Genomic DNA, 55,394 nt, shown 5'->3' with positions numbered 1-55,394 from the left:
CGGAAGCCGGTGGCCCGGCCTGTGCGGGACCGTCGGCGGCATGGATGCCGCCGAGGAGCCTACAGGGACGTATTCACGGCGTGTCCCGCACAGGCCGGGTCGCCGGCTTCCCTCCGCAGAAGTTCCCATGACGACCCGGATTAACAACCCGGGAAAAATTACGCCCGGGACGGTCCGGAGAAACGCCTCACCCGCGAAAGGGACCTGGCGACTTCGACCCATCGTTGTGCGAGGACGCCGTAAGCGCTCACCTGCTAAAGCGCGAGGTCGACCTGCGGTGGCGGCGAGGCGTGCTGCGGATGCGCGGCCCACAGTTGCGCCAGGGTGGCACCGCGGACCGGATCGACGAAGTCGGGCGCGATGTCGGCCAGCGGCTTGAGCACGAAGGCGTGGCGCAATTCCGGCCGCGGCAGCTGGAAATCGCCGGGCCCGTCCAGCACCAGGTCGCCGAAATAGATGATGTCGATGTCCAGCGTCCGGTCGCTGTAGGACTTGTCGCGGCGGTCGCGGCCCTGCGCGATCTCCAGCGCATGCAGCCAGTCGTTGAGCGCAAAAGGGTGGATGTCGCTGTCGATGACGGCGATCGCGTTGAGGAACTCCGGGCCATCGAAGCCGACCGCCTTGGTGCGGTATACCGGCGACAGCCGCACCTCGCCGAAGCGCTCGCGCAGCGCCGCGACCGCGGCACGCAGGTTGCGCTCGGGCTCGATGTTGCTGCCCAGGCTGAGATAGGCGCGGCTGCTGGCGGCGCGGAACTTGGCCGCCGGCTTGCGCCGCGCGGCGGCCTTGGACGCGGCTTTCGGCGCGGCGGCCGTCGTCCCGGCCGTCGCCGACCCGGTCGCGGCGGCCGCTACGGCGGCGGCGTCCGGGCGCGCCAGATCGTGGCGGCTGCGCTCGATGATCACCCCGACCGCGCGCGCGCCGCGCACCGCGCCGGGCTTGCTCAGCTTCAGCCGCAGGTGGGCGACGTCGAATTCCTGCAGCACCACCTGCGCGCAGCGTTCGGCCAGGGTCTCCACCAGGCCGTAGGCCGAGGTCGAGACGAAGGCGATCAGGCGCTTGCTGATCGCCTTGTAGTCCAGGGTGTCGGCGATCGCATCGCTGGTGGCGGGACGGCGGTTGTCGAACGCCATCTCCAGATCGAACACCAGCGGCTGGCGGATGCGCCGTTCCCAGTCGTAGATGCCGATCAGGGCGTGGATCTCCAGCCCCTCGATGAAGACCTTGTCCATGGCACCGGATGCGAAATGCGGAAAGCCGAAGCTTACCGCGCCGCGGCGCCGCACTCCTGCTCGGCCACGGTCCCGGCGTCGGCCTGCACAGCGGCGTCCAGCGGCGGCAGGCCGGCCATGTCCCAGCGCGGCGCGACGTGCACCGCCGCAGACTCGCGCTGCCCGGCCTGCAGTCGCAACGCGCCGGCGAAGGCGATCATCGCGCCGTTGTCGGTGCACAGCGCCGGGCGCGGGAAGCGCACCCGGCCGCCGCGGGCGCTCGCCATCTCCTCCAGCCGCGCCCGCAGCCGGCGGTTGGCGCCGACCCCGCCGGCGACCACCAGGGTGTCGCAGTCGGCGGCATCGAGCGCGCGGCCGCACTTGATCGCCAGCGTCTCGACCACCGCATCCTCGAAGCCGCGGGCGATGTCGGCCTTGGTCTGCTCGGTCCTGTCGCTGCCCTGCCAGGCCAGCAGCACCTGGGTCTTGAGCCCGCTGAAGCTGAAATCCAGGCCGGGGCGGTCGGTCATCGGCCGCGCGAACCTGTATGCGCCCGGACGCCCGTCCTGCGCCAGCTTGGCCAGCTGCGGCCCGCCCGGATACGGCAGGCCCATCAGCTTGGCGGTCTTGTCGAAGGCCTCGCCGGCGGCGTCGTCCAGGGTCTCGCCCAGCAGCCGGTAACGGCCGAGGGCCTCGACCGCCACCAGCTGGGTATGGCCGCCGGAGACCAGCAGGGCGACGAACGGCGGCGCCAGCTCCGGATCCTCCAGCAGCGGCGCCAGCAGGTGGCCTTCCATGTGGTGGACCGCGACCGCCGGCAGCTCCAGTGCCCAGGCCAGCGCCCGCGCCACCCCGGCGCCGACCAGCAGCGCCCCGACCAGGCCCGGTCCGGCGGTATAGGCGACGCCGTCGAGGTCGGCGGTCACCAGCCCGGCTTCGGCCAGGGTCTGGCGGATCAGCGGCAGCAGCTTGCGCACGTGGTCGCGGCTGGCCAGTTCCGGCACCACCCCGCCGTACTGCGCGTGCAGCGCGATCTGGCTGTAGACCGCGTGCGCGCGCAGGCCGTCGGCACCGGGGCGGGCGGTGTCGTAGACCGCCACGCCGGTCTCGTCGCAGGAGGTTTCGATGCCGAGGACTTTCACGGAAGGCAGCCAGGGGAAGGGGGCGGACCCCCGGCGGCACGCCGACGGTCCCGGACGGGTTCACGATCAGGCCGGCGCCCGCAAGTTGCACGGGTACGACCCTCGCCGGTATCATACGCGGCTCGCCCGCCAGTCCGGGCCGATCCCCTGAACCCGAGACATCGCATGCCCAGCGTCAAAGTCCGCGAAAACGAGCCGTTCGAGTTTGCCCTGCGTCGCTTCAAGCGCACCTGCGAGAAGGCCGGCGTGCTGGCCGAGACCCGCAAGCGCGAGTTCTACGAGAAGCCAACCCAGGAGCGCAAGCGCAAGGCGGCCGCCGCGGTGAAGCGTCAGGCCCGCCGCAGCTCGCGCGACGTCACCAAGCGCCAGCGGCTGTACTGATCGCGGGGGCCCTGCAGGGCCGGCCGTCCACGGCCGGACTTTCCAGGGGCACGCCCATCCCGGAGGCCGGCCACGCCAAGCGTCGCCGGCCTTTTGCGTTCTACGGACGCTGCCACGGGGCACCCGCCCGCCGACACGGATTTCCCACAGGAGCAAGACCATGGCCCTGAAGCAGCAGCTCACCGACGACATGAAGGCGGCGATGAAGGCCGGCGACAAGTCGCGCCTGGGCGTGATCCGGCTGGTCAACGCCGCGATCAAGCAGAAGGAAGTCGACGAGCGCATCGTGCTCGACGACGCCCAGGTGCTGGCGGTGCTGGAAAAGATGCTCAAGCAGCGCCGCGATTCGGTCAGCCAGTTCGACGCCGCCGGCCGCCGGGACCTGGCCGACATCGAGCGCGCCGAAATGGCGGTGATCGAGTCCTATCTGCCGGCGAAGCTGGACGAGGCCGCGATCCGCGCCGCGATCGACGCCGCCGTGGCCGAAACCGGCGCCAGCGGCCCGGCCGACATGGGCAAGCTGATGGGCGTGCTCAAGCCCAGGCTCGCCGGCCAGGCCGACATGGGCCAGGTCTCGGCGCTGGTGAAGCAAACGCTCGGGGGGGGCTGATCCCGCCGATGCGGGGCGCCGGATGCGGGGGTTCTGGGTGCGAATGTCCCCCGACTCCGGCCTGCGGCCTCCGCCTCCTCCTTTACTTCGCACCCCCGGACCCCCGCACCCGGCACTCTGACCAACGCGGCGACCCCGAAGCTCAGGGCAACCACTTTTTTCGGCGCACCTGCGATCCGGCAGAGGTGGGAGCGGCAGGCCTTCGGCGCGAAGTAAAGGAGGAGGCAGCCGCCGCAGACGGCTGCCGGGGGACATGCGCCCCGAAGGCCTGCCGCTCCCACCGGCTCGGCCAGCGGAAGGGGCGATGCCGGGAGAAGCACCATAAACTAGCCCGATGGCCCGTATCCCCGACGCTTTCATCGACGACCTGCTCGCGCGCAGCGACATCGTCGAGATCGTCAACGCGCGGGTCCCGCTGAAGCGGCAGGGCAAGGAATACGCCGCGCGCTGCCCGTTCCACGACGAGCGCTCGGCTTCGTTCACGGTGTCGCCGAGCAAGCAGTTCTACCACTGCTTCGGCTGCGGCGCGCACGGCACCGCGATCTCGTTCCTGATGAACTACGACCGGCTCGAATTCCTCGACGCGGTCGACGAACTGGCGCGGCGCGTGGGCATGGAAGTGCCGCGCGACACCCGGCAGCGCAACGAGGACTCCGGCACCCGCGACCTCTACGCCGCGCTCGACGCGGCCGCGCAGTTCTTCCGCCGGCAACTGGCCGCCAGCGACAAGGCCCGCGCCTACGTCGAGCGGCGCGGCATCGATCCGGCGATCGTCGAGCGCTACGCGATCGGCTATGCGCCCGACGGCTACGGCGGCCTGCGCGACGCGCTCGGCACCGACGCGCGGCGGATGCAGCTGCTCGAGCGCGCCGGATTGTTCTCGAAGAACGACAAGGGCTCGGTCTACGACAAGTTCCGCGACCGGCTGATGTTCCCGATCCACGACCGCCGCGGGCGCACGATCGCCTTCGGCGGCCGGGTGATCGATGCCGACGACTCGCCCAAATACCTCAACTCGCCCGAGACCGCGCTGTTCCACAAGGGCCGCGAGCTGTACGGCCTGTGGCAGGCGAAGCAGGCCAGCAGCAAGCTCGAGCGGCTGGTGGTGGTCGAGGGCTACATGGACGTGGTCGCGCTGGCGCAGTACGGCGTCACCCAGGCGGTGGCGACGCTCGGCACCGCGACCACGCCCGACCACGCGGAGCTGCTGTTCCGCAACGCGCCGGACGTGTATTTCTGCTTCGACGGCGACCGCGCCGGCCGCGCCGCGGCGTGGAAGGCGCTGGAGTCGGTGCTGCCGCGGATGAAGGACGGGCGCCAGGCGTTCTTCCTGTTCCTGCCCGAGGGCGAGGACCCGGACAGCATCGTCCGCCAGGAAGGCGCGGCCGGGTTCGACGCGCGCCTGCGCGCGGCGACGCCATTGTCGGAATTCTTCTTTGCGCAGCTGGCGCAGGACGTGAACCTGGACACGCTCGACGGCAAGGCGCGGCTGGCCGAGCGCTGCAAGCCGCTGCTGGCGCAGATTCCCGACGGCGCTTTCGCGGATCTCATGCAGCAGCGCCTGACCGAACTCACCGGCGTCGGCGCGCGCGCCAGCTCGCCGGACACGCACATCCCGGCGCAACGCGCACACGGCAGCGGTCGCGGCGCGCCGGCGCCGAAGCGCAGCCTGGTGCGCAGTGCGATCGCGTTGCTGCTGCAGAGCCCGCACCTGGCGTTGGACCTCGAGCCCCCTGACAGCTTCGCCGCATTGCGGCAGCCCGGCATCCCGTTATTGGCCGAACTGGTGGCGCTGGTGCGCACGCGCCCGGACATCCGCACCGGCGCGATCCTGGAGCACTTCGGCGAGCGCGAGGAAGCCGCGGCGCTGCAGAAACTGGCGACGCAGTCGCTGCCCGGGGAGGAGGCCGCCTGGCGCGCCGAGTTTCTCGACGCCATGGCGCAGCTGGAAAAGCAGACGCTGCAGCAGCGCATCGACGAGCTGCAGGCCAAGCAGCGCGACAGCGGCCTGGACGCCCACGACAAGGAGGAACTGCGCGCCCTGCTCGGCCGCCTGCTGGCGGCGCACTGACCCGCCCGGCCGCGGCGCCGCGCAGGGCGCCGTGCGAGCGCGCTGCCGCGCGTCAGCGGAACAGCGCGCTGTTGTTCTGCAGCACCACCGCGGCGTTGTGGACCTCGTCGCGGGCGCCGTACACCAGCGTCGCCGGGCCCTTGCGCAACGCTTGCGCCAGCAGCGCGACCGGCTCCGGATTGCGCTTGAGCTCGTCCAGGTAGCGGCGCTGGAACTCCTCCCAGCGCTGCGGATCGTGGCCGAACCACTGGCGCAACGCCGTGCTCGGCGCGATCTCCTTCAGCCACAGGTCGACCGCCGCTTTTTCCTTGGTCAGACCGCGCGGCCACAACCGCTCCACCAGGATGCGGCGGCCGTCGGCGGCCGTCGGCGGCGCATAGACGCGCTTGATCCGAAGCTTCATCGTCCTCCCTCCTCGATCCACCCGATCCGCGACGCGGGCAGGAGCGTCGCCGCATGCCGCGGACGGGTCGCCCGGCCCTAACCGACCGGCAGCAGCCGCACTACGGGGGCCGGCTGCAGCCACGGCGCCAGCCAGTGGTCCAGCAGCAGGAACGCAAACAGCGCCAGCAGGTACACGATCGAATAGTTGAACACGCGCATTGCGTAGAACTCGTCCGGCGGATCCATCAGCCGCCACGCGTACCACAGGAACACCAGCCCCAGCACCAGCGCGCCGCCGAGGTAGAACAGCCCGCTCATGCCGGTCGCCCACGGCAGCACCGTCACCACCAGCAGCAGCACCGTGTACAGCACGATCTGCCAGCGCGTGTATTCCACGCCGTGGGTCACCGGCAGCATCGGCACCAGCGCGCGGGCGTAGTCCTCGCGGCGGAAGATCGCCAGCGCCCAGAAATGCGGCGGCGTCCACACGAAGATGATCAGCACCAGCAGCAGCGCGTGCGGGTGCAGCTGCCCGGTGACCGCGGCCCAGCCCAGCGCCGGCGGTGCCGCGCCGGCGATGCCGCCGATGACGATGTTCTGCGGCGTGGCGTGCTTGAGGATCGCGGTATAGACCACCGCGTAGCCGATCAGCGAGGCGAAGGTCAGCACCGCGGTCAGCGGATTGACGCCCCACCACAGGATCGCCGTCGACAGCGCCGCCAGCACCAGCGCGAAGGCCAACGCCTGGCGCGGCGTCAGCGTGCCCGCCACCAGCGGCCGCCACGCGGTCCGCGCCATCTTGGCGTCGATCCGCGAATCGATCAGCTGGTTGATCGCCGACGCACTGGCCGCGCCCAGCCAGATGCCGAGCGTGCCGAGCAGCGCTTGGCGCAGCGGCGGCAGCCCCGGTACCGCCAGGAACATGCCGATCACCGCGGTGAACACGATCAGCGCCACGATCCGCGGCTTGGTCAGGCTCCAGTACTGGCGGAGCACGGACGGCGGCTTGGTGGCCATGCGCGCGCTCACGCTTCCGGCGCGCGCACGCGCGCCAGCAGGCCGACCAGCACGAACAGCAGCAGCGCCGCCCCGGCGTTGTGCAGCACCGCCATCGGCAGCGGCAGCGCCAGCATCACATTGGCGATGCCCAGCGACACCTGCGCCAGCAGCAGCACCGCCAGCAGCGCGCCGGCGCCGCGGATGCCCGGCGTGCGCAGCAGCCGCGCCGCCAGCCACAGCAGGTAGGCGAACACCACCACCGCCATCATCCGGTGCGCGAGCTGGATGGCGATGCGCGCGGCGCCGTCGAGCACGCCGCCCTCGTAGTCCACGCCGATCCCGCGCCACAGCACGAAGCCCTCGCGGAAATCGTGCGGCGGCCACCACCGTCCGACGCAGGTGGGGAAATCGGTGCCGCAGGCCAGCGCGGCGTAGTTGGCGCTGGTCCAGCCGCCGAGCGCGATCTGCAGCGCCAGCAGCGCCAGCGCCAGCGCCAGCCAGCGACGCAGCACCGCCGCATCCGGCAGCCGGATCGGCAGGTCGGTCGCGCGCCAGGCCATCCATGCCAGCAGCGCGAACGTCGCCAGGCCGCCGAGCAGATGGCCCATGACCACGATCGGCTTGAGCAGCCAGGTCACGGTCCACATCCCCAGCAGCGCCTGGAACACGATCGTCGCCAGGGTCAGTGCCGCGATCGCCGGCAGCGCGTGCGCCGGGCCGCCGCCGCGCTCGCGCGCCCAGCGCACCGCCGCCTGCAGCAGCACCAGCTCGCCCGCCGCCGCCAGCAGCGCCGCCGCGCCGTGCAGGCCGCGCATGTACAGCGGGATCGACAGCGCCACCGCGACCGCGGCGCCGATCACCTGGGCGACGCCGTGCCGTTGCCGGCGCGCCGCCAGCAGCGCCAGCAGCAGCACCAGCACGCCGAGCGATCCGGCCAGCATGCGGTGCACCTGTTCGCGCCAGGCCTTGCTCGCGTCCAGCGGGCGGATCGCGGTCGCGGCGTGGTCGGCCACCTCGTGCGCCGCGACCGGCCACGCGGCGCGGCCGTAGCAGGTCGGCCAGTCCGGACAGCTCAGGCCGGCGTTGGACAGGCGCACGAAGGCGCCGAACACGATCACCCCGAACGCCAGCGCGCAGGCGAGCCAGGCGATGCGGTGGAAATGCCGGTACACGGGCGGCTTGTGCTCGGGCAGGCGGAAGACGATGGGGCGCGGGGTCGGACTCATGTCACATCAGCTTGAGCAGCTTGGCCAGATCCGCGCGCAGCCCGGCCGGATCGGCGCCGGGAGAGTAACGCAGGATCACGAAGCCGTTGGGATCGATCACGTACACCGGCACGCCGCCGGCGGCTTCGGCGGCCGTGGGCTCCACCCGCGGCAACGCCGCGCGCAGCGCCGGGTCCGGGCGCAGCAGGCGCAACGACGCATCCCCGCGCAACGGCGCCGGCGCGCTGCAGCCGGGTTCGGCGCACAGCCACAGGACGTCGACCTGGTCGGCGTTGCGGCCCATCAGCCGCCAGACCACGTCGAGGTCGCGCGCCAGCGACGCGCAGGCCTGGGCACAGTCCGCCGGCGGCGCCAGCGCGATGCGCCACACGCGCGCGCCCGGATTCCAGGGATAGGCACTGCCGTCGGCCAGCCGCGGGACGCGTGCGCGCAGGTCGACCGGCGGCTGCAGCAGCTCGCCGTGGTTCTTCATCCCGGCCGGGCGCCAGCCGGAGAACCGCAGCGCGCCGGCCAGCAGCAGGCTGCCCAGGAACAGCGCGGCGACCACCAGCAACGCGAGGCGGTTGCGGCGAACCGGCGGGCGGGTGGGATCGGTCATCGCATGCCCGCGCGGCGAGCGCGCGCTCCGTGTCTGCGCAAACTCAGCACCAGCGCGGTGACCAGCACCGCGGCGGCGAGCGCGAACCACTGCACCGCGTAGCCGAGGTGGCGCTCGGGCGGCAGTGTGTTGGGCAGGATGTCGAGATCGCGCACGTAGCCCGGTCCCGCATCCAGCGCCTGCGCCGGGTCCAGCTTCAGCACCCGTGGCGCCAGCGCCGGCAGATCCAGCGCGCGCCGCAGCGTCGGCGGGTCCAGCGCGAGCGTCAGCAGCGCCCCGTCGGCCCGGGCGAGGGCCGCGCCGCCACCGAGTCCGGCCGCGGGCGGCGGCGTCAGCAGGCCGGCCAACTGCCATTCCCCGGCCGGCCGCGGTACCGCCGGCAGGCGCCGGTCCCCCGGCAGCGGCAGCCAGCCCAGTTCCACCAGCAGCGGCGTCCCGACCGCGGGCTGGAACACACGATAGGCGCGCACGCCGGCGCGCTCCTCGCGGCTCTGGTTGTCCAGCAGCACCGCCGGCGCGGCGAGGAAATGGCCGCGTCCGGCGCTCCAGTCGTAACCGGCGCGGCGCTGCGGATCGGCGGCGACCGCCAGCGGTTGCGGCTGGCGCGCCTGCAGCACTCCGGCCACCGCCGCCAGCATCGCCTGCTTCTGCTGCATGCGCTGCAGCTGCCACAGCCCCAGTCGCGTGAACAGGGCGATCGCCAGCAACGCCAGCGCCCAGCCGAACACGATGTTGCGACATACGCTCACGCCGGCGCGGCTTGCGGCTGCGATAATGCGCCCCTGGCACCGCTCCGGTGCGTCCGCAGGCAGGTTCCACCGATGAACGACTCGCTCAAGACCCTGCTGATCATCGCTTTCCTGCTCGTCATCCTGTGGAACCTCGGTGCCGGGCTGTACTACATGCTGGTCGACAAGGGCACGACCAAGCGCACCGTGAACGCGTTGACCAAGCGCATCGCGCTATCGGTCGTGCTGATCCTGCTGATCGCGCTGGCGATCCAGCAGGGCTGGATCACCCCGCACGGCGTCGTCCCCGCCGCCTGAACCGTTTCTCGCGTGGCAAAGGCCGGCTTCGCGCCGGCCCAGGCGGGCTACAGCACGTACACGAACAGGAACAGGCCCAGCCAGACCACGTCGACGAAATGCCAGTACCAGGCCACCGCCTCGAACGCGAAGTGGTCCTCGCCGCTGAAGTGGCCCTTCAGGCAGCGCAGCCAGACGATCGCCAGCATCACCGTGCCCAGGGTCACGTGCGCGCCGTGGAAGCCGGTCAGCATGAAGAAGGTCGAGCCGTAGATGCCCGAGCCCAGGGTCAGGTTGAGTTCGCTGTAGGCCTCCAGGTACTCGCTGGCCTGGAAGTACAGGAACAGGCAGCCCAGCAGCACCGTGGCGCCGAGGAACAGCAGCAGCTGCCTGCGCTTGTCGGCCTTGAGCGCGTGGTGGGCGATGGTGACGGTGACGCCGGAGGACAGCAGGATCAGGGTGTTGAGCAGCGGCAGGCCCCACGCCGGGATGGTCTGGAAGCTGCCGCCGATCGCGCCCGGGCCGTTGTTCGGCCAGCCGGCGGCGTAGCCCGGCCACAGCAGGCTGTTGGTCAGCACGCCGTCGCCCTGGCCGTTGAGCCACGGCGTCACGTACTGGCGCGCGTAGAACAGCGCACCGAAGAACGCGGCGAAGAACATCACCTCGGAGAAGATGAACCACACCATCCCCATCCGGAACGAGCCGTCGACCTGCTTGTTGTAGTAGCCGCGCACCGACTCGGTGATGACGTCGCCGAACCACTTGAACAGGACCGCGGCCAGGAACGCCAGCCCGGCGAAGAACAGCGGCTTGCCCCAGCTGGCCTCGTTGAGCCAGCTGGCGAAACCGAGCATGGTGGTGAACAGCGCGGCCGAGGCCACCACCGGCCAGCGGCTGCTGGACGGAACGAAATACACATTCGCGTCGTGTGCCTGGATATCGGAGCTGTGCGCTTGGGCCATGGTCGGGTCTTCCGGTTACGTACGTCGTGTCAGGGTGCGGCGTGAGGCAGGTCAGAGGCCGCTTTCGGCGCGTTGACCTGGTCGGTCTGGGCGTCGTTCTTGTAGAAGGTGTAGGACAGGGTCAAGGTATGGATGTCGGCCGGCAGATCCGGGTCGACGATGAAGCGCACCGGCATGTCGCGCGATTCGCCGACCTGCAGCGTCTGCGCGGTGAAACAGAAGCACTCGGTCTTGCTGAAATAGCCGGACGCGCGCGCCGGCGCGATCGAGGGCACGGCATTGCCGACGATGGTGCGGGTGCCGGTGTTGCGGGCGAAGTACCGCGCCTCGTACTGCCGGCCCGGCTGCACCCGCATCGTGGTCTGCTCGGGGTGGAACGCCCATGGCAGCCTGGAGTTCACCCCGCCGTCGAACTGCACCGTGACCCAGCGTTGCGTGGCGCCGGCGGCCTGCGCCGAGACCGCCGCCGGGCCCTTTTCCAGACGCACGCCGAAGACCTTCTCGCAGGCGATCCGGTACAGCGGCACCAGCGCGAAGGTGAACGCGAACGCGGCCAGCGCCACGCCCACGAGCTTGACCACGCCGGTGTGGTTGCCGGCGCTCATCGCAGCACCCCGCTCAGGATGAAGGCGAGGTAGATCCCGACCGCGACCGCGACCAGCACCAGCACCGTGCGCCGCACGCCGCGGCGGGCGGCCTGCTGTTTGTCCTGCGCTGGCGCCGGCTCGTGCATGGTCGCTGCGCCGCGCCTATTCGTAGTCCATGTGGGCGAAGTCGCCGTGGGCGAGGTCGCCTTCGCGGATCACCGGCGGGGTGGTGAAGGTGTGGTGCGGCGCCGGCGAGGGCACCGTCCACTCCAGCCCGCGGGCGCCTTCCCAGGCGCGGGCCTCGGCCTTCGCGCCGCTGCGCTTGGAGCTCCACAGGATGTAGAACATGAGGAACGGGGTGACGAACATGCCGAACGCGCCGATCGAGCTGATCAGGTTCCAGTCGGCGAACACCACGTTGTAGTCCGGGATCCGGCGCGGCATGCCGGCCAGGCCGAGGAAGTGCTGCGGGAAGAACACCAGGTTGACGAACACCATGGTCCACCAGAAGTGGATCTTGCCGAGCGTCTCGTTGTACATGCGCCCGGTCCACTTCGGCCACCAGTAGTAGATCGCGCCGATGATCGCGAACAGCGCGCCGGTGACCAGCACGTAGTGGAAGTGCGCGACTACGAAGTAGGTGTCGTGGTACTGGAAGTCGGCCGGCACGATGGCGAGCATCAGTCCGGAGAAGCCGCCGATCGCGAACAGGATCACGAACGCGATCGCCCACAGCATCGGCGTCTCGAAGGTCATCGAGCCGCCCCACATCGTGCTCACCCAGTTGAAGATCTTCACCCCCGTCGGCACCGAGATCAGCATGGTGGCGAACATGAAGAAGATCTCGCCGCCCAGCGGCATGCCGACGGTGAACATGTGGTGCGCCCAGACGATGAACGACAGGAACGCGATCGCGGCGATCGCGTACACCATCGCCTGGTAGCCGAACAGCGGCTTGCGGCTGAAGGTCGGGATGATCTCCGAGACCAGGCCGAACGCCGGCAGGATCATGATGTAGACCTCGGGGTGCCCGAAGAACCAGAAGATGTGCTGGTACATCACCGGGTCGCCGCCGCCGGCCGCATTGAAGAAGCTGGTCAGGAAGAACTTGTCGGTCAGCAGCATGGTCACGGCGCCGGCCAGCACCGGCATCACGCCCAGCAGCAGGAACGCGGTGATCAGCCAGGACCAGGTGAACAGCGGCATCTTCATCAGGTCCACGCCCGGCGCGCGCATGTTGAGCACGGTGGCGATGATGTTGATCGCGCCCATGATCGAGCTGATGCCCATCATGTGCACCGCGAAGATGGTCATGGCGACGTTGGCGCCGCCCTGCAGCATCAGCGGCGGGTACATGGTCCAGCCGCCGGCCGGCGCGCCGCCGGGCACGAACAGGGTCGACAGCAGCAGCACGAACGCGAACGGCAGGATCCAGAACGACCAGTTGTTCATCCGCGGCAGCGCCATGTCCGGCGCGCCGATCTGCAGCGGGATCATCCAGTTGGCCAGGCCGACGAACGCCGGCATGATCGCGCCGAAGATCATCACCAGCCCGTGCATCGTGGTCATCTGGTTGAAGAACTCGGGCTTGACCAGCTGCAGCCCCGGCACCGCCAGTTCGGAACGGATCACCACCGACAGCGAGGCCCCGACGATGACCATCAGAAAGCTGAACAGCAGGTACAGCGTGCCGATGTCCTTGTGGTTGGTCGAGAACAGCCAGCGCTCGACGAACCCCTGCTGGTGACCATGCTCATCGGCGGTGTGGCCGGTATCGACGGCGGCTTCGTAATGCGTGGCCATTGCCCTACCTCGAGAAAATGATGCGTGTCGAAATGCGTGTGTGCGACGGAAGCGGCGCTCAGGGCGCCGCGGCGACGACCGCGCCCGCGGTGGCGGCCGGCACGGCGGCGACCGACGGCGCGGCGGCGGCCTTGCGCTCGGCCAGCCAGCGCGCGAACTCGGCCTTCGGCACCGCCTTGACCACGATCGGCATGAAGCCGTGGTCCTTGCCGCACAGCTCCGCACACTGGCCGCGGTAGATGCCCGGCTCCTTGATGTCGGTCCAAGCCTCGTTGACGATGCCCGGGATCGCGTCCTGCTTCCAGCCCAGCGCCGGCACCCACCAGGAATGGATGACGTCGTCGGCGGTGATCACGAAGCGGATCTTGGTGTCGACCGGCAGCACCAGCGGGTTGTCGACGTCGCGCAGGTAACGCGGCAGTTGCGCCGGGGTCGGCACCTGGCCGCTCTGGCGCATCGCCTCGCTGCCGCGGTCCAGGCGGCTGCTGATGTCCACGCCCTCGCCGAGGTACTCGTACTTCCACAGCCACTGGTAGCCGGTCACCTTGACCGTCATCGCCGAGTTGCGGGTGTCGTACTGCTTGATCAGCCCGGTGGTGGCCGGCCAGGCCATCACCACCAGCAGGATCACCGGAATGGTGGTCCAGATGACCTCGGCGGTGGTGTTGTGGGTGAACTTGGCCGGGACCACGCCCTTGGACTTACGGAACTTGAAGATCGCCACCGCCATCGCGCCGAACACCAGCACGCCGATGACCACGCAGATCCACAGCACGAACATGTGCGCGTCGTAGGCGATCTGCGAGGTCGAGGTGACGCCCGGCGTCAGGTTGAGTTGCCAGCGCACCGGCTCGTAGGGCTCGGTGTCCGGGGTCGCGGCCTGCGCCCATGCCAGCATCGGCAGCGCCATCGCCGCCGCGCCCATTGCCCACTGCTTGAAACGACCGGCTGTCTTCACATCGAGCCCCAGATTGCGCAATTGAACCAATTCGAGAATGTCGTGCCGCACCCACCGCGCCGTTGCCGCCGGCGTCGCGCTGCGGCCCGCGCCGCTGTTGTCGCGCGTCCGTGCCGTCTGGCGGCGGCGCGAACCGTGCGCCGTCTCCCCTACGACCGCCACAGGCCCTGCCCGCTGCGGTCGCGACCGCCCCCGCGCCGCCCGTACGCCGGACCGTGCCGGCGACCGCGCGCATCGGGGCGAAAGCCCCCGCCATCATGGCGGGTCGCGCCGCCGAACGGTGGCGCGCGGTCCCCGTGGCGGCGGCAACGGTAGTTGCAACGCCGGACCCGTCGGAGACTGGCGGAACCTGTTCGAGCGACTCGCACGCCGCGCCATCGCTGTCGCGGAAGCGCTGGAATGGTAGCCCCCGCTCCGCGCCGCGGCAAGCCGCGCAGGGTGCGTATCCGCCGGCGCGACCGCTAAAATGGCCGCCTCCACGTCCGCCGGTGCCGGCCCGATGACTCCAGATCCTTCCGCCGCGCCGGTGGCCGCGGCCGCGCCGTCGCAGTCGTCCGCGATCCTGAGTCCGGAGTTGCCGCCGGCGCCGGCGCCGCTGCGTGCGGCGATCACCGCCGCCTGGACGCGCGAGGAAAGCGAACACGTGCGCGAGCTGCTCGCCACCGCGCGCCAGCCGCGCGCCGACTGGGATGCGGCCGACCGCGCCGCGATCCAGGCCACCGCCGCCGACCTGGTGCGCCGGGTCCGCGCCCGTGCCGCCGACCAGGGCGCGATCGAGGCCTTCATGCGCCAGTACGACCTGGGCAGCGAGGAAGGCGTGCTGCTGATGTGCGTGGCCGAGGCGCTGCTGCGGATCCCCGACCCGGACACCGCCGACGCCCTGATCCGCGACAAGCTCGGCGAGGCCGACTGGAAGAAGCACGTCGGCCAGTCCGACTCGGTGCTGGTCAACGCCTCCACCTGGGGGTTGATGCTCACCGGACACCTGGTGGACCTGGCCGACGCCACCAAGCGCGACGTGCACGGCGCCTTCAAGCGGCTGCTGGGCCGTCTCGGCGAGCCGGTGATCCGGCTGGCGGTGCGCCAGGCGATGCGGATCATGGGCCACCAGTTTGTGATGGGGCGCACCATCGAGGAGGCGCTGGCGCGCGGGCGCAAGGGCGACAACGCCCGCTACCGCTACTCCTTCGACATGCTCGGCGAGGCGGCGCTGACCGCGGCCGACGCCGATCGCTACCTCGCCGCCTATCGCCGCGCGATCGCCGCGATCGGCGGCAGCGGCCGCTTCGAGGACGTGTTCGCGGCGCCCTCGATCTCGGTCAAGCTGTCGGCGCTGCACCCGCGCTACGAACACGCCAAGCGTGCGCGGGTGCTGGCCGAGCTGACACCGCGGGTGCTGGCGCTGGCGCAGCTGGCCAAGTCGCACGGCATCGGCTTCACCATCGACGCCGAGGAAGCCGACCGCCTGGAGCTGTCGCTGGACGTGATCGCCGCCGCCTACGCCGACCCCTCGCTGCAGGGCTGGGAGGGCTACGGCCTGGCGGTGCAGGCCTACCAGAAGCGCGCGCCGTTCGTGATCGACTTCCTCGCCGACCTCGCCCGCCGCCATGGCCGCCGCATCCCGGTGCGCCTGGTCAAGGGCGCCTACTGGGACAGCGAGGTCAAGCGCGCGCAGGTCGACGGCCAGGCCGGCTACCCGGTGTTCACGCGCAAGCCCAACACCGACGTCAGCTACCTGGCCAACGCCGCGCGCATGCTCGATGCCGGCGACGCGCTGTATCCGATGTTCGCCACCCACAACGCGCAGACCATCGCCGCGGTGCATCGCATCGCCGCCGGCCGCCCGTTCGAGTTCCAGAAGCTGCACGGCATGGGCGACGACCTGTACGCGGAAGTCATCCCGGCCGATCGCCTCGACGTGCCGTGCCGGGTGTACGCGCCGGTCGGCTCGCACGAGGACCTGCTGCCGTACCTGGTGCGGCGGCTGCTGGAAAACGGCGCCAATTCCAGCTTCGTCAACCGCATCACCGACGAGGCCGTCGCCATCGACGAGCTGGTCCGCGACCCGGTCGAAACCGTCGCCGCGTTCGAAAGCATCCCGCACCCGCGCATCCCGCTGCCGCGCGCGCTGTACCGCTCGCACGGCCTCGACCGAGACAATTCCATGGGCATCAACCTCGCCAACGACGACCAACTGCGCACGCTTGCCGAACGGGTCAACGCCGCGACCCGCGACGACTGGCGCGCGGCGCCGCTGGTGCCCGGCGTGAACGCGGCCGGCGCCGACATCGCCGTGAGCTATCCCGCCGACCGTCGCGTCACCGTCGGCCAGTGGCGCGCGGCCGATGCCGCCACCGTCGAGCAGGCGCTGCGCAATGCCGTCGCCGCGCAGCCGGCCTGGGACGCCACTCCGGCCGCCGCGCGCGCCGCGATCCTGGAACACGCCGCCGACCTGCTGGAGCAGCGCCTGCCGCAATTCATTGCGCTGTGCACGCGCGAGGCCGGCAAGACCATCCCCGACGGCGTCGCCGAGGTGCGCGAGGCGGTCGACTTCCTGCGCTACTACGCCGGCCAGGCGCGCACGCTGTTCGGCGCGCCGCAAGTCCTGCCCGGCCCGACCGGCGAAGCCAACACGCTGCAGCTCGGCGGCCGCGGCGTGTTCGTGTGCATCAGTCCGTGGAATTTCCCGCTGGCGATCTTCAGCGGCCAGATCGCCGCGGCGCTGGCCGCCGGCAATGCGGTGCTTGCCAAGCCGGCCGAGCAGACCAACCTGGTCGGCTATTACGCGGTCAAGCTGCTGCACGAAGCCGGGGTGCCGGAAGCGGTGCTGCAGTTTTTGCCCGGCGACGGCGCCACGGTCGGTGCCGCGCTGACCGCCGACCCGCGCGTGGCCGGCGTCGCCTTCACCGGCTCCACCGACACCGCGCGCGCGATCAACCGCGCGCTGGCCGCACGCGACGCCGCGATCGGCGTGCTGATCGCCGAGACCGGCGGCCAGAACGCGCTGATCGGCGATTCCTCGGCGCTGCCCGAGCAGCTGGTCAAGGACGCGCTGGCCTCGGCCTTCACCTCGGCCGGCCAGCGCTGCTCGGCCGCGCGCGTGCTGTTCGTGCAGGAGGACATCGCCGACAAGGTGGTGTCGATGCTGGCCGGCGCGATGGCCGAGCTGCAGGTCGGCGACCCCGGGCTGCTGTCCACCGACGTCGGCCCGGTAATCGACGCCGACGCGCTGGGCCTGCTGCAGGCGCATGCCGGCCGCATGCAGGGCACGGCGCGGCTGATCGCGCAGGCCCCGCTGGACCCGGCCGCGACCGCGCACGGCAGCTTCTTCGCGCCGACCGCGTGGGAGCTGACCGCGCTGTCGCAGCTGACCCGCGAGAACTTCGGCCCGGCGCTGCACGTGATCCGCTGGAAAGCCGACCAACTGGACGCCGTGGTCGACGCGATCAACGCCACCGGCTACGGCCTGACCCTGGGCATCCATTCGCGCATCGACGCCACCATCGAGCGGATCGCCGCGCGCGCGCGGGTCGGCAACATCTACGTCAACCGCAACCAGATCGGCGCGGTGGTCGGGGTGCAGCCGTTCGGTGGCCAGGGCCTGTCCGGCACCGGCCCCAAGGCCGGTGGCCCGCACTACCTGCCGCGCTTCGCCACCGAAAAGACCCTGACCGTCAACACCACCGCCGCCGGCGGCAACGCCTCGCTGCTCACCCTGGGCGATTGATGCAGCTACATTGCGTAGCTGCGCCCTCCTGACGACGTGCTGTCTTCAAGTCGGAACGGCCTCTCCACATCGGTATCCGGGCAACATTCTGGATCGGCTTCGGAGGGAGTCGCCGTCCGGCGGGCTGGGGTGCGCGCTCCTGACGACCACCTGAGGTTGGGGCGCAGGCTATCCGTAGCCTTGATCTAATGAGATTCGGCTTCGGAGGGAGTCGCCGCCCGGCGGACTGGGGGTGCTGCGCCCTCCTGACGACCTCCTGTCTTTAAGTCGGGTCGTGGACCCTCCATGGTCCACTCTCCGCACCCCCAGCCCGCCGGACGGCGACTTCGGGGGATTGGAGTCCGTCGCTTCGGGCTGGTTTTCTCTACAAGCGCCGACTCACTTGCCGGAAGCCGGTGGCCCGGCCTGTGCGGGACCGTCGGCGGCATGGATGCCGCCGAGGAGCCTACAGGGACGTATTCACGGCGTGTCCCGCACAGGCCGGGCCACCGGCTTCCCCCGCAGAGCTACCCGCACTCGGGAGAAGGACCAAAAAAAGCCCCGCCGAAGCGGGGCTTTTTGCTTGCATCGTTGCGCGAGATCGATCAGAAGCGGTACTGCGCCGACACGCCGAGCAGGTTGGCATAGCCGTCGAAGTCGCCGACCAGACGCGCACCGCTGGACGAGGTGGTGTCGATGCTCGGGGTATCGATCTGCACGCGCATGTAGGCCGCATCCACGCTCAACGCCTCGGACACGTTCCAGGTCATGCCCAGGGTGTAGACCATGCGGTCGTTGTCGGGCAGGCGCGGAGTGCGGGCGGCATCGTTGGTCGGGGTCTCGTCGAAGCCCACGCCGGCGCGGAAGGTGAAGGCGTCGCTGAAATCCCACTCGCCGCCGACCGAATAGAACCAGGTGTCCTCCCAGTTGAACGGCTCGTGCGCCAGCTGGGCGCCGCCGGTGCGGTAGATGTCCACCGCCGACAGCGAGCTCCAGCCGGTGAGCTGGGCGTCGACCAGCACGCGGAAGTCCTCGTTGACATCCCAGCGCACGCTCACAGTGTCGGTGGACGGGGTGTCGAGGTTGGCCCAGATCGGCCCGTTGTCGTAGGTGTTCACGCCCAGCAGGCCGAAGGTCGCCGGCACCCGCGGATCGGAGTGGTCGAAAGTCGCATCGCCGGTCAGGGTGTGGTGGACCTCGGAGCGGTGCGCGTAGCCGAGCACCAGGTTGTCGCTGGCGCGGAACTGCATGCCGGCCACCCAGCCCCAGTCGTTGTCGCTGCCCTGGACCGTGGCCAGCGCGTCGGAACCCTGCGGCTGGAACGGATACGCCGGATTGAAGCAGTTCAGCGGATTGCCGGAGCCGGCGCACAGCGCGGTACCGAAATCGACCGCGTTGGACAAGGTGACCGAGGAATGCTGGAAGATCAGGCCGAGACCGACCGAGAAGCGCTCGCTGAAAGCGATCGCGGCCGACATCGTCAGGTCGACGGTCTTCACGTCGGACTTGATCGCGCTGTAGCGGCCGGCCCAGGTCGGGTCGTATTCGGTCTTCAGGCCGAACGGCGCGCTGACGCTGACGCCCAGGGTGACATTGTCCAGGCTGCCGCTGAGCGGGAACACCGCCGCCATCGCCGGGACCGGCGTGGCGTCGCCCGGATCGCCGCCGTCGCCGCCGCTGAGCGGGGTGCCGACCGCGGTGGTGCCGCCGCCGTCGAAGTCGGCGGTCAGGTCGATCATGGTGACGTCGGCCTGCAGCGTGGTCTTGTCGAGATTGACCATCGCCGCGGGATTGTTGAGCACAACCGAGGCGTCGCCCCAGGCGACAGTGGTGCCGGCATTGGCGCGGCCCATGTTCTTGACGCTGTTTTCACGGATCTGGAAGCCGCTGGCGTCGGCCGAGCCGAACGCCAGGACTCCGGCGATGCCGAGCGCCAGTGCGCTGAAGGTGTGGCGGGAAACGGTCTGCATGTGCACGATCTCCGGAGTGCTGGTCGGTAGTACCTGTCGTGGCGCGGCAGACGAGGATTCGCCCGTTCCGCACAGCCGGAAGCCCCCTCCCGACGTACGACGTTGCCGGCACTATAGCCTGCCTTTAACCGATTTGTAACAGACCGTCCGGCTCCGTACGGTTGCCCCCCAAACCGTCCGTTTTCCCTTGCGAAACGGTATCTTGGCGAGGCCGCCACCCTGGCCGCCGTTCTCGGACCCTTGCGATGTTCGTCGCCCTGCCTACCCGGAGCCGCCCGAGCCTGCGCTGGGCCACGCCGGTACTGTTTGCGCTGCTGTGGCTGGCCTACCTGTGGGCCAGCACCCGGCCGGCCTCGGCGCGGCGGCTGTGGCTGCTGGACTGGGGCGCGCTCACCGGCGGCCCGGCGCTGGCCGCCACCTGGCAGGCGCTGTGGAGCGAGGGCCACTGGCTGCGCCTGTTCAGCGCCTTGTTCCTGCACGCCGACTGGGCGCACCTGACCGGCAACCTGGTGTTCCTGCTGATCTTCGGGCTGCCGGCCGAGCGGGTGATGGGCGCCTGGCGGCTGCTGCTGCTGTTCCTGCTCGGCGGCGCGGTCGCCAACCTCGCCGCGGTGCTGGCGATCGGCGCCCCGGACCGGCTGGTGGTCGGCGCCAGCGGCGCGGTGTCGGCGCTGATCGGCGCCTACCTGGCGCTGTTCCCGCGCGCGCGGCTGGGGGTGGTGCTGCCGCTGGGACTGTTCCTGGAATTCGTGCGCGCGCCGGCCTCGCTGCTGATCGGGATCTGGGTGCTGCTGCAGGTGGTGTTCGCCTACATCGGCCCGGCGTTCGGCGCGGTGGCCTGGGCCGCGCACATCGCCGGCTTCGCCTTCGGCGTGCTGTATGCGTTGTTCGTGCGCGCGGCGATCGCGCGGCGGCTGCGCAAGCAGCGCGGGTACTGAGGGGCCCGCGTCCCCGCCATGCCCCGCCCGCGGCGGAAGACGGAAGGGATGCAGCATCGCCGTTGCCGCTGCCCCCACGCATCCCCGCTAGAATCCGCGCCATGGCCAAGCCGCTGTACAAGATCACCTTCCACAACCACGGCCGCGTCTACGAGCTGTACGCGCGCCACGTCGCCAGCAGCGCGCTGTGGGGCTTCACCGAAGTCGGCGAGCTGGTGTTCGACCTGCGCGACGGCGTGCTGGTCGACCCCACCGAGGAACGCCTGCGCGACGAGTTCGGCGACACCCGCGTGCTGCACCTGCCGATGCAGAGCGTGATCCGGATCGAGGAAGTCGCGAAGAAAGGCCAGCCCGCGATCCGCGACCCGGCCACCGGCGAAAAGGTCGTCACCCCGTTCCCGCTGCCGGCCAAGCCGCGCTAGGAAAAAGCAGGGGCAGTCCACTCCGCCCCCTTTAATCTCGTCTGTGGAATGCGGGTAGTTCACTCTGACCCCTGTTTTCAAACAGGCAACCTATCGCCTCATACGGAAAGCAAGAAAAGTAAACCGCCAGTCTTAGCGACATCTCTTTGCATCGCTTAAAAATCAGTCCGCCCAACAATTTCGACTAAATTTTCCTGCTTATCAGCAGACAGCTCTATTGAATACATTACCCCTGCCGACGAACGCAACACAAAATCTGAGCTGTACGCCGTGAGGCCTTCTGGCGAAGGCGCCCGGTCCAAGTTCACTCCGAAAGCACGAGAAACTTTTTGAGCGCTTAAATTAATATTTTCTCCAAACATCAAATTGGCAGGCAGCGCCAGATGATCGGTTGCTTCAGCCTTTTTTGCAGATACTTTCGATAAGACGCCATTAAAGAAGGCATATTCTCTGCCCTCCGCATCTTTAGCAGAACAATCATCAAATCCATGCACCGATTGTTCGCAGTCAGAAGTAACGAAAATATTTAGATCAGTAGGTTTAGCGCCAATAGGAAGTCTCCCAAAATCCGCAGTGCCCGCCCTGGCATTCCAGGCAGGCGCACACGCTGTACCCAACAAGAAAAGCGCGCTGGCGATGATCAAAGAAATCCTCATCACTATCCACCTCATTATTTAAGCCTATTGAATTGGCGGGGGCGACGGAGGCCTGGATGTCTCCGGTGGTGGCGGCGGCGGCAAATACTTCATGGGATCAACGACGGTGCCACCCGCAACCCTAGGCGCAGGACCGTCTATCCGCACCTCGAAATGCAAATGCGAATCGCCTTGCTTAGGTGTATTTCCGGTAGTCCCTATAGTTCCAATTTCTTGCCCAGCTGTCACCGTGTCCCCAGGCTTGACCGAGACACTGTTGAGATGCGCCGATTGCGTGTAAACGCCATCACCGTGGTTAATCACAACCTGGTTCCCGTATGTCTTGCTGGGATTCGGTTGTTGGTTTACGACGGTTCCACCATCTGCGGCAACTACGGCTGATCCCACTGGGGCCTGTATGTCAATTCCGGTGTGGGTAGATGGTCCGCTTGCGGTGTTTCTTGGAGTGCCAAACGCACCCTCACCTTCGCGAGGCTTGTCTGCGTGGTTCAACTGGTAGTGGCCAGGAACAGGCCACACAGGAAACGGGGCTGATTGCCGACCATCAGGATCGATAAATCTGTAAGGATTGTTGGTCGCGTAACAATAGCGACAAAAATTTCTACCCGTGACCGAATCAACGCTGACTGCATCGGTGCTCAGGAACTTCCCGATCAGCGGGTCGTAATACCGCTGCTGCATGTAATTCAGCCCCGTCGCCACATCGTACACGTGCCCCGTGTACCCCGGCCCATCCTTGGGCGTCGGCGTCAGCTGCCGGCCGTAGGGCTCGTACTCGCGCGTCGGCTCCAGCGCCACGCGCGAACCGTTGGTCACCACCACCGGGCTGCCCAGCGCGTCGGTGTGCTGGTAGCGGACCGTATAGGTGTTGGTCGCCGTGTCGCGCTCCCGGATCGCCAACAGGCTGCCGGCAAGATAAACATACTCGTCCACAGTCCCGGCGCGTTCGTCGCCGGTCATCGCGAGTTGCCCGGACAGGGTGTACTGGCTGTACTTGCTGCTGACGGCCACGGTATCCCGCACCCGCCGCCCTTGGCCATCGTAGACATAGCTGCTGGCCGGACTGGGTCCCACGGTGCGCAGCCGGTTGCCCAGGTCGAACGTGTAGAGCGTGCCGTTCTTGTTGGCCAGATTGCCCTGCACGTCGTAACCCAGGCCGATCACCGTGGCACCGCTGCTGCAGCCGCCAGTTTTGACGTTGGTCAGTCGGTTGCTGCCGTCGTAGCAGTAGTAGTGGTTGCGGTCCGACAGAACCACCCGGGTCAGATTGTCCAGGCTGTCGTAGCCGTAGGCCGCGCCGGTCGCCCCGTACATCGGCGAGACCACCGTCGTCAGCCGGTCCAGCCCGTCATAGCTCATGTCGCGATTGCCACGCTGGTTGCGGCCGCTGGCGCCGTCGCTGACGGCCGCGACGTTGCCGTTGCCGTCGTAGTCGTAGGCGTCGTCCAGGAATTTGGTGGTGCCGTAGGCGTCGGTACTGCGCTCGCAAAACAGGAGTCAGGGTAGGGTTTCTCAACAGCGAATGAGAAATACCACTCTGACCCCTGTTTTTCCACGGTGCGGGCCTTGTACTTCATGGGCGCGGATTAATTTCCTCCGTCCCGTTTTTGACCAATTACCTCCGTCCCCTTGTTCGCGCCTTTGATTCCGGCTGCTTGCACAAGCTGCGCGATAACGCGCATCACAACCTGCAGAAACGACAAGGCCCGCGTATGCGGGCCTTGTGCTTATAGGGTCGGACTGCCTCCGTCCCCTTTGTTCGCCTCATCAACCATGCCAAATCTAAGGATGTACAAGGCTGCAGCTCGAATACCGATGAAAAAAAAGATTACCAATATGAATGTGCAAATCAGGCCCACCGCATTTACCAATGCGTGAGAGAAGTAGAGCATGAAACTTAGCCCCAAAATTTGGACAGCTAACGACAGTATCTTCTTCACGAATACCACCTTGATTGAGGCTGGTTCTATTTTGCAGGTGTCCGCTGCTCAGGCGGCAGGGGTGGCGGCGGCGGCGGTGGTGGTGGTGGTGGTGGCGGGTCGTTAACCATCTTTGCAAGATCGACAAGAACGTGCGCAATAACAACCTTGCCAGCTGTCTCCACCGTATCTCCAACAGCCTTGGTTGCCTGTTTCACATTTCTAGTGATTGCGGCTGATAATTTCTTTGCCCTATTCACGGTATTTGCAGCCTTACCAGCTAACACTTGAATTGCGCGGGCATTTCGAAGCAGCTTAGGACCATTCTTCAATACGGTTTTACCGCCTTCTCCAAGACCCGGGAAGGCGGCACTACCGGCTGCCGCGATGCCAATATCGGTCCAGTCCAGGTCACCCCAATCTTTGTTATCGCCGTAATGCTGCATTAGTGCTTCAGTGGCCCCACCGACAAGTGCTTTCCCTGCATACGGACAGACAGGACACCGTCCATCTGGATCGGTGAACTTGTAAGGGTTGTTGTAGGCGTAGGCGTAACGGTTGAAGTGCCTCATGTCGCCTTCGTAGGCCGTCACCGGATCGACCGAGAGCGTTCTTCCAATGTCCGGGTCGTAATAGCGCTGCTGCATGTAATTCAGCCCCGTCGCCACATCGTACACGTGCCCCGTGTACCCCGGCCCATCCTTGGGCGTCGGCGTCAGCTGCCGGCCGTAGGGCTCGTACTCGCGCGTCGGCTCCAGCGCCACGCGCGAACCGTTGGTCACCACCACCGGGCTGCCCAGCGCGTCGGTGTGCTGGTAGCGGACCGTATAGGTGTTGGTCGCCGTGTCGCGCTCCCGGATCGCCAACAGGCTGCCGGCAAGATAAACATACTCGTCCACAGTCCCGGCGCGTTCGTCGCCGGTCATCGCGAGTTGCCCGGACAGGGTGTACTGGCTGTACTTGCTGCTGCCGGCCACGGTATCCCGCACCCGCCGCCCTTGGCCATCGTAGACATAGCTGCTGGCCGGACTGGGTCCCACGGTGCGCAGCCGGTTGCCCAGGTCGAACGTGTAGAGCGTGCCGTTCTTGTTGGCCAGATTGCCCTGCACGTCGTAACCCAGGCCGATCACCGTGGCACCGCTGCTGCAGCCGCCAGTTTTGACGTTGGTCAGTCGGTTGCTGCCGTCGTAGCAGTAGTAGTGGTTGCGGTCCGACAGAACCACCCGGGTCAGATTGTCCAGGCTGTCGTAGCCGTAGGCCGCGCCGGTCGCCCCGTACATCGGCGAGACCACCGTCGTCAGCCGGTCCAGCCCGTCATAGCTCATGTCGCGATTGCCACGCTGGTTGCGGCCGCTGGCGCCGTCGCTGACGGCCGCGACGTTGCCGTTGCCGTCGTAGTCGTAGGCGTCGTCCAGGAATTTGGTGGTCCCGTAGGCGTCGGTGCTGCGCTCGGGCAGGCCGCGGGCGTTCTGGGTCAGCGTGTGGACGATGCCGTTGCCGTAGGTGAACTGCTTCAAGGCACCGTTGGGGTAGTAGCTCACACCGGTGGCGTAACTGCCGGCCTGGGTTGGCTGGCCCAGGGCGTTGGGGGCGTAGGCGACGCCGAGTCCGTGCCAGGTCTGCGCGGACAGGTGGCCGTTGCCGTTGTAGGCATAGTCCACCGGCCAGTTCAGCACGCCGCTCCACACCAATTGCTCGCGCACCAGCAGTCCGCGCCGGTTGTAGCTGTACTGGGTGGTAACGGGATTGGTGCCGCCGTTGAGTGCGGTCACGCTGGCAAGCTGCCCGGTCGCCGTATAGGCGTAAGTAGTATCGGATTGGCCGTCCGGGAAGCTCAGCGTCACGATCCGGTTGCGGGCGTCGTACTGGCGCACCACCTTGCGCGCCAGGATGGCCGCGGTATCGCCTTCCGCGTCGCAAGGCGTGGCGGCCGGCAGCCCACTGGCCGACCAGGCCAGGTTGCCGGCGCCGTCGTAGCCCATCAGCGTGGCGCCGGTCTCTGGCTCGATCACCTTGCACAGCCGCTGATACTGGTCGTAGACGTACTCGCGGGTGGCGCCGGCCAGCGTGCCCGCGAACCTGCCGGTAACGGTGATCGCCGTGGTCGTGCGGCTGGCGCCCAGGTTGTCCACCGCGCGCGCGGCGATGCTGTGGCTGCCGGCCGCGGCGGTCCAGACGACGCTGTAGGGGCTGCTGGTGTCCTGGGCAATTTCCGTCCCGTCGACCAGGAACTCCACCCGGTTGACGCTGCCTTCCAGGTCGCTGGCCGTGGCCGTGAGCGCGACCGCGCTGCCGGGCAGCAAGGTCTGCCCGTTGACCGGCGCCGTCAGCGCCACGCTGGGCGCGGTATTGGCCGCCACCGCGACCGTGACTGCCGTCGTCGTGCGGCTGGTGCCCAGGTTATCCACTGCGCGGGCCTGCACCGTGTGGCTGCCGGCCACGGCGGTCCAGCTGACGCTGTAGGGGCTGCTGGTGTCCTGCGCGATTTCCGCCCCGTCGACCAGGAACTCCACCCGGTTGATGCTGCCGTCGCCGTCGCTGGCCGTGGCCGTGAACGCCACGCTGCTGGCGGTCACGTAGTGCTCGCCGCCGTCGGGCTCGGTGAGCGTCACCACCGGGAGCTGGTTGGCGTTGACGCTGATGCTGATCGCCGTGGTCGTCTTCGTCGCGCCGAGGTTGTCGACGGCCCGCGCCTGCACCGTGTGGCTGCCGGTGGTGGCGGTCCAGGCGACGCTGTAGGGACTGCTGGTGTCCTGCGCGACTTCGGCGCCGTCGACCAGGAACTCCACCCGATTGACGCTGCCATCGCTGTCGCTGGCCGTGGCCGCGAGCGTCACGGTGCTGCCGGTCACGAACGTCTGGCCGGACGTGGGCGCGGTCAGGCTGACGGACGGCGCTACATTCGCCGGCGGCGGATCCGGCTCGCAGTCGATGCAGATCGCCGAAGGCGTCACCCCGTCGCCGGCTGGTTCGGCCTGCTGCGCCAGCGCCGGCAAGGTCAGCAGCCACAACGTCGCAGCCAGCAGCCCGCCCCACCACCGTAGGCTCGAATGCTCCCCTGCCCGGCGCCTCATGGCGTCGCTCCGCGTGTGATGGACATCGGTTTGCCGAACGGATCGCGCGCGATCAGCGTGGTCGTGCTCTCCGGTGCGTCGATCCGCGTGGGCTGGTCGTACGCGGGTTGGTCGTAGGCCACAAATTGGGTGGTGGTGGCGTGGCCGCGCGGGTTGGTCACCCGGGTCTGGAATCCGCTCAGGTATTGCGTGGTCGTCACCAGCGGGCCCAGCTCGGAGTCCTGGGTCACCGATGTCACCCGGCCCAGGGCGTCATAGGCTGTGTGCACGCCGGGCAGGGTCCAGCTGCCGGCGTTGCTGGTGGGCGCCACGGCCACCGGATACGCCGCGTGAATCTGCCGGTTCAGCGCGTCATGGCTGTAGGCCGTGTAGCGGTCGGTGGCCGCGACATTGCCGGCGTCGTATTCGCGGACCAGCAGCGGGCGCCACAGTGCATCGTAGTAGGTGACCTTGCGGCCGTTGCCGGTGCTGACAGTCTGCCGCCAATGCTCTGCTGCGATGCCGTACTCGGCCGTCGCCACCGGCACGTAAGTGATGTTGGTCGCATTCCAGACGGTGCTGTCGCCGGTGGGATAGGTGATCTTGTTGCGGCTACCTGTCGCCCGTCGGCAGCCTGGACACCGAGGCCCTCGCCAACTAGGGAAGGCCGAACCCGTCAGCGGATACGCATCATTTCCCCACCATCCGCTTCAGCTCCGCCAGCGCCGCCGCGATCGGCGCGTCGCCGTCGAGGACGTCGCCGGCGTGGCTGCCGGCTTCGGCTTCGCCGTCGCCGCGCAGGTGGCCGGGCAGGGTCGCTTCGGTGACGTCGGGCTTGCCGCCGTTGGCGGCGTCGCCGGCCGGGCGCAGCACCACGTCGGGTTCGATGCCGCGCGCCTGGATCGACTTGCCACTGGGGGTGTAGTAGCGCGCGGTGGTGAGCTTGACCGAGTCGCCGTTGTTCAGCGGAAGCAGGGTCTGCACCGAGCCCTTGCCGAAGGTGCGGCTGCCGACGATGCGGGCGCGGCCGTTGTCGGCGAGCGCACCGGCCAGCACCTCCGCGGCGCTGGCGGAGCCGGCGTCCACCAGCACCACCAGCGGCGCGCCGTGCAGGCGGTCGCCGGGGGTGGCGCTGAACTGCGTGTCGCTGATCGGGATGCGGCCGCGGGTGCTGACGATGCCGCCGCGCTCGAGCAGGTCGTCGGCGATCTGCACCGCCGACACCAGCAGGCCGCCGGGATTGCTGCGCAAATCCAGCACCAGCCCGCGCAGGCCCCGGCCGGGGGTGGCGCCGCCGGCCTGCCGCTGCAGGTCCGCCAGCACCGTCTCGAAATCGGCGGCGGTGTCGGCCTGGAACGCGGCGATGCGCAAATAGCCGTAGCCGGGCTCCAGTAGGCGGCCGCGCACGCTGGCGACGCGGATGGTTTCGCGCATCACCGTCACGTCGAACGGCTTGGCCGCGCCTTCGCGCAGCAGGGTCAGCACCACCCGGGTGCCGGGCTTGCCGCGCAGCGGGCCCTGGCCGTCGTCGCCGGGCTGCAGCGGCTTGCCGTCGACCGCGACGATGGTGTCGCCGGCCTTGATCCCGGCGCGCGCGGCCGGGGTGCCGTCGATCGGCGCGATGACCTTGATGCTGCCGTCGGCCTGCGGCTGCACTTCCACACCGATGCCGTCGTAAGCGCCGCTGGTTTCCTCGTCGAAGGCGCGGGCATCGTCCTTGTCGAAATAGGTGCTGTGCGGGTCCAGGTCCAGCAGCAGGCCCTTGACCGCGGCGTGCATCAGGCGGTCGTCGTCGACCGGATCCACGTACGCCGCGCGCACCGCGTTGTAGACGGTGACGAAGCGCCGGATCTGCGCCAGCGGCACCTGGCTGGCGGCGTCTTCAGCGGCGTCGGGATCGTCGGCGTCGGCGCTCTGCGGCGCGGCGTCGGGATCGTCGGCGGTGGAGCCTGGCGGCGCGACCTCCGGCGCCGGCACCGGCGGCGCCTGCTGGGCGTGGGCGGGCGCGAGCAGCGCCAGGGCCAGCAGCGCGGACAAGGGGGCGAAACGCATGCCGGGACTCCGGAAGTGGCAGGGGAGCATCAGACCACGGAACGGGTGAACGGGTGTGCAGCGGGAGACGCGAGGCGCCGACGCGTCGGGCCGGGAACGGGCGGGCCCGTCGCGCGCCGCCGCTGCAACGCCCGCGCCGCCTTGCGTGCTCGTCGTGCGCCACGCGGGCGCGGCGCACCGCGCCCGCGCACACGCGTCCGCGCGCTCACTGTTTCTGCAGCCAGACCCGCGGATCGACCGGGTCGCCGTTGCGGCGCAGCTCGAAATACAGCGCCGGCGGCCCGGCGCCGCCGGAACTGCCGACGCTGGCGAGCGCGTCGCCGCGCTTGACGTCGTCGCCGGCGTCGCGCAGCAGCGCCTCGTTGCGCGCGTACAGGCTCATGTAGCCGTTGCCGTGGTCGACGATCAGGATCAGGCCGTAGCCGTTCATCCAGTCGGCGAACACCACCTTGCCGTTGGCGACCGCCTTGACCGTGGCCCCGGTCGGCGCGCCGATCAGCAGGCCGGCGCTGCGGCCGCCGTCGGGCAGGGTGCCGCCGTAGCCGGCCAGCAGGCTGCCCGACAGCGGCCAGCCGAGGCCGCCGACCCGGACCGGCGCGGCGTTGGCGATCAGCGGCGGCTTGGGCCGCGCCTGCCCGGGCTTGCCCGGCGCATGCGCGGCGCGTCGCGCGGCGGCGCGACGTTCGGCCTCGGCGCGCGCGGCGGCCGCGCGCAACCGCGCCAGCAGCCGCTTCAACCCGGCGACGTCGCTGCCCAACGCGCGCTCGCGACTGCGCCGGTCCTGGTAGCGCGTCTCCAGCCGGGCGACCGTCTGCGCGTGCCGTTGGCGGTCGTCCTGCAGCTGCGCCAGCTGCGCGCGCTGGCTCGCACGCGCGGCATCCAGCGCGCGTTGCTGCTCGGCGATGCGTTGCTCCAGCGCGTCCAGTTGCTGCAGCTCCGCGGCCAGCGCGGCGATGCGCTGCGCGCGGTCGCGCTGCAGGTAGCGGTGCCAGCCCAGCACGCGGTTGGCCTCGGCAACGCTGTCCTGCGCCAGCAGCAGCTTCAGCGGCGCGTCGCCGCCGACGGTGTAGGCGGCGCGCAGCAATCGCGCCAGCGCCTGGCGCTGATCGCCGAGCCGGGACTGCAATGCCGCGCGCTGCTGCTGCAGCTGCGCCAGCGCGGCTTGCTGCTGCGCCAGCCGGGCCTCGGTCTCGCGCAGGCTGCGGCTGGAACGGCCCAGGCGCTCGTCGACCGCGCGCAGCTGCCGCGAGGCGGCGCCGCGCTGGCCTTCGATCCGACGGCGCTCGGCGGCGACCGCCTGCAGCTCGCGCTGGGCGCGGTCGAGCCTGCGCTGCGCGTCGCGGCTGTTCTGCGCGGGCACGGCGAAGGCGAGCACCAGCGCGGCCAGGGCCGCGGCGATCGCCAGGCCGGCGCGCGCGCGCGCCATCAATCCCCGCCCGGCACGGCGGCGAGCAGCAGGCTGCGGCCGGTCATCTCCGCCGGCGGCGGCAGGCCGAGCAGATCCAGCAGGGTTGGCGCGACATCGCGCAGCGCGCCGCCGTCGCGCAGACGCGCCGTCCGCGCACCGACGTAGACCAGCGGCACCGGGCCGACGGTGTGCGCGGTGTGCGGCTGACCGGTGACCGGATCGCGCATCAGCTCCAGGTTGCCGTGGTCGGCGGTGATCAGCAGCGCGCCGCCAACCGCCTGCACCGCGGCGACGATCGCGCCGATCGCGGCGTCGACTGCCTCGGCGGCGCGGATCGCGGCCTGCAGGTCGCCGGTGTGGCCGACCATGTCGGGGTTGGCGAGGTTGCACACGATCGCGTCGAAACGCTGCGCGCGGATCGCGTCCACCAGCCGCGCGGTCACCTCCGGACAGCTCATTTCCGGCTGCCGGTCGTAGGTCGCCACCTTGGGGCTGGGCACCAGGATGCGCTGCTCGCCCGGGTACGGCGCCTCGCGGCCACCGCTGAAGAAGAACGTCACGTGTGCGTACTTCTCGGTCTCGGCGATGCGCAACTGGGTCAGACCGTGGTCGGCCAGCAGCGCGCCGAAGGTATGGGCGAGGTTGTCGGGCGCGAAAGCCACCGGCGCCGGCAGGGTCGCGTCGTACTCGGTCAGGCAGACGAAGCGCGCCAGCCGCGGGCGCCGCGCGTCGAAACCGTGGAAGTCGGGGGCGACGAACGCCGCGGCCAGCTGCCGCGCGCGGTCGGCGCGGAAGTTCATGAACACCACCGCGTCGCCGTCGGCCATCGGTGCCGGCTCGCCGTCGGCCGGCGCGATCACGGTCGGGGCGACGAACTCGTCGTTCTCGCCGCGCGCGTAGGCCGCCAGCAGCGCGGCCTGCGCATCGAGCGCGCGGTAGTCGGCGCGGGCCTCGACGATCGCGTCCCAAGCGCGATGCAGGCGCTCCCAGCGCTGGTCGCGATCCATCGCGTAGTAGCGGCCGCCGATGCTGGCGATGCGCGCGTTGCCTAGCGCCGCGCACTTGTCCTGCAGCGCCGCCAGGCTGGGCTCCGCGGAGCGCGGCGGGGTGTCGCGGCCGTCGAGGAACGCATGCACCGCGACCCGCGCCACGCCGGCGCGCTGCGCCAGCTCCAGCATCGCGAACAGGTGCCGCTGGTGGCTGTGCACGCCGCCGGGCGAGAGCAGCCCCAGCAGGTGCAGGGTGCCGCCGCTGTCGATCACCGCCTGGCAGGCGGCATGCAGTTCGGGGTTGGCGAAGAAGCTGCCGTCCTCGATCGCCGCGTCGATCCGGGTCAGGTCCTGGTAGACGACGCGGCCGGCGCCCAGGTTCATGTGCCCGACCTCGGAATTGCCCATCTGCCCGTCCGGCAGGCCGACCTGGCGGCCGGAGGTCTCGATCAGGGTGTGCGGACGGCTCGCCCACAACTGCCGCCAGTGCGGCAAGGTGGCCTGCGCCAGGGCGTTGTCGGTGGGGTCCTCGCGGTGGCCCCAGCCATCGAGGATCAGCAGGACGACGGGTTTGGGGCGCGGGCTGGCTGCAGGCAAGGCGAAAGTCCCGGTGACTTCGGACAGGCGCCGATTGTAGCGAAGCCCCGCAGACTGCCGGCATCCGCTGCGGCGGACGCGCCGACCGCTTAAACCCTGCGCGCCGCCGTCGCATCCGAGCAGGACACCCCCGCCACCGGACTGACCCGACCATGCCGCGTACCCGCCTCGCTCTCGCCCTCGCCCTTGCCTTGTTCGCCGCCGCGCCCGCCTTTGCCCAGGGCCAGGACATCGACAAGATCAACGGCAGCATCACCGCCACCGCCGGGCAGCGTTACGGCGACCTGGAGACCGTCAACGGCAGCATCCGCCTGCAGGCCGGGGCGCAGGCCGCGGACGTGGAAACCGTCAACGGCAGCATCCACGGCGAGGACGATGTCCGCGCGCAGACGCTGTCCACGGTCAACGGCGGCATCCGCCTGGGCCGCCGCGCGCAGGTGGAGGCCGGCATCGAGACCGTCAACGGCGCGATCTTCCTGGACCGCGGCAGCCGCGTCGGCGGCGATGTCGCCACCGTCAACGGCGGCATCGGCCTGGTCGACACCGACCTGGCCGGCGACATCGCAACCGTGAGCGGCGACATCACCGTGGGCGCGGGCTCGCACGTCAAGGGCGGGATCCGCGTGGACAAGCCGAACCGCGGCGGCGTCCACGTCCGCCTGGGCAGGCAGCGCGCGCCGAAGATCGTGATCGGCCCGGACGCGGTGGTCGAGGGGCCGCTGGTGTTCGAACGCGAGGTGCGGCTGTACGTGCACGCCAGCGCCCGCATCGGCAGCGTCCGCGGCGCCACTGCGGTGCGCTACTCCACGCCGACGCCGCCGGCGGATGAGTAAGCGCCGCAACTGCTAGCATCGGGCTTCCTGCCACCGCGGAGGCCGCGATGTCGCGCCCGTTCCTGTCCTGCCTGTCCTGCGCCCTGCTCGGCGCCCTCGCCCTGGCCGCCTGCGACCGCCCGCAGGCCGCGGCCGCGCCGGCGCCCGCCGCGACCGCGGCCACGCACGCCTTCCGGCCCGGCATCGACGCCGGCGACTTCGCCGCGCACGTGCAGGCGCTCGCTTCCGACGGGTTCGAGGGCCGCGGTCCCGGCACCGCCGGCGAGGACAGGACGGTCGAGTACATCCAGGCGCAGATGCAGCGCATCGGCCTGCAGCCGGGCTACCGCGGGCAGTGGTTCCAGACCGTGCCGATGGTGGAGACCACCACCGATCCGGCCACCACGCTCGCGCTGGAGGTCGCCGGCAAGCCGCGGGTGTTGCGGTTCGGCGACGACATGGTGATCGGCACCCGCAGCGGGCAAGCGGAAGTGAAGCTCGAGGCCAGCCCGCTGGTGTTCGTCGGCTACGGCGTGGATGCGCCCGAGCAGCAGTGGAACGACTACGCCGGCATCGACGTCCGCGGCAAGACCGTGGTGATGCTGGTCAACGATCCGGGCTTCCACGCCGGCGACGACAGCCTGTTCGAAGGCAAGCGCATGACCTACTACGGCCGCTGGACCTACAAGTTCGAGGAGGCCGCGCGCAAGGGCGCCGCCGCCGCGCTGATTGTCCACGACGACGCCGGCGCGTCCTACGGTTGGGACGTGGTGAAAAGCTCCTGGTCGGGCGCGCAGCACGACCTGCCCGCCGCCGGCGACCCCGCGCCGCGGCTGCCGGCGCAAGGCTGGCTCAGCGGCGAGGCCGCCAACGCGCTGTTCGCCGGCGCCGGCCTGGACCTGGCACAACTGCGCGCCGCCGCCAACAAGCGCGGCTTCAAGGCGGTGCCGATGGACGCGACGCTGTCGCTGGACCTCAAGAGCACGATCGCGCAGAAATCCTCGCGCAACGTCGTCGGCCTGCTGCCGGGCCGCGCGCATCCGGACGAAGCGGTGCTGTACATGGCGCACTGGGACCACCTGGGCAAGCACGACGACGAAGCCGGGCCCGACGGCAGCGCCGACACCATCTACAACGGCGCGGTCGACAACGCCACCGGCGTGGCCGGGATCCTCGAGCTGGCCGAGGCGTTCGCCCACCAGCAACCCGCACCCGAGCGCTCGCTGCTGTTCCTGGCGGTGACGCTGGAGGAATCGGGCCTGCTCGGCTCGCAGTACTACGTCGCCCACCCGGCCCTCCCGCTGGCGCAGACGGTGGCGGCGTTCAACCTCGACGCGATGAGCGTGTCCGGCCGCAGCCGCGACATCACCGTGGTCGGCCTGGGCAGCTCGCAGCTGGAGGACCTGCTCAAGCCGGTCGCCGAACAGCAGGGCCGCAGCCTGCACGCGGAAGCGCATCCGGAGGCCGGCGGCTATTTCCGTTCCGACCACTTCAACTTCGCCAAGGCCGGGGTGCCGGCGCTGTACATCGACGGCGGCGAGGACCTGGTCGACGGTGGCACCGCGGCGGGTGCGGCCGCGGCCAAGGACTACAACGAGCACCGCTACCACAAGCCCGGCGACGAATACGACGCAGCCACCTGGAAGCTCGACGGCGCGATCCAGGACCTGGAAACCGTGTACGCCGTCGGCCGCGACCTGGCCGCGTCGCAGCAGTGGCCGAACTGGTACGCCGGCAATCCCTTCAAGGCCGCGCGCGACCAGGCGCGGGCCGGCGCGACGACGGCGCCCGCGGCGAAGTAGCCCGGCCCCGTCCCGCATCTCCACGGACGGCGCCGCGATGGCGCCGTCCGCATCTCCGGGCCCCTGCCCGCGGGCCGGGACTCAGCTGGCGACCAGCCGCACCCGCGCGAAGGTGCGCTTGCCGACCGCGAGCAGACCCTCGAAGCCGGGTGCGAACAGCCGCTGCGGATCCTCGACGACCTCGCCATCGACCTTCACCGCGCGCTCCCTGAGCTTGCGGTTGGCTTCCGAATTGCTCGGGGTCAGGCCGGCGGCGGTCAGCAGCGCGGCGATGCGCAGGCCCGCGGCCGGGACCGCGATGTCCTGCAACGGCAATTGCGCGGTGTCACCCTCGCCGCGGACCGCGGCGTTCCAGCCGGCGACCGCCTGCTCGGCGGCGGCTGCGCCGTGGAAGCGCGCGGCCAGCTCGCGCGCCAGCCGCAGCTTGACGTCGCGCGGGTTGAGCTGGCCGGCCGCGATCTCCGTCTTCAGCGTCGCCGCCTCGGCGATCGAGATCTCGAAACTCAGCAGCTCGATCCAGCGCCACATCAGCTCGTCGCCGATCTTCATCGCCTTGGTGACGATGTCGATCGCCGGCTCGTCGATGCCGATGTAGTTGCCCAGCGACTTGGACATCTTCTGCACGCCGTCCAGGCCTTCCAGCAGCGGCATGGTCAGCACGATCTGCGGCGGCTGGCCGAAATGTTCCTGCAGGCCGCGGCCCATCAGCAGGTTGAACTTCTGGTCGGTGCCGCCGAGCTCGACGTCGGCCTCGAGCGCCACCGAGTCGTAGCCCTGCACCAGCGGATACAGGAACTCGTGGATCGCGATCGGCTGCTGCGCCGCGTAGCGCTTGGCGAAGTCGTCGCGCTCGAGCATCCGCGCCACGGTGTGCTGCGCGGCGAGCTTGATCATGTCGGCCGCCCCCATCTGCCCGAACCACTCGCTGTTGAAGCGCACCTGCGTGCGCTCGCGGTCGAGCACCTTGAACACCTGCGCCTCGTAGGTGCGGGCGTTGGCCAGCACGTCCTCGCGGGTCAGCGGCTTGCGGGTGACGTTCTTGCCGGTCGGATCGCCGATCATCCCGGTGAAGTCGCCGATCAGGAAGATCACCTGGTGGCCCAGGTCCTGGAACTGGCGCAGCTTGTTGAGCAGCACCGTGTGCCCCAGATGCAGGTCCGGCGCGGTCGGGTCGAACCCGGCCTTGACCCGCAGCGGGCGGCCGCCGGCCTGCAGGGACGCGGTCAGCCGCGCCTGCAGCTCCTCGTGCTTGAGGATCTCGTCGGCGCCACGGGCGATCAGCGCCAGTTGGGAGGACAGGTCGGCGGACAGGCTCACGGCACTCTCGCTGCGGCGGCACGCGGAAGCGTGACGCGTGTTGGAAAACGGCGTTAACGGCCGGTTAAATGGGGGAATCGCGGAAAAGTCATCGCATTCAAGGGTTTGACGCGTACTTTTCCCGCGACTATGTTACCGGCTTGATGTGTCCGTCACATCGGACGGGGGAGTGACCGATGCGCCCGAACCTTACGTGCCTGCCCGCATGAGCGCGCCGGAGAGCCGCAGCGGCCGCCGTGCGCGCCTGGACAAGTTACGCGAAGCCGCCCTGCACCGGAAGGTGCTCTCGCGCCATCTGCCGGCGGCGTTCAACGGCCGCTGGACCCGTCGCCACTGGGCGCATGCCAGCCTGTTCGCCACCCTCGGCGCGCTGCTGGCCGCGATCGTCCCCGGCTTTTCCGGCCCGACGAGCGATGTCGCGCAGGCGGCGCTGTCGGCGCCGCGCACCACCCTGGCGCTGACCCTGCCGGCACTGCCGCAATCCCGGCGGGCGCCGGCCACCGACCACTGGCAGCTGCTGACGGTCCAGCCTGGGCAGACGCTGGGCGCCCTGTTCCAGCAGCTCGGCCTGCCCAGCGCCACCATGCACCGGCTGCTGCAGCAACCGGATGCGCGCCGGGCGCTGACCCGGCTCCGGCCCGGCGCCGAGCTCGCCTTCGACATCCCGCGCGACGGCCAGCTGCGCGCGCTGCGCTACGACCGCGACGAGACCCACCGGGTCGAGCTGTCGCTGGTCGGCGAGCAGGTGCGCGAGCGCGTGATCGAGCGCCCGACCACCACCCGCACCGTGGTCATCAGCGGCGAGGTCGGCCGCTCGCTGTTCTGGTCGGCGCGCAAGCTCGGGCTCTCGGGCAAGGCGATCAACCAGCTCACCGACGAGATCTTCAAGTACGACATCGACTTCAACGAGGACGTCGCCGCCAGCGACCGCTTCAGCGTGGTCGTCGACCAGGTCTGGCGCGAGGGCGAGCTGATCCGCACCGGCGACATCCAGGCGGCGACCTTCACCGTACGCGGCAAGCTGCACTCGGGCTTCCGCTTCGAGCACGACGGCAAGGCCGAGTACTTCACCGCCGACGGCACCCCGCTGAAGAAAGCCTTCATCCGCATGCCGATCCCCTACGCGCGGATCAGCTCGGGCTTCAGCCGCGCACGCAAGCATCCGATCCTGGGCCGGGTGCGCGCGCACCAGGGCGTGGACTACGCGGCCCGCAGCGGCACCCCGATCATGGCCGCCGGCGACGCGCGCGTGGCCTTCGTCGGCTGGAAGGGCGGCTACGGCCGCACCGTGATCCTCGACCACGGCCGCGGCTACACCACCCTGTACGGACACATGTCGCGCTTCGGCAAGGAGCGCGTCGGCCAGCGCATCGCGCAGGGCACGGTGATCGGCTACGTCGGCATGACCGGGCTGGCGACCGGCCCGCACCTGCACTACGAATTCCGCATCAACGGCGCGCACCGCAACCCGCTGGCGGTGACGATGCCGCCGCCGGAGCCGCTGCGCGGCGCGGCGCTGGCGCAGTTCCGCGCCCAGACCGGCCAGGCGCTGGCGCAGATCCGCAAGGTCGAGGACGTGATCTACGCCGACGCCGGCACCGAGGCGCCGAAGGCCAAGGCCGCGCGCCGCGGCTGATCCGCAAACTGCGCCCGGGCCATCCGCGGCCCGTGCGTCGGGGCTGATCCGCGGCCCGCAGCAGCGGCGTCGGCCGCGATCCGGCCGCCCGGCAATTGCGGCGGGCGCCGCAATCCCCCAGCCGCGCGCAGCGCGGCCCTACACTCTGCCGATGGCATCCCTTTATCTCGGCCTGATCTCCGGCACCAGCGCCGACGGCATCGACGCCGCGCTGGTGCGTTTCGACGGCGACGCCCCGCACGCTCCCTGCACGCTCGTGCACGGCCGCACCTGTCGCTGGCAGCCGGCCTTGCGCGCGCGCCTGCTGGCGCTCGGCCAGGGCGGCGACTGCGCTTCGCTGGACGAGTTCGGCGCGCTCGACGTGCAGGTGGCGACGGCCTTCGCCGAGGCCGCGCTGGCGCTGCTCGCCGAGGCCGGCGTCGCCGCCGCGCAGGTGCGCGCGCTCGGCTCGCACGGGCAGACCGTGCGCCACCGGCCGGGCGGCCCGCATCCGTTCACGCTGCAACTGGGCGACGGCCACCTCATCGCCGAGCGCACCGGCATTACCACCGTGTCCGACTTCCGCCGCCGCGATGTCGCCGCCGGCGGCCACGGTGCGCCGCTGCTGCCGGCGCTGCACGCGGCGCTGCTGCATTCGCCGGCCGAATCGCGTGCGGTGCTCAACCTCGGCGGCATCGCCAACCTGACCCTGCTGCCGCGCGCGGGCACGGTGCGCGGCTTCGACAGCGGCCCGGCAAACGCGTTGCTCGATGCCTGGTGCGCGCGCCACACCGGCGCCGCCTACGATGCCGGCGGCGCCTTCGCCGCCGCCGGCGCGGTCGATGCGGCATTGCTGCAGCGGCTGCTGGACGAGCCCTGGTTCGCGCAGCCGCCGCCCAAGAGCAGCGGTCGCGAGCAGTTCCACCTGGACTGGGTCGCGGCGCGGCTGCGCGGCGACGAGGCGCCAGCCGACGTGCAGGCGACGCTGCTGGAGCTCACCGCCGCCAGCGTCGCCGAGGCGCTGCACGCCACCCAGCCCGACACCCGGCGGCTGCTGGTCTGCGGCGGCGGCGTGCACAACCCGGTGCTGCTGCGCCGCCTCGCCGCGCGGCTGCCGGACGTCGTCGTGGAATCGACCGCGGCGCACGGCGTGGACCCGGACCTGGTCGAGGCGATGGGCTTCGCCTGGCTGGCGCGCGAAACCCTGGCCGGGCGCCCGGGCAACCTGCCGGCAGTGACCGGAGCGCGCGGCCCGCGCGTGCTCGGCGCGATCCATCACGCCTGACCGGCCCGCGCCGGCCGTCGCTCACTCCAGCGCGAAGCGCCCGCTGATGCTCTGGTCGGGTTCGGCCACCGGCGCCGGCGGCGACGTCGCGGCACGGCCGATCAGGGCGAAGCCGGGATCGCTGGGCACCGCTTCCATCGCCGCGATCGCAGCCTCCAGCGCGCCCGCCTCGTCGGCCTCGAAACGCACCGGGCCGGGGGCCTCGCAGGCATGCAGTCCCTGCTCCAGCACCTGCAGCAGGGTGTCGTGGACGGACCAGCCGCGGGCATCGCCGAGCCGCTTGATGCGCTCGGCCAGCAGCGGATCGATGTCGCGCAGCACGATGTCGGTCATGAGGCTCCTCCTGACCACGCCCCGCCGGGGCCGGCGTCAGCGCGCATCCTGCGCAAGCCCGGCGCCGACCGCAACCGTCAGCCGCTCCCGGGGGCAGCCGGTTCGGGCGCGGCGCAGTCCTGGATCCGCCGCCACAGCCAGGCCAGCAGCAGCAACGTGGGCACCACCGTCAACGCGCTCAGGGTGAAGAAGGTGGCGTAGGACGTGGCCTCGACCAGGTAGCCGGACACGCCGCCGGCGAACTTGCCCGGCAGGTTGGCCAGCGACACCAGCAGCGCGAACTGGGTCGCGGTGAAGTTGCGGTCGGTGAGCGCCGACATGAACGCGATCAGGACCACCCCGGCGAAGCCCTGGAACAAATTGTCGGCGGCGATCGCGGCGTAGAACGCCCACAGCTCCGAGGGATGCTGCGCCATCAGCAGGAATGCGAGGTTGGACAGCGCCACCCCGAGCGTCGCCACCAGCAGCATGCGGCGGAAGCCGAACGCGGCCACCGCCACGCCGCCGGCGAAGGCGCCGGCGATGCCCATCCAGATGCCGAACAGCTTGGACACGGTGGCGATGTCGGACTTGCTGAAGCCCGAGTCGAGATAGAACGGCCCGGCCATCACCCCGATCACCTGGTCGGGGAACTTGAACAGGCCCACGAACAGCAGCAGCACCAGCCCGAGCAGCACGCCGTTGTTGCGGAAGTAGCTGGAAAACGGCTGCCAGAACGCACCGAGAACATCGATCCGGCGCACCACCGTGGCCTCGGGCGCCACCGGCTCGCGGCACAGCAGCGTGGTCGCCACCGGGATCAGCATCAGCGCCGCCATCCACAGGTACGCCGGCGTCCAGCCCTGGAAGTCGGCGATGTACAGCGCGCCGGCGCCGCCGACGATCAGGCCGAAGCGGTAGCCCAGGGTGTAGGTCGCCGCCAGCGCCGCCTGCGCCGCCGCCGGCGCGATCTCGATGCGGTAGGCATCGACCACCGAATCCTGGGTGGCGCCGGCGAAGGAGCCCACCAGCACCCAGGTCACCAGCCCGGCGACGCCGAGTTCCGGGCGCATCCACGCCAGCGCGGCGAGGCTGATCCCGACCAGCAGCTGCGCGGCCAGCAGCCACGAGCGCCGGCGGCCGAGGAACGCGGTCAGCGGGAAGGGGAAACGGTCGATCAGCGGCGCCCACAGGAACTTGAGCAGGTAGAAGAAGCTGGCCAGGCTGATCAGGCCGATGCTGCCCAGGTCCAGGCCGACGTCGCGCAGGCGCGTGGACAGCGTCATCGAGGCGATCAGCAGGAACGGCAGGCCGCTGCCGAAGCCCAGCAGCAGCAGGGTCAGCGCCGACGGGGTCGCGAACGCGCGCTTGATCCCCGCCCAGCCCTTGTACGAGGGCGGCGCAGCGGCATCGGCCGGCGCGGCCGCGGCGACGCTCACGGCGCGGCGCCCGCGAGGGCGTAATCGACCAGGAACGGGGCGTGGTCGGAGAAGCGCGGCGTCGGGAAGATCGCGCACGCGCGCAGCTTGTCGCGTAGCGACGGGGTCACGAACTGGTAGTCGATCCGCCAACCGACGTTGTTGGCGCGCGCGGCGCCGCGGTTGCTCCACCAGGTGTAGTCCTGGCCGTCGGCGTGCAGCGCGCGGTAGGCATCGACCCAGCCGCCCGGCGCCGCGTCGCCGCCCTCGCCGCACAGGCCGTTGAGCCAGTCGCGCTCGGCCGGCAGGCAGCCGGAGTTTTTCTGGTTGGATTTCCAGTTGCGGATGTCGCGCTCGCTGCGGACGATGTTCCAGTCGCCGCACAGCACGTAGTCGCGGCCGCTGGCCAGCCAGCCGTCGAGGATCGGCTTGAGCCAGTCCATCACCTGGAACTTGAAGCCCTGGCGCAGCTCGCCCGAGGAGCCGGAGGGGATATAGAACGAGACCACGCTGAGGTTGCCGAAGCGCGCTTCCAGGTAGCGGCCTTCTTCGTCGAAGGCCTCCCAGCCCAGCGCGGTGCGGATCTCATCGGGCTCGCGCCGGGTGTAGATCGCTACGCCGCTGTAGCCCTTCTTCGTGGTCGCGTCGCGGAACCAGGCCTGGTAGCCGGCCGGCAGGAATGCCGGTCCGGCGAGCTGGTGTTCCTGCGCCTTGGTCTCCTGCACGCAGAGGATGTCGGCGTCCTGCGCGCCGAACCAGTCGAAGAAGCCCTTGCCGGCGGCCGAGCGCAAGCCGTTGGCGTTGAAGCTGATGATGCGCATGCGCGGCCTGGAGACGGGTTGCCGCGATCATAACAACCTCGCGCGCCGGCGCCGCGCCGGCGCCGCGCCGGCCCACGCACGGCCACGGGCATGCGGGCCGTCGGCGCACCCAGCGCGCAACGAGCCGCGCGCCGCGGCCCCGCGGTCGCGCAGCGGAACCAGGGCGCGGTCGGCGCGGGCGCGGTGCTGCGGCCGGCGCCGGCGGCGTGGGACAATGGCGCCATGCAACCGTATCGCCGCCGCTTCCTCGCCCTCGCGCTGCAGGCGCAGGCCCTGCGCTTTGGCGAGTTCACGCTCAAGTCCGGCCGCAGCAGCCCGTATTTCTTCAATGCCGGGCGCTTCGATTCCGGCGCCGCGCTGGCGAGCCTGGCCGGCTGCTACGCCGACGCCATCGATGCCGCCGGCGTGGACTTCGACCTGCTGTTCGGCCCGGCCTACAAGGGCATCCCGCTGGCGACCGCGCTGGCCTGTGAATACGCGCGCCGCGGCCGCGACCTGCCGCTGGCCTTCAACCGCAAGGAGGCCAAGGACCACGGCGAGGGCGGCCGCCTGATCGGCGCGCCGCTGGCCGGGCGCCGGGTGCTGGTGGTGGACGACGTGATCACCGCCGGCACCGCGGTGCGCGAGGCGCTGGCGACGATCGCCGCCGCCGGCGGCAGCCCCGCCGCGATCGCGATCGCGCTCGACCGCCAGGAGGCGGTCGCCGCCGGCCAGCCGCGCTCGGCCGCGCAGGCGCTGACGGCCGACACCGGGATCGCCGTGATCGCGGTGGCAACGCTGGACGACCTGCTTGCGTTTGCCGGCGAAAGCGCGGAACTTGTCGCGCAGCGCGAGCGCCTGCTCGCCTATCGCGCGCGCTACGGCTGCGCGGCGGCCTGAGCGGGTCGCGGCGCGCCGCCAATCCGTCGACACTGTGATCACTTGCAGAACAGGGGCTGCAACCATGACCACGATCCGTCTCATCGCCATCGCCGTGCTGCTGCTGTTTTGCACCGGCGCGCTGGCGCAGCGCCGCGGCGCCGCGCCGGCGGCCAAGAAACTGTATTGCTGGAACCAGGATGGCCACCGTACCTGCGGCGACACCCTGCCGCCCGGCGCCACCGACCTGGCCCGCACCGAGATCAGCGCCAGCAGCGGCCTGCACACCGGCGAGATCGGCCGCGCGCTGACCGCGGAAGAGCGCGCGGCCGCGGCCGCCGCCGCGCAGCAGGCCGAAGCCGAAGCCGCGGCCGAAGCCGCACGCCGGCGCCGCGACCTGGCGATGGTCGGCTCCTACGCCACCGAGGACGATCTGCGCCGCGCCTACGGCGAGCGCATCAGCCTGCTCGACGACGCGCTCAAGGCCTCGCTGCTGGGCGAGGCCAACCTGCGCCGCAGCCTCGTCAGCCTGCTCGACCAGGCCAGCGGCCTGGAGCTGTCCGGCAAGCCGGTGCCGGCCGCCACCGTCGCCAACCTGCGCAACCAGCACGCCGAGCTGCTGAAGCAGCAGCGCATCCTCGCCCAGCAGCGCGCCGACCGCGCCAGCCTCGACGGCGAGCTCGCCGACGCCATCACCCGCTACCGCACGTTGAAGCACCCCGAAGGCGTCGCGCCGGCCGCCACGCCGACGCCGGCGGCCCTGCCCGGCGGCTGAGGCCGGTCGCCGCGGGCCGCGCGGCGCGCTCGCGGCCGCGCCGCGTCAGAAGCCGCAGAAGCAGTACGCCAGCGCCTGGACCGGCGTCCCCGGCCGCGGCTGCAGCGCGCGCTCGAGGAAGCGCAGGTCGTGCGCGGTCTGCGGCAGCGTCCGCGCCAGCCACGCCTGCGCCAGGCCGGAATCGCGCAGCAGCCCGCGGGCGGCGCCGCTTTCGGCGAACTTCGCGAAGAAGCGCTCGAAGGGCGTCGCCGCCTTTTCCAGGTACTGCACCCGGTAGGCGCCGGGCTTGCCGAGCCTGGCGCGGGTGGCGGCATCGGCGACCGCGGCGCGGACGCCGCCGAACGCATCCACCAGCCCGCGTTCGCGCGCCTGCGCGCCGGTCCACACGCGGCCGCGGCCGACCGCGTCGATCGCGCTCACGCTGCGCCCGCGCGCCTTGGCCACGCGCGTGGTGAAGTCGCGGTAGCCCTTGTCGATCACCGCCTGGATCACCTGCCCGACCTGCGGATCCAGCGGCCGGGTGATGTCGAAGGCGCCGGCGAAGCGGGTGGTGCCGACGCCGTCGGTATGCACGCCGAGCTTGTCGAGCGTGCGCGGGATCGTCGGCAGCAGGCCGAAGATGCCGATCGAGCCGGTGATGGTCGACGGGTCGGCGTAAATGCGGTCGGCATCCATCGCGATCCAGTAGCCGCCGGAGGCGGCCAGGTCGCCCATCGACACCACCACCGGCTTGCCGGCGTCCTTGAGCGCGGCGACTTCGCGCCGGATCTGTTCGGAGGCGTAGACCTCGCCGCCGGGCGAATTGACCCGCAGCACCACCGCCTTGACCTGGTCGTCGTCGCGCGCGCTGCGCAGCAGCTGCGCGGTCGACTCGCCGCCGATGGTCCCGGGCGGCTGCTCGCCGCCGCTGATCTCGCCCTCGGCCACCACCACCGCCACCTGCGGGCGCTCGTCCACCGCCGCCAGGCCGCGGTCGATGTGCTTCAGGTAGCCCTCGAGCGACACTTCGCGGAAGCCGTGCTCGGCGTCGGCATCGGCGACGCCGCGCTCGGCCAGCAGCGTGTCGACCTGCTCCTGCGTCTTCAGGCCATCGACCAGTCTCTGCCGCAACGCGTACTGCGCCAGGTCGCCGCCGGCGGCCGCGATGCCTTGCGGCAGCGCGTCGATGCCTGCCGCCAGCTGCTGCGGATTCAGCTTGCGCACGCGGGCGATGTCGCCCAGGTAGCGCTGCCAGATGTCGTTCATCCAGTACAGGTCGGCCTCCTTGGCCGCCGGCGAGGCGGCGTCGAGGACGAACGGCTCGGCCGCGGACTTGTACTCGCCGACCCGGAACAGGTGCACGTCCACGCCGAGCTTGTCCTGCAGGCCCTGGCGGTAGTACTGGCGGTAGCGGCCCAGGCCTTCGAGCAGCAGGCCGCCCATCGGGTCGAGGTAGACCTCGTCGGCCTGCGCGGCGAGCAGGTACTGGTTCTGGTCGAAGTTCTCGCCGAAGGCCACGACCTGCTTGCCGGCGGCGCGCAGCTGCGCCAGCGCCGCGGCGACTTCGCGGATCGTGGCGTAGCCGGAAAAACTCATCTTGTCGCTGCGCAGCAGCACGCGCTCGATGCGCTTGTCGCCGCGGGCGGCGTCGAGCGCACGCAGCAGGTCGCGCAGCTGCACTTCGCGGGTGCCGTCGTCGCCGAGCGCGCGCTCCAGCGCGCGGCTGACCGGGTCGGTGCTGTACTGCTCCACCAGCCGGCCTTCCGGGGCGATCACCAGGGTGGTGCGCGCCAGCAGCGGGCGCGCGCTGTCGCCGGCCGCCAGCACCCCCAGGAACACCAGCAGCAACCCGAAGAACACCAGGTTGAAGACCAGCCGGCGGGTGAAGTTCATCGCGTCCCACAGCCCCTGGAAGAAACGGGCGATGGGGCCGCGGCGGCGGGGGGCGTTCATGCGAAGACTCCGGGCAACAGGCCGACAGCGTAACGGGGCGGCGCCGCAGGCGCATGCCCCGGACGTCACTCGCGCTGGCGGGGAGGCGCGGCAGCCGCGGACGGGTGCGGCCCCGGCACGGCGCTGCTGCGCAGGAAGCGCCGCGACAGCAGCCAGGCGGCCACGCTGAGCCCGGCGATCAGCCCGATCCACATCCCGCGCGGCCCCAATGCCGGCATCACGCCGCCCAGCCCCAGGCCGAGCCCGGCCCCCAGCGGCATGCCGATGCCCCAGTACGCCAGCGCCGCCAGCAGCATCGGCACCCGGGTATCGCCGAGCCCGCGCAGCGCGCCGGCGGACAGCACCTGGATCCCGTCGGGGAACTGGAACGCCGCCGCGTACAGCAGCAGCGACGCCGCCAGCGCCGCGACCGCGGCGTCGCGCGTGTACAGCGCCACCAGCGCGTCGTGGCCGGACAGCAGCAGCAACGCCGACAGCGACTGCGTCCCCAGCGCCAGCGCATAGCCGGCGAAGGCGGCGCGGCGGATCCCGGTCGCGCTGCCGCGGCCGCGCGCATGGCCCACCCGCACCGTGGTCGCCTCGGCCAGGCCCATCGGCACCATGAAGCACAGGCTGGCGACGTTGATCGCGATCTGGTGCGCGGCCACCGGCAGCGCGCCCAGACGCCCGATCAGCAGCGCGGTGACGATGAACAGCCCGCCTTCCATCGCCACGGTGACGCCGATCGGCAGGCCGGTGGCGAGCAGGCTGCGGAGCGGCGCCGCGCGCGGCGGCTCGAAGCGCGCGAACAACCGCAGCGCCGCGAACCGCCGCGCGCGCAGCAGATACCCCGCGAACGCCAGCGCCTGCGCCCACATCATCGCCGCCGAGGCGATGCCGAGGCCGCCGGCGCCCAGCTCCGGGAATCCGTAGCGCCCGAAGGTCAGCACGTAACCCAGCGGCAGCAGCACCAGCAGCCCGCCGAAGCCGAGCAGCATCGTCGGCAGCGTCCAGTGCAGGCCGTCGCTGAGGTAGCGCATCGCCAGGTACAGCGTCAGTGCCGGCACCCCCCAGCGGATGCCGTGCAGGAACGCCAGCGTCCCCGGCCGCACCTCCGGCGCGATCCCCATCGGCGCCAGCACGACCCCGACCACGCTGAGGAAGGCGAACAGCAGCACCCCCAGCCCCGCCGCCAGCCACAGCGCCTGCCGGAACAGCGGCCCGATCTCGTCGCGGCGGCCGCCACCGTCGAGCTGCGACACCGCCGGCGGCAGCGACATCAGCGTGCCCATCGGTACCAGCATCGGCAGCCAGAACAGCGCGGTGCCGACCGCGACCGACGCCAGCGTGGCGGTGCCGTGGTGGCCGGCGATGACGCTGTCGACGAAGCCGATCAGCCCGGTCGACAGGTGCCCGGCCACCAGCGGCGCGGCCAGGAGCGCGGTCGCGCGCACTTCGCGGGCGAAAGGCGCATCGGGGGCGGAAGGCGTCATGGGAGCGGCGCGCCGGCGACTGCGGCCGCGCACGCAACGGCCGCGGCGCTGGCGCCGGGTCGCGGCGAGTGGCTATCTTACCGGGGCGGCACCGATCACGATGCGCGCACCCGGCGCGCGGAGACACCGCCATGCCCGAGCCTGCCGTCGCCGTACCCGCCGACCGCGCCGCGCCGCTGTGCCAGAACTGCGGCACGCCGCTGCTGGGGCCGCACTGCTACCGCTGCGGGCAGCCGGTCACCGGTCTGGTGCGCCATTTCAGCAGCATCGTCGGCGACTTCCTCGACAGCGTGCTCAACCTGGACACGCGCATTTTCCGCACCCTGTGGCCGCTGCTGGCCCGGCCCGGCTATCTCAGCCGCGAATATTTCGCCGGCCGCCGCGTGCGCTACGTCAGTCCGGTGCGGCTGTTCGTGTTCCTGAGCATCGTCACCTTCTTCGTCGCGCAGCTGACGATCAGCTTCGGCGACGAGACGCTGCGGCTGGAGAGCCAGGAGCGCTTCGCGCAAGCGACCACGATCGCCGCGGTCGAGCAGTTGCGCAACCAGACCCTGCAGGAGCTGGCGCGGGCGCGCGCGCAGATTCCGGGCAACGTGCCCGGCGCCCGCGCCGGCGTGGATGCCGGCGCGGCCGCGGTGCGCGCCAACGCCGACAAGCGCATCGCCGAACTGCGGGCCGCGGCCGCGCGCGGCGAGCCACCGGCAACGGTCGGGGACGCCACCAAGCCCGAACTGATCTTCAACGGCCGGCCCTGGGATCCGGTCGCCAATCCGGTCCACGTCCGCTGGCTGCCGGGCTTCGCCAACCGCTGGATCAACCAGCAGGTCGAGAAAGGGCGCGACAACATCGCCGAACTGAAGAAGGATCCGGACCGGCTCAAGAACGCGGTGCTCGGCGCGTTGCCTTCCACCTTGTTCGTGCTGCTGCCGATCTTTGCGCTGATGCTCAAGCTGGCCTACCTGTTCAAGCGCCGGCTGTACATGGAGCACCTGATCGTGGCGCTGCACAGCCATGCCTTCCTGTGCCTGGCGTTGCTGCTGGTGTTCGCGTTCTCCGCGCTCGGCACGGCGCTGCCGCGGCTGGGCGCGTTCGCCGCCACCGCCGAGGGCCTGCTGTTCGCGTGGATGCCGCTGTCGCTGCTGCTGACGCAAAAGCGCGTGTACGGCCAGGGCTGGACGATGACCCTGCTGAAGTACGCCGTGCTCGGCGTGTGCTACCTGGTGCTGCTGTCGCTGGGCGTGGCCTTCACCGTGCTCGCCAGCCTGGTGTGGGCATGAGCGTCGTCTACGAGGTGACGCTGGAGATCGACGCCGCGATCGCCGCCGATTACCGCGCCTGGCTCGACGCGCACGTCGCCGACATCCTCGCCCTGCCCGGCTTCACCGGCGCGCGCATCTTCGAGGTGCTGGAACCCGCGCCGCCTGCCGGGACAGCCGCGCTGTGCGTGCAGTACGCGCTGCGCGACCGCGCCGCCTTCGACGCCTACCTGCGCGACCACGCAGCGCGGATGCGCGCCGACGGCATCGCCCGTTTCGGCGACCGCTTCCGCGCCAGCCGGCGGGTACTGGCGCCTGTCGCAAGCCACGCCTGCTAGCGGCGCCGTGTCGGGCTGCCCGTGGGCACGCCCGCGCCGGTCCGACGCCGAGGCCGGCAGCGGCAGCCCCGGGACGCCGCCCTAACGCTCCAGCCGGGCCCGCAACCACGCCGCGCGGTTGGCGGCGGAGGTCGAGATCAGCTCGCGCCGCAGGGCATCGCGCTGCGGCGGTGCGATGCGCTGCGCGAGGATGGCGAGAGCGTCCAGCTCGGCCGGCGTCAGCGTCCGCAACACCGCCAGCAGCGGCGCACGCTGCGCCGCCGGCACCTGCAGCAGCAACGGCTGCAGCCGCGGGTACGCCGCGCCCAGCGTGGGGCCCAGCAGCCAGCCGTGGCGGGTGCCGGCATCGAGCAGCGCGTAATGCGCGCGCAACGCCTGCTGCTGCGCCGGCGGCAGCGCGGCGAAAGCGTCCGCGGCAGTGCGCACCTGCCATTGCTCGCGCGGCGGCAACGCTTGCCAGGCCTGCCAGCGCTCGCGGCGTTCGCGGCGCTCGGCCAGCGGCAGCGCGTCCCAGGCGCGGCGGCGCTGTTGCAGCGCCTGCTGTTGCGCCGGGGCCAACGCCTGCCATCGGGCCTGGCGCTCGCGCAGCTGCTGCTGCAGCGGCGGCGGCACCGACAGCGGCAGCGATAGGTCCTGCGCACCGAGGGCCAGCGCCGCGGTAGCCAGCCACAGCAACGCGCCGCCGGCGAGCCACCGCTCAGGGCGTGGCATCGGCGTTCTCTCCGGCGACGGCGGGCAGCGGTTGCGCCGCATCCGCCAGCGGCAGCGCGGCCGCCGGCTGCGCGGCCAGCTCGGCGGCATACCAGGCGTAGAAATCCAGGTCGCGCAGCAGCGCCGGATCGGGAGCGGCCAGCAGCCAGTCGAAATCGGGGTGGCTGAGCAGCGCGGTGTGCGGATCGAAAGTCGCCATCGGCGCCGCGGCGGGCAGCGGCGCCCGCTGGATACGCTGGCTGCCGTCGGCGGCCGGCGGCGCGTGCAGTGCCGGCAGGAAGGTCGCGGCGAAGGCCAGTGCGCACGCCGCCAGTGCGCTCCACAGCAGCGGCAGCAGCCAGCGCGGCGGCGCGGCGGCCGTGCCCCGCCGGGACGAGGGTCGCGGCCGGGCGCGCGACGCGGGTGCGACGTCGGCCCCGGCGCCGGCGAGCGCGGCTTCGCGCAATCGCGCGAGCGCGGCCAGGCGTTGCGCGGGCAGCTGCCGCAGCGCGGTGGCGACGGCGGCTTCGAGTGCGTGCCAGGCCTGCATGTCGGCGCGGCCATCGGTGCGCCGCGGCACGGCACGCTGCAGCGCCAGGCGGTAGGTCGGTGCGGCGATGCCCAGCACCGCCGCCGCTTCCGCTTCCTCCAGCCCGGCGACCAGGCGCAGCAGCAGGGCCGCGCGCGGGCCGCCGCCCAGCCGCGCCAGGGCCGCGAACGGCGCCGGCCAATGCGCGTGCCGGGGCACCGCGCGCAGCATCGGCGTGGCCAGCAGGCCGCTCCAGAAGCGCCGATCCCAGTCCGCCAGCGGCCACTGCCGGGCCTCGGCGGCGAATGCAGGCAAGACCTGCGCCAGGGCGGCGTCGCCGCTGCCGGCGTCGCCGCATTGCAGTTGCGCGAACAGCGCCGCGCGGCGCTCGACGCCACGCAGGAACGCGGCCAGGGCCGTCGTGGTGGCGGCGGGAGCAGGCGGGCGGGCAGTCATCGGCTCGGCTTCATCGCCGGCATCATAGCCATCGGCGCGGCGGCGAAAACCGGCTTGACAAGCGACAAACGCACGCTCCGCAAGGCAGGGCCAAGGATTTCAGTGCAAACGGTTGTGCACAGCAGTAATCCGACAGCCCTGAACGACTGATTCACGCCGGCGCCACGCTGCGTCATGGCGATGTTTCACGCATAACACATTGATTTTCCATAATTAAGTTGGTTTGGTACTTTTTTCGCCATGCACCGCGCAATGCTTGAACAGGCTTCATTGCGCGGTCATCCCCAAGCGGCATGCACAGGGTTATCCACAATTCGTGTGGATAAAGACAAAAACCCTGTTCCGTCAGACGCTTGCACCTTTTTTCTGGTCCGGGTCACAACTAGTTGCCGCAACTGGTACTCGGCCGCGCGCGCCGTCGCCGGCCGCCTCGCTAGACTGCCGCCATGCCCATGTCCGCCTACCAGGTCCTGCTGCCGCTACCGCTGCCGCAGGCCTTCGATTACCTGCCTGCCGACGGCAGGCCGGTGCAGGCCGAGCGCATCGGGTGCCGAGTCCGGGTGCCGTTCGGCAGCCGCGAACTGGTCGGGATCGTGGCCGGTATCGCGCCGGCGGAGGCGCGCGCGGAGCTGCGCCCGCTGCTGGCGCAACTGGACCCCGAGCCCCTGTTCCACGGCGAGCTGCTGCAGTCGTTGCGCTGGCTGGCGCGCTACACCCATGCGCCGCCGGGCGAAGTGCTGGCAACCGCACTGCCGGCGGCGCTGCGCCGCGGCGAACCGTTGCCCGACACCCACGCCTGGGCCTGGCAGCTGACCGAGGCCGGACACACCGCGCTGCCGCGCCTGCGCGTCGGCCAGCCGCAGCGGCTGGCGACCCTGCTGCAGGCGGGGCCACGCGACGAGGACGCGCTCGATACCGCAGCCGGGCGCGGCTGGCGCAGCGCCGCGCGTGCGCTCGAGCGCCGCGGCCTGGCCGTCCGCAGCGCGATCCCCGCCCACACGCTGGCACCGGCGCCCAGCGCGATCGCGCCCGTGGCCAACGCCGAGCAGCAGGCCGCGATCGCGGCCGTGCGCGACGCGGCGCAGGCCGGCTTCGCACCGCTGCTGCTGGATGGCGTCACCGGCAGCGGCAAGACCGAGGTCTACCTGCAGGCGATCGCCGAGTGCCTGGCGCGCGGTCGCCAGGCGCTGGTGCTGGTGCCGGAAATCGGGCTGACGCCGCAGATGCTGGCGCGCTTCCGCGCGCGCCTCGGGGTGCCGGTGCACGCGCTGCATTCGGGCCTCAACGACAACGAGCGCGCCCGGGTCTGGACCGCGGCCTGGCGCGGCGAGGCGCGAGTGGTGGTCGGCACCCGCTCGGCGGTGTTCACGCCGCTGCCCGACGCCGGGCTGATCGTGGTCGACGAGGAGCACGACGGCAGCTACAAGCAGCTCGACGGCATCCGCTACCACGCGCGCGATTTCGCCCTGGTGCGCGGCAAGGCGCTGGCGGTGCCGGTGCTGCTGGGCAGCGCCACGCCGTCGCTGGAGTCGCTGGCCAATGCGCGCGGCGGCCGCTACGCGCACCTGCGCCTGTCGCAGCGCGCCGGTGCCGCGCAGCCGCCCACGGTACGCGTGCTCGACGTGCGCAAGCGACCGCTGCAGGCCGGCTTGTCGCCGGAGCTGCTGGCGGCGATCCACGGCGCGCTCGACGCCGGCGGCCAGGTGCTGGTGTTCAAGAACCGCCGCGGCTACGCGCCGGTGCTGCTGTGCCACGACTGCGGCTGGAGCGCGCAGTGTCCGCGCTGCAGCACGCCGGCCAGCGGTACCCCGATGACCGTGCACGGCGGCGGCCGCCGGCTGCAATGCCATCACTGCGGCGCGCGGCGGCCGGTCCCGCCGGCCTGCCCCGACTGCGGCGGGCTGGCGCTGCAGCCGCAGGGCGTGGGCACCGAGCGCCTGGAGGAATGGCTGACGCAGCAATTCGCCGACGTGCCGGTGCTGCGCGTGGACCGCGGCAGCACCCGTCGCCGCGACGCGCTGGCGGCGTTGCTGGCCGGACTCGGCGCGCGCCCCGGCATCCTGGTCGGCACGCAGATGCTGGCCAAGGGCCACGACCTGCCGCAGCTGACCCTGGTGGCGGTGGTGGGCGTGGACGAGGGCCTGTTCAGCGCCGACTTCCGCGCCCACGAGAAGCTGGCGCAGCTGCTGATCCAGGTCGCCGGCCGCGCCGGCCGCGCCGAGCGCCGCGGCACGGTGGTGCTGCAGACCCACCATCCGGAGCATCCGTTGCTGCAACTGCTGGTCCACGGCGGCTACCACGCCTTCGCCGACAGCGAGCTCGCGCAGCGCGCAGCCGCCGGCTTTCCGCCGTTCGCGCATCTGGCGCTGCTGCGTGCGGAGGCCAGGCACGCCGACCCGCCGCTGCAGTTCCTGCAGGCGGCGAAGGATCTGCTGCGCAGCGCCGGCGCCGATACCGGCATCGAGCTGCACGGACCGCTGCCAGCGCCGATGCCGCGCCGCGCCGGCTACCAGCGCGCGCAGTTGCTGCTGTCCTCGCCGCAGCGCGGCGCGCTGCACGCCGCGCTCGACGCCGCGTTGCCCGCGCTGCGCGCGTTGCCGGAGGGACGCCGGCTGCGCTGGTCGCTGGACGTGGATCCGGTGGACCTCTACTAGACAAGGGCGGCCGAACCCGTCGACGCCTGCGCGTCAGGTCCGCAACCACAGATTCGCGGCAGACGCCGGTAGGCCCACGTAGGTCGCCCATGCGGGATCTTCGATCGTGACGACCCGAGGACTCCGGCCTCCGCTGCCGCGGGAATGATGGCGGCAATCAGGATCCGCTTCCGGCGCGGCCGGACCCCGCGCCGGACACGCGGTCGGCGCGGATGCGACAATGCGCGCCGCATGCCTGCCACACCGTGCCACGTGGTGATCGTCGGCGGGGGATTCGCCGGGCTCTGGGCCACGCGCGCGCTGGCCGCGGCACCGGTCCGCGTCACCCTGCTCGACCGCGGCAACCACCACCTGTTCCAGCCGCTGCTGTACCAGGTCGCCACCGCCGGCCTGTCCGCGCCCGACATCGCCGCGCCCCTGCGCCACATCCTGCGCCGGCAACGCAACGCCACGGTGTTGATGGAGACGGTCGCAGCCATCGACACCCGCGCGCGGCGCGTGCTCTGCACCAACGGCCGCGGCGTCGACTACGACTTCCTGGTGCTGGCCAGCGGCGCCACCCACGCCTATTTCGGCCACGACGACTGGGCCGACCATGCGCCCGGACTGAAGACGCTGGACGATGCGCTGCACATCCGGCGCCGCATCCTCTCGGCGTTCGAGCGCGCGGAAGCGGAACACGATCCGGCGGCGCGCCGCGCCTGGCTCACCTTCGCCATCGTCGGCGGCGGGCCCACCGGGGTGGAACTGGCCGGCACTTTGGTGGAGATCGCGCGGCACACGCTGGCGCGCGAGTTCCGGCGCATCGATCCGGGCGCGGCGCGCGTGCTGCTGCTGGAAGCCGGGCCGCGGGTGCTGGCGAGCTTTCCCGAAGCCTTGTCAGCGCACGCCCGCGCGCAGCTGCAACGGCTCGGGGTCGAGGTCCGCACCGGGCAGCCGGTGCAGGCGATCGACGCCGACGGCGTGTGCGTGGGCGCGGACCGCATCCCCGCACGCACGGTGCTGTGGGCGGCCGGGGTGGCGGCCTCGCCGCTGGCGCGCACGCTCGGCGTGCCGCTGGACCGTGCCGGGCGCGTGCCGGTGCAGCCGGACCTGAGCGTTGCCGGGGCGCCGGAGATATTCGTCGCCGGCGATCTGGCCAGCGTGCAGCGTCCCGACGGCCGGCCGGTACCGGGGGTGGCGCCGGCGGCCAAGCAGATGGGCCGGCAGGTCGCCGCTGCGATCCGCGCACGCCTGGCCGGCAAGCCGGCGCCGCGGTTCCGCTACCGCGACTTCGGCAATCTCGCCACCATCGGCCGCATGGCCGCGGTGGTGCACCTGGGCCGGTTGCGGCTGACCGGGGCGCTGGCGTGGTGGTTCTGGCTCACCGCGCACATCTACTTCCTGATCGGCTTCCGCAACCGGCTCTCGGTCATGCTCAGCTGGACCTGGGCCTACTGGAGCTACCAGCGGGCCGCGCGCATCATCCTCGGCGATGCCGCTGCGGATCAACCGCGGTCGACGCGGCAGGCATAACAGCCGCGGCGCGCGTTGTGCACCTGCAGGAACGACACGCGCCGGTCGGCGAAGAAGCGATCGATCAACGCCTCCAGCCGCACGCCTTCGTCGACTTCGGCATCGAGCATCCAGCCTGCCGCGTCGTAGGCGCGCACCGACAGCAGGCGGCTGCGCTGCTGCTCCGGGACCTGATCGCGGAACACCGCCTGCGCGGTTGCCGATTCGCGCACGAAGATCGGGCCGCCGGCGCGATACGGCGTATCCGCGTCGAGGTGTTGCCAGGGCAGAAGCAGCAGGGTTTCGCCGGGTGTCGCGTCCTCGAGGGTGATGCGGCAGGGATAGCCCGGACCGTCGGCGACCGTGCGCACGGCGCCGTGCGGGCGCAGGGCCGCGGCATCGAGGCCGAACAACGGCTGGAATGGCGGCAGCGGCAGACCACTGATCAGGTAATGCATGGATGCTCCGGGGATCGGGGGCGCACAGCCTGCGCCGCGGCCGACGCCGGCGCTATCCGATCCTTGCGCAACGTGCGCAGCGCGGCGAGTCGCGGCCGGACGCGAATGCGATCGGCCCCGAACGCGAACGGCCCGGTTTCCCGGGCCGTTGCGCCATTTCCTGGAAGTCGGTCGCAGCAGCGCCGGGCGGGCGCAGGCGACCTCAGGCCGCGAACAGCGCCTTCATCTTCTTCAGCGCGTTGGCCTCGACCTGGCGGATGCGCTCGGCGGAGACGCCGTACTCGTCGGCCAGCTCCTGCAGCGTGACCTTGGTGTCGGCGTCCAGCCAGCGGCGGCGGATGATGTCGCGCGAGCGCGCATCCAGGGACTGCAGACCCTCGCGCAGCAGCTCCAGCTGGTCGGCCTCGCTGTCGGCGCGCTCGTAGGCCTCCGACGGATCCTCCTCCTGCGCCACGAGATACTGCGCCGGTGCCGGCGGGGCGTGGTCGTCGTCCTCGTCGGCGGACAGGTCGAAGCCGATGTCGCGGCCGGACAGGCGCGACTCCATTTCCAGCACCTCGCGCTCGGAGACGTTGAGGTCGGCGGCGACCGCGCGCACTTCCTCGGCGTTGAGCCAGCCCAGGCGGGTCTTGGACTTGCGCAGGTTGAAGAACAGCTTGCGCTGCGCCTTGGTGGTGGCGACCTTGACGATGCGCCAGTTGCGCAGGATGAACTCGTGCATCTCGGCACGGATCCAGTGCACCGCGAAACTGACCAGGCGCACGCCGACGTCCGGGTCGAAGCGCTTGACCGCCTTCATCAGGCCGATGTTGCCTTCCTGGATCAGGTCGCCCAGCGGCAGGCCGTAGCCGTTGTAGCCGCGCGCGACATGGACCACGAAACGCAGGTGCGACAGCACCAATTCGCGCGCGGCGCCGAGGTCGTCCTGCTCGCGGAAACGCCGCGCCAGCGCCTGCTCCTCCTCCACCGATAGCACCGGGATCTGGTGCACGGCGCCGATGTAAGCGTCCAGCGAACCCAGCGCGCTGGGGATCGGCAGGTTGTGGGCGACGAGGGCTTGGGACATGGGGGTCTCGCTCATGGGGGCCAGTTTAGCAGTGGCCATGTATGACTGCTAACGCGCTGGAGAGTTCCGAGCGTTTCGTTCATGGAACGCTGCACCTGTTGCCCCCTACCCCAGCACCGCAGCCGTTAAGCCGGTGTGGGGGCGGCCTGCACCCGAGACAACCCTTCTTGGACCCGATCTCCCATACACGGGAACCTCTGCGGGAAGCCGGTGGCCCTGGCCTTGCGGCATATCGTCGTGAATACGTCCTTCCTGCGCGGAAACCTCCGCGGGGGAAGCCGGCGGCCCGGCCTGTGCGGGACACGCCGTGAATACGTCCCTGTAGGCTCCTCGGCGGCATCCATGCCGCCGACGGTCCCGCACAGGC

46 protein-coding genes and 2 pseudogenes are annotated in these 55,394 nt (G+C 70.9%); 17 read left to right on the top strand and 31 right to left on the bottom strand.

Going from position 1 to position 55,394, the window contains the following annotated elements; genetic code table 11:
* Positions 1-254 precede the first annotated feature (254 nt).
* The 3 genes and pseudogenes from folK to tsaD form a co-directional block, all read right to left on the bottom strand.
* Entirely contained in the window at positions 255-722 is a 468-nt protein-coding gene (gene folK, locus D0Y53_RS11825) for a 2-amino-4-hydroxy-6-hydroxymethyldihydropteridine diphosphokinase (protein ID WP_117203528.1), read from the bottom strand.
* A 162-nt stretch (positions 723-884) separates the two neighbouring features.
* Positions 885-1,232: pseudogene (folB, locus tag D0Y53_RS11820) on the bottom strand (dihydroneopterin aldolase); the annotation flags it as partial.
* A 32-nt stretch (positions 1,233-1,264) separates the two neighbouring features.
* Positions 1,265-2,353 carry a tRNA (adenosine(37)-N6)-threonylcarbamoyltransferase complex transferase subunit TsaD gene (gene tsaD / locus D0Y53_RS11815; RefSeq protein WP_117203525.1) on the bottom strand — a complete coding sequence of 363 codons (1,089 nt, stop codon included), beginning with the start codon at positions 2,351-2,353 and terminating at the stop codon, positions 1,265-1,267.
* Positions 2,354-2,518: 165 nt separating this feature from the next.
* On the opposite strand from tsaD, the gene rpsU reads away from it, so the two are divergent.
* From rpsU to dnaG, 3 genes are all read left to right on the top strand, one after another.
* On the top strand, positions 2,519-2,734 hold the full coding sequence (rpsU, locus tag D0Y53_RS11810) for a 30S ribosomal protein S21 (protein ID WP_056134345.1): 216 nt from the start codon (positions 2,519-2,521) through the stop codon (positions 2,732-2,734).
* A 160-nt stretch (positions 2,735-2,894) separates the two neighbouring features.
* On the top strand, positions 2,895-3,344 hold the full coding sequence (locus D0Y53_RS11805; RefSeq protein ID WP_117203524.1) for a GatB/YqeY domain-containing protein: 450 nt from the start codon (positions 2,895-2,897) through the stop codon (positions 3,342-3,344).
* Between the two features lie 334 nt (positions 3,345-3,678).
* Positions 3,679-5,415 carry a DNA primase gene (gene dnaG / locus D0Y53_RS11800; RefSeq protein WP_117203523.1) on the top strand — a complete coding sequence of 579 codons (1,737 nt, stop codon included), beginning with the start codon at positions 3,679-3,681 and terminating at the stop codon, positions 5,413-5,415.
* A 52-nt stretch (positions 5,416-5,467) separates the two neighbouring features.
* Here dnaG and D0Y53_RS11795 read toward each other — a convergent pair whose 3' ends face one another.
* From D0Y53_RS11795 to D0Y53_RS11775, 5 genes are all read right to left on the bottom strand, one after another.
* A complete protein-coding gene (locus D0Y53_RS11795) occupies positions 5,468-5,818 on the bottom strand; it encodes a DUF488 domain-containing protein (protein ID WP_117203522.1) in 351 nt (116 codons plus the stop codon).
* Between the two features lie 77 nt (positions 5,819-5,895).
* Positions 5,896-6,816 (bottom strand): heme o synthase, encoded by a 921-nt coding sequence (gene cyoE, locus D0Y53_RS11790; protein WP_117203521.1) that lies wholly within the window; start codon positions 6,814-6,816, stop codon positions 5,896-5,898.
* An 8-nt stretch (positions 6,817-6,824) separates the two neighbouring features.
* Positions 6,825-8,024 (bottom strand): COX15/CtaA family protein, encoded by a 1,200-nt coding sequence (locus D0Y53_RS11785; protein ID WP_117203520.1) that lies wholly within the window; start codon positions 8,022-8,024, stop codon positions 6,825-6,827.
* Between the two features lies 1 nt (position 8,025).
* Complete coding sequence (locus D0Y53_RS11780) at positions 8,026-8,622, bottom strand: hypothetical protein (RefSeq protein WP_117203519.1); 597 nt, start codon at positions 8,620-8,622, stop codon at positions 8,026-8,028.
* On the bottom strand, positions 8,619-9,371 hold the full coding sequence (locus D0Y53_RS11775) for an SURF1 family protein (RefSeq protein ID WP_117203518.1): 753 nt from the start codon (positions 9,369-9,371) through the stop codon (positions 8,619-8,621). Before D0Y53_RS11775 ends, D0Y53_RS11780 begins: the two co-directional genes overlap by 4 nt.
* Before the next feature lie 72 nt (positions 9,372-9,443).
* Here D0Y53_RS11775 and D0Y53_RS11770 point away from each other — a divergent pair, with 72 nt between their 5' ends.
* Positions 9,444-9,668 (top strand): twin transmembrane helix small protein, encoded by a 225-nt coding sequence (locus D0Y53_RS11770; protein ID WP_117203517.1) that lies wholly within the window; start codon positions 9,444-9,446, stop codon positions 9,666-9,668.
* 47 nt (positions 9,669-9,715) lie between these two features.
* Here the strand turns inward: D0Y53_RS11770 and D0Y53_RS11765 are convergent, their stop codons facing one another.
* From D0Y53_RS11765 to coxB, 5 genes are read right to left on the bottom strand one after another with little or no spacing between them, the layout of a single operon-like run.
* Positions 9,716-10,609: a cytochrome c oxidase subunit 3 gene (locus D0Y53_RS11765; RefSeq protein WP_117203516.1), complete on the bottom strand. Its 894-nt coding sequence runs from the start codon at positions 10,607-10,609 to the stop codon at positions 9,716-9,718.
* Between the two features lie 29 nt (positions 10,610-10,638).
* Complete coding sequence (locus D0Y53_RS11760) at positions 10,639-11,214, bottom strand: cytochrome c oxidase assembly protein (RefSeq protein ID WP_117203515.1); 576 nt, start codon at positions 11,212-11,214, stop codon at positions 10,639-10,641.
* On the bottom strand, positions 11,211-11,342 hold the full coding sequence (locus D0Y53_RS13205) for a hypothetical protein (protein ID WP_267896061.1): 132 nt from the start codon (positions 11,340-11,342) through the stop codon (positions 11,211-11,213). Before D0Y53_RS13205 ends, D0Y53_RS11760 begins: the two co-directional genes overlap by 4 nt.
* A 16-nt stretch (positions 11,343-11,358) precedes the next feature.
* Entirely contained in the window at positions 11,359-12,999 is a 1,641-nt protein-coding gene (gene ctaD, locus D0Y53_RS11755; RefSeq protein WP_117203514.1) for a cytochrome c oxidase subunit I, read from the bottom strand.
* A gap of 58 nt (positions 13,000-13,057) precedes the next feature.
* A complete protein-coding gene (coxB, locus tag D0Y53_RS11750) occupies positions 13,058-13,924 on the bottom strand; it encodes a cytochrome c oxidase subunit II (protein WP_117203513.1) in 867 nt (288 codons plus the stop codon).
* A 532-nt stretch (positions 13,925-14,456) separates the two neighbouring features.
* Between coxB and putA the strand changes: the two genes are divergently transcribed.
* Positions 14,457-17,684: a bifunctional proline dehydrogenase/L-glutamate gamma-semialdehyde dehydrogenase PutA gene (putA, locus tag D0Y53_RS11745; RefSeq protein WP_117203512.1), complete on the top strand. Its 3,228-nt coding sequence runs from the start codon at positions 14,457-14,459 to the stop codon at positions 17,682-17,684.
* Between the two features lie 584 nt (positions 17,685-18,268).
* On the opposite strand, the gene D0Y53_RS11740 is transcribed toward putA, so the two are convergent.
* Entirely contained in the window at positions 18,269-19,633 is a 1,365-nt protein-coding gene (locus D0Y53_RS11740; protein ID WP_117203511.1) for an OmpP1/FadL family transporter, read from the bottom strand.
* 245 nt (positions 19,634-19,878) lie between these two features.
* Between D0Y53_RS11740 and D0Y53_RS11735 the strand changes: the two genes are divergently transcribed.
* Together D0Y53_RS11735 and D0Y53_RS11730 are read left to right on the top strand one after the other, a co-directional pair.
* Positions 19,879-20,571 carry a rhomboid family intramembrane serine protease gene (locus D0Y53_RS11735; RefSeq protein WP_117203510.1) on the top strand — a complete coding sequence of 231 codons (693 nt, stop codon included), beginning with the start codon at positions 19,879-19,881 and terminating at the stop codon, positions 20,569-20,571.
* Between the two features lie 101 nt (positions 20,572-20,672).
* Positions 20,673-20,993, top strand: a complete 321-nt coding sequence (locus D0Y53_RS11730; RefSeq protein ID WP_117203509.1) for a DUF1820 family protein — start codon at positions 20,673-20,675, stop codon at positions 20,991-20,993.
* 155 nt (positions 20,994-21,148) lie between these two features.
* On the opposite strand, the gene D0Y53_RS12740 is transcribed toward D0Y53_RS11730, so the two are convergent.
* From D0Y53_RS12740 to gpmI, 7 genes and pseudogenes are all read right to left on the bottom strand, one after another.
* Positions 21,149-21,649 (bottom strand): hypothetical protein, encoded by a 501-nt coding sequence (locus D0Y53_RS12740; protein WP_233511768.1) that lies wholly within the window; start codon positions 21,647-21,649, stop codon positions 21,149-21,151.
* Positions 21,650-21,673: 24 nt separating this feature from the next.
* Complete coding sequence (locus tag D0Y53_RS12915; protein WP_484481996.1) at positions 21,674-23,098, bottom strand: peptidoglycan DD-metalloendopeptidase family protein; 1,425 nt, start codon at positions 23,096-23,098, stop codon at positions 21,674-21,676.
* A gap of 517 nt (positions 23,099-23,615) precedes the next feature.
* Positions 23,616-26,579, bottom strand: coding sequence for an RHS repeat domain-containing protein (locus D0Y53_RS11720; protein ID WP_117203508.1), 2,964 nt, complete (start codon positions 26,577-26,579; stop codon positions 23,616-23,618).
* Between the two features lie 59 nt (positions 26,580-26,638).
* Positions 26,639-27,169, bottom strand: a complete 531-nt coding sequence (locus D0Y53_RS11715) for a hypothetical protein (RefSeq protein ID WP_117203507.1) — start codon at positions 27,167-27,169, stop codon at positions 26,639-26,641.
* A gap of 157 nt (positions 27,170-27,326) precedes the next feature.
* A pseudogene (locus D0Y53_RS11710) lies at positions 27,327-28,673 on the bottom strand (S41 family peptidase); the annotation flags it as partial.
* Between the two features lie 205 nt (positions 28,674-28,878).
* The gene (locus D0Y53_RS11705) at positions 28,879-30,099 is read right to left on the bottom strand and encodes a murein hydrolase activator EnvC family protein (protein ID WP_117203505.1); all 1,221 of its coding nucleotides are present in this window, start codon (positions 30,097-30,099) and stop codon (positions 28,879-28,881) included.
* Complete coding sequence (gene gpmI / locus D0Y53_RS11700) at positions 30,099-31,667, bottom strand: 2,3-bisphosphoglycerate-independent phosphoglycerate mutase (protein WP_117203504.1); 1,569 nt, start codon at positions 31,665-31,667, stop codon at positions 30,099-30,101. Before gpmI ends, D0Y53_RS11705 begins: the two co-directional genes overlap by 1 nt.
* A gap of 152 nt (positions 31,668-31,819) precedes the next feature.
* On the opposite strand from gpmI, the gene D0Y53_RS11695 reads away from it, so the two are divergent.
* Together D0Y53_RS11695 and D0Y53_RS11690 are read left to right on the top strand one after the other, a co-directional pair.
* Positions 31,820-32,500, top strand: a complete 681-nt coding sequence (locus D0Y53_RS11695; protein ID WP_117203503.1) for a DUF4097 family beta strand repeat-containing protein — start codon at positions 31,820-31,822, stop codon at positions 32,498-32,500.
* Positions 32,501-32,547: 47 nt separating this feature from the next.
* Complete coding sequence (locus D0Y53_RS11690) at positions 32,548-34,281, top strand: M28 family metallopeptidase (RefSeq protein ID WP_117203502.1); 1,734 nt, start codon at positions 32,548-32,550, stop codon at positions 34,279-34,281.
* An 81-nt stretch (positions 34,282-34,362) separates the two neighbouring features.
* Here D0Y53_RS11690 and tyrS read toward each other — a convergent pair whose 3' ends face one another.
* Positions 34,363-35,592, bottom strand: coding sequence for a tyrosine--tRNA ligase (gene tyrS, locus D0Y53_RS11685; protein ID WP_233511769.1), 1,230 nt, complete (start codon positions 35,590-35,592; stop codon positions 34,363-34,365).
* Positions 35,593-35,803: 211 nt separating this feature from the next.
* Between tyrS and D0Y53_RS11680 the strand changes: the two genes are divergently transcribed.
* Positions 35,804-37,234 (top strand): peptidoglycan DD-metalloendopeptidase family protein, encoded by a 1,431-nt coding sequence (locus D0Y53_RS11680; RefSeq protein WP_117203501.1) that lies wholly within the window; start codon positions 35,804-35,806, stop codon positions 37,232-37,234.
* 151 nt (positions 37,235-37,385) lie between these two features.
* A complete protein-coding gene (locus D0Y53_RS11675; RefSeq protein WP_117203500.1) occupies positions 37,386-38,498 on the top strand; it encodes an anhydro-N-acetylmuramic acid kinase in 1,113 nt (370 codons plus the stop codon).
* 21 nt (positions 38,499-38,519) lie between these two features.
* Here D0Y53_RS11675 and D0Y53_RS11670 read toward each other — a convergent pair whose 3' ends face one another.
* The 3 genes from D0Y53_RS11670 to D0Y53_RS11660 form a co-directional block, all read right to left on the bottom strand.
* Entirely contained in the window at positions 38,520-38,831 is a 312-nt protein-coding gene (locus tag D0Y53_RS11670) for a hypothetical protein (RefSeq protein ID WP_386724733.1), read from the bottom strand.
* Between the two features lie 77 nt (positions 38,832-38,908).
* Entirely contained in the window at positions 38,909-40,249 is a 1,341-nt protein-coding gene (locus D0Y53_RS11665) for an AmpG family muropeptide MFS transporter (RefSeq protein ID WP_117203499.1), read from the bottom strand.
* Positions 40,246-41,049 carry an exodeoxyribonuclease III gene (locus tag D0Y53_RS11660; RefSeq protein WP_117203498.1) on the bottom strand — a complete coding sequence of 268 codons (804 nt, stop codon included), beginning with the start codon at positions 41,047-41,049 and terminating at the stop codon, positions 40,246-40,248. Before D0Y53_RS11660 ends, D0Y53_RS11665 begins: the two co-directional genes overlap by 4 nt.
* 222 nt (positions 41,050-41,271) lie before the next feature.
* Here D0Y53_RS11660 and pyrE point away from each other — a divergent pair, with 222 nt between their 5' ends.
* Together pyrE and D0Y53_RS11650 are read left to right on the top strand one after the other, a co-directional pair.
* On the top strand, positions 41,272-41,928 hold the full coding sequence (gene pyrE / locus D0Y53_RS11655; RefSeq protein ID WP_117203526.1) for an orotate phosphoribosyltransferase: 657 nt from the start codon (positions 41,272-41,274) through the stop codon (positions 41,926-41,928).
* A 64-nt stretch (positions 41,929-41,992) separates the two neighbouring features.
* Complete coding sequence (locus D0Y53_RS11650; protein ID WP_117203497.1) at positions 41,993-42,682, top strand: hypothetical protein; 690 nt, start codon at positions 41,993-41,995, stop codon at positions 42,680-42,682.
* 45 nt (positions 42,683-42,727) lie between these two features.
* Here D0Y53_RS11650 and sppA read toward each other — a convergent pair whose 3' ends face one another.
* Both sppA and D0Y53_RS11640 read right to left on the bottom strand, forming a co-directional pair.
* Positions 42,728-44,614 carry a signal peptide peptidase SppA gene (gene sppA / locus D0Y53_RS11645; protein ID WP_117203496.1) on the bottom strand — a complete coding sequence of 629 codons (1,887 nt, stop codon included), beginning with the start codon at positions 44,612-44,614 and terminating at the stop codon, positions 42,728-42,730.
* 65 nt (positions 44,615-44,679) lie between these two features.
* Complete coding sequence (locus D0Y53_RS11640) at positions 44,680-46,086, bottom strand: MATE family efflux transporter (protein ID WP_117203495.1); 1,407 nt, start codon at positions 46,084-46,086, stop codon at positions 44,680-44,682.
* Between the two features lie 131 nt (positions 46,087-46,217).
* Here D0Y53_RS11640 and D0Y53_RS11635 point away from each other — a divergent pair, with 131 nt between their 5' ends.
* Together D0Y53_RS11635 and D0Y53_RS11630 are read left to right on the top strand one after the other, a co-directional pair.
* Positions 46,218-47,363: a DUF3667 domain-containing protein gene (locus D0Y53_RS11635; protein ID WP_117203494.1), complete on the top strand. Its 1,146-nt coding sequence runs from the start codon at positions 46,218-46,220 to the stop codon at positions 47,361-47,363.
* A complete protein-coding gene (locus tag D0Y53_RS11630; RefSeq protein WP_117203493.1) occupies positions 47,360-47,680 on the top strand; it encodes a DUF4286 family protein in 321 nt (106 codons plus the stop codon). The genes D0Y53_RS11635 and D0Y53_RS11630 overlap by 4 nt, the downstream gene beginning before the upstream one ends.
* Before the next feature lie 81 nt (positions 47,681-47,761).
* Here the strand turns inward: D0Y53_RS11630 and D0Y53_RS11625 are convergent, their stop codons facing one another.
* Positions 47,762-48,391 (bottom strand): DUF3106 domain-containing protein, encoded by a 630-nt coding sequence (locus D0Y53_RS11625; protein WP_117203492.1) that lies wholly within the window; start codon positions 48,389-48,391, stop codon positions 47,762-47,764.
* On the bottom strand, positions 48,378-49,355 hold the full coding sequence (locus tag D0Y53_RS11620) for a hypothetical protein (RefSeq protein ID WP_117203491.1): 978 nt from the start codon (positions 49,353-49,355) through the stop codon (positions 48,378-48,380). The genes D0Y53_RS11625 and D0Y53_RS11620 overlap by 14 nt, the downstream gene beginning before the upstream one ends.
* Positions 49,356-49,801: 446 nt before the next feature.
* Between D0Y53_RS11620 and D0Y53_RS11615 the strand changes: the two genes are divergently transcribed.
* The gene (locus D0Y53_RS11615; protein ID WP_117203490.1) at positions 49,802-52,009 is read left to right on the top strand and encodes a primosomal protein N'; all 2,208 of its coding nucleotides are present in this window, start codon (positions 49,802-49,804) and stop codon (positions 52,007-52,009) included.
* Positions 52,010-52,240: 231 nt separating this feature from the next.
* Positions 52,241-53,524, top strand: a complete 1,284-nt coding sequence (locus D0Y53_RS11610; RefSeq protein WP_117203489.1) for an NAD(P)/FAD-dependent oxidoreductase — start codon at positions 52,241-52,243, stop codon at positions 53,522-53,524.
* On the opposite strand, the gene D0Y53_RS11605 is transcribed toward D0Y53_RS11610, so the two are convergent.
* Positions 53,497-53,961 (bottom strand): DUF1203 domain-containing protein, encoded by a 465-nt coding sequence (locus tag D0Y53_RS11605; protein ID WP_117203488.1) that lies wholly within the window; start codon positions 53,959-53,961, stop codon positions 53,497-53,499. The genes D0Y53_RS11610 and D0Y53_RS11605 overlap by 28 nt on opposite strands.
* A gap of 202 nt (positions 53,962-54,163) precedes the next feature.
* On the bottom strand, positions 54,164-55,027 hold the full coding sequence (gene rpoH / locus D0Y53_RS11600; RefSeq protein WP_386724740.1) for an RNA polymerase sigma factor RpoH: 864 nt from the start codon (positions 55,025-55,027) through the stop codon (positions 54,164-54,166).
* Positions 55,028-55,394 lie beyond the last annotated feature (367 nt).

Origin of the sequence: Cognatiluteimonas weifangensis (assembly GCF_003416885.1) — a bacterium.
Lineage (GTDB): Bacteria > Pseudomonadota > Gammaproteobacteria > Xanthomonadales > Xanthomonadaceae > Cognatiluteimonas > Cognatiluteimonas weifangensis.
The sequence above is the reverse complement of the archived record's forward strand: the minus strand, read 5'-3'. Positions and strand labels throughout refer to the sequence as shown.

Bases quoted from the DNA above. Each gene is read 5' to 3' on its own strand.
- rpsU (WP_056134345.1), top strand. From the start codon at position 2,519: ATGCCCAGCGTCAAAGTCCGCGAAAACGAGCCGTTCGAGTTTGCCCTG.
- D0Y53_RS11805 (WP_117203524.1), top strand. From the start codon at position 2,895: ATGGCCCTGAAGCAGCAGCTCACCGACGACATGAAGGCGGCGATGAAG.
- dnaG (WP_117203523.1), top strand. From the start codon at position 3,679: ATGGCCCGTATCCCCGACGCTTTCATCGACGACCTGCTCGCGCGCAGC.
- D0Y53_RS11795 (WP_117203522.1), bottom strand. From the start codon at position 5,818: ATGAAGCTTCGGATCAAGCGCGTCTATGCGCCGCCGACGGCCGCCGAC.
- cyoE (WP_117203521.1), bottom strand. From the start codon at position 6,816: ATGGCCACCAAGCCGCCGTCCGTGCTCCGCCAGTACTGGAGCCTGACC.
- D0Y53_RS11785 (WP_117203520.1), bottom strand. From the start codon at position 8,024: ATGAGTCCGACCCCGCGCCCCATCGTCTTCCGCCTGCCCGAGCACAAG.
- D0Y53_RS11780 (WP_117203519.1), bottom strand. From the start codon at position 8,622: ATGACCGATCCCACCCGCCCGCCGGTTCGCCGCAACCGCCTCGCGTTG.
- D0Y53_RS11770 (WP_117203517.1), top strand. From the start codon at position 9,444: ATGAACGACTCGCTCAAGACCCTGCTGATCATCGCTTTCCTGCTCGTC.
- D0Y53_RS11765 (WP_117203516.1), bottom strand. From the start codon at position 10,609: ATGGCCCAAGCGCACAGCTCCGATATCCAGGCACACGACGCGAATGTG.
- D0Y53_RS11760 (WP_117203515.1), bottom strand. From the start codon at position 11,214: ATGAGCGCCGGCAACCACACCGGCGTGGTCAAGCTCGTGGGCGTGGCG.
- D0Y53_RS13205 (WP_267896061.1), bottom strand. From the start codon at position 11,342: ATGCACGAGCCGGCGCCAGCGCAGGACAAACAGCAGGCCGCCCGCCGC.
- ctaD (WP_117203514.1), bottom strand. From the start codon at position 12,999: ATGGCCACGCATTACGAAGCCGCCGTCGATACCGGCCACACCGCCGAT.
- coxB (WP_117203513.1), bottom strand. From the start codon at position 13,924: ATGGGCGCGGCGGCGATGGCGCTGCCGATGCTGGCATGGGCGCAGGCC.
- putA (WP_117203512.1), top strand. From the start codon at position 14,457: ATGACTCCAGATCCTTCCGCCGCGCCGGTGGCCGCGGCCGCGCCGTCG.
- D0Y53_RS11740 (WP_117203511.1), bottom strand. From the start codon at position 19,633: ATGCAGACCGTTTCCCGCCACACCTTCAGCGCACTGGCGCTCGGCATC.
- D0Y53_RS11735 (WP_117203510.1), top strand. From the start codon at position 19,879: ATGTTCGTCGCCCTGCCTACCCGGAGCCGCCCGAGCCTGCGCTGGGCC.
- D0Y53_RS11730 (WP_117203509.1), top strand. From the start codon at position 20,673: ATGGCCAAGCCGCTGTACAAGATCACCTTCCACAACCACGGCCGCGTC.
- D0Y53_RS12740 (WP_233511768.1), bottom strand. From the start codon at position 21,649: ATGAGGATTTCTTTGATCATCGCCAGCGCGCTTTTCTTGTTGGGTACA.
- D0Y53_RS11705 (WP_117203505.1), bottom strand. From the start codon at position 30,099: ATGGCGCGCGCGCGCGCCGGCCTGGCGATCGCCGCGGCCCTGGCCGCG.
- D0Y53_RS11695 (WP_117203503.1), top strand. From the start codon at position 31,820: ATGCCGCGTACCCGCCTCGCTCTCGCCCTCGCCCTTGCCTTGTTCGCC.
- D0Y53_RS11690 (WP_117203502.1), top strand. From the start codon at position 32,548: ATGTCGCGCCCGTTCCTGTCCTGCCTGTCCTGCGCCCTGCTCGGCGCC.
- D0Y53_RS11680 (WP_117203501.1), top strand. From the start codon at position 35,804: ATGAGCGCGCCGGAGAGCCGCAGCGGCCGCCGTGCGCGCCTGGACAAG.
- D0Y53_RS11675 (WP_117203500.1), top strand. From the start codon at position 37,386: ATGGCATCCCTTTATCTCGGCCTGATCTCCGGCACCAGCGCCGACGGC.
- D0Y53_RS11670 (WP_386724733.1), bottom strand. From the start codon at position 38,831: ATGACCGACATCGTGCTGCGCGACATCGATCCGCTGCTGGCCGAGCGC.
- D0Y53_RS11660 (WP_117203498.1), bottom strand. From the start codon at position 41,049: ATGCGCATCATCAGCTTCAACGCCAACGGCTTGCGCTCGGCCGCCGGC.
- pyrE (WP_117203526.1), top strand. From the start codon at position 41,272: ATGCAACCGTATCGCCGCCGCTTCCTCGCCCTCGCGCTGCAGGCGCAG.
- D0Y53_RS11650 (WP_117203497.1), top strand. From the start codon at position 41,993: ATGACCACGATCCGTCTCATCGCCATCGCCGTGCTGCTGCTGTTTTGC.
- sppA (WP_117203496.1), bottom strand. From the start codon at position 44,614: ATGAACGCCCCCCGCCGCCGCGGCCCCATCGCCCGTTTCTTCCAGGGG.
- D0Y53_RS11640 (WP_117203495.1), bottom strand. From the start codon at position 46,086: ATGACGCCTTCCGCCCCCGATGCGCCTTTCGCCCGCGAAGTGCGCGCG.
- D0Y53_RS11635 (WP_117203494.1), top strand. From the start codon at position 46,218: ATGCCCGAGCCTGCCGTCGCCGTACCCGCCGACCGCGCCGCGCCGCTG.
- D0Y53_RS11630 (WP_117203493.1), top strand. From the start codon at position 47,360: ATGAGCGTCGTCTACGAGGTGACGCTGGAGATCGACGCCGCGATCGCC.
- D0Y53_RS11625 (WP_117203492.1), bottom strand. From the start codon at position 48,391: ATGCCACGCCCTGAGCGGTGGCTCGCCGGCGGCGCGTTGCTGTGGCTG.
- D0Y53_RS11620 (WP_117203491.1), bottom strand. From the start codon at position 49,355: ATGACTGCCCGCCCGCCTGCTCCCGCCGCCACCACGACGGCCCTGGCC.
- D0Y53_RS11615 (WP_117203490.1), top strand. From the start codon at position 49,802: ATGCCCATGTCCGCCTACCAGGTCCTGCTGCCGCTACCGCTGCCGCAG.
- D0Y53_RS11610 (WP_117203489.1), top strand. From the start codon at position 52,241: ATGCCTGCCACACCGTGCCACGTGGTGATCGTCGGCGGGGGATTCGCC.
- D0Y53_RS11605 (WP_117203488.1), bottom strand. From the start codon at position 53,961: ATGCATTACCTGATCAGTGGTCTGCCGCTGCCGCCATTCCAGCCGTTG.
- rpoH (WP_386724740.1), bottom strand. From the start codon at position 55,027: ATGTCCCAAGCCCTCGTCGCCCACAACCTGCCGATCCCCAGCGCGCTG.